The sequence below is a fragment of the Rothia sp. SCPM-O-B-18226 (M350) genome, from assembly GCF_058213595.1.
Window position 1 is genome coordinate 287616 of sequence record NZ_JBYQJS010000001.1, and the last position, 57671, is coordinate 345286.

A 57671-nucleotide genomic window follows, 5' to 3' on the forward strand; every position below is an offset into this window, starting at 1 on the left:
TACATCTCCCTCGACGATTACCGCGTGGTGCTCTCCCAGCTGGTCGGTGACGGTTCCCGCTCCACTAAGGACCGTAAGGCAGTGGCTTCGACCATTTACATGAACCCGCCGCTGTCTTCCGTGGGTCTGACCGAGCGTGAGGCAATCGAGGCTGGCCACAAGGTGAAGGTCGCTTCGAAGCCGGTTGCCGCGGTTGCCGCGATGCCGCGCGCGAAGACCCAGGAGAACCCGCGCGGCATCATGAAGTTCGTGATTGACGCGCAGACCGACCAGATTCTGGGCGCCCAGCTGCTGGTAATCGAGTCCATGGAGGTTATTAACCTGGTGGCTCTGGCGATGCGCCACGGCATTACTGCTTCGCAGCTGCGCGATGAGATTTACACTCACCCCTCGATCACTGAGGGTCTGAATGAGGTTCTTGCCGTCGCGGCGCCCGTGAACTAGTTGAACTAGAATCGCGGCTGAATTCGCGGTTTGTATAGCGTTTCTGCTTGTCCGAGTGCTTCCCTGCCCGTTCCGCCCGTTGTGCTGTCAACGGGGGTGCGGGTGGGGAAGCATTTTTGTTAAGGCTCATATATACCTTGTACCTAAGCATGCCCTAAGATGGTTATGAGATAAGCGCAAGCTCACCGGTTGGGTGGTCAGCGCGAAGGGGCTCGGAGGCGAGCCTCACTCGCTGCTACACCCACCACAGCGCACCGCCTGCGCCGCGCATACAACCGAAAACCAAAGGCACGAACCGGGAGAATCATGGCACTGCCCAAAATTAAGCCCTACACCTACGTCGACCGTGAACACAGCAACCGCGTGAGCTGGCCTGTGGACCCCTCCCGCGCTGTACTGCTCGTGCACGACATGCAGGTACACTTCGTCCAGGCTTTCGAAGGCGCCAACCTGGGTGAGGGCAACGACAACCCGGACGCCCAGATTAACATCGCCATTCGGAACCTGCGCCGCCTCATTGACGCCGCCCACGCCGCCGGAATCCCGGTCTACTACACCGCGCAGCCGCCGCGCCAGAACCCCGAAGACCGCCGTCTGCTCATCGACTTCTGGGGCGACGGCCTGCAGAACGACGAGTCCGCCCGCGTGCTCGACGAACTGGCACCCACCGACCGCGACACCGTGCTGACCAAGTGGCGCTACTCCGCGTTCATGCGCAGCCCCTTCGAGGACCTGCTCAAGGAGTCTGGCCGCGACCAGCTCATTATCGGCGGCGTGTACGCGCACATTGGCTGCCTGACCACCGCCCTAGAGGCGTTCATGCGTGATATTCAGCCGTTTATGGTTGCGGACGCGCTCGCCGACTTCTCGGAGGAGGAGCACCGCATGGCGTGCGAGTACGCTTCGGGTCGTTGTGCCCGCGTGCTGAACACCGCCGATGTGCTCGCCGACCTGCAGGCCGCAGAAGATGCTGAGAAGGCTGAGGGCGCTGAGGAGGCGCGCGCGTGAGCTGGGTAATTGTTACCGGCGCGAACGGCGGTATTGGTGAGGCAACCGTCCACCAGCTCATCAAGAACGGTTATTCGGTGTTTGCGGCTGACCTTGCAGAGCAGCCCATTGCCTCCTTCGGCACCTACGGGGACGCAATCTTCCGCTACCGCGCCGTAGACGTTACGAGCGAAGAGTCCGTCATCGCCCTCGCCAACGATGTAGCGGCACTCGACGAACCCATCACCGGCGCGGTGCTCGCCGCGGGCATCGCCCACAGCCAGCCGCTACTGGAAACCAGCTTCGCCACCTGGAAGCGCCTGCACGCGGTCAACTCCGACGGCGTGTTCCTGTGCCTGCGCGAATTCGCGCGCATCATGATTGACCAGCAGGAGTCTGACCCGGCGAACAGTCGCTCCCTGGTGACGGTCGCCTCCAACGCGGCGCGTGTGCCCCGCGCGGAGTTTGGTGCCTACGGTGCATCGAAGGCGTCGGCGGCGCGCGTGAGTTCCAGCTTCGGTCTGCAGCTTGCCGCGCACGGTATTCGCGTGAACTCGGTCTGCCCCGGTACCACCCGAACCCCCATGGTGACCGACGCCTGGGAGGGGGAGGACCGCTCCGCCCTGCCGGTTGCCGGTAACCCGGAAACGTTCCGCCTGGGCATTCCGCTGCGCCGTATTGCCGACCCGGCGGATATTGCGGCGGTCAACGCTTTCCTCATTTCTGAGGCGGCACGCCACATCACCATGCAGGAGATTGTCGCCGACGGCGGCGCTACCCTCTAACGGCACCCCGCGTGTAATATACCCGCGCCCGCACTGCACTCTAAATGCTTCCGGCGCGAACCCCCACACCACTGATAGAAGTACGATGACGAACCTTCCCGACTTTATCTTTGCCACCGGCACCCGCGTTCTGCGTGCGTCCGGTGCGATGACCCCTGTCACCTTCGATAACGCCCTGGACGAGGCGAAACGTGCCGGTAGCGCCGTCGTGGGTCTGATTCCTTTTGACCCTGATATGCCCGCCTACCTCTTCGTGCCTGAACGCCTGGAGGAGCAGCAGGTGCCGGTCCCCGAGCACACCGTGAAGCTGGCCGAACCGGTGTCGGTGACCGGCCGCCAGAATGACCGGTTCCGTGCCGCCGTGGCGACCGCCGTGGAGCGCATGAAGGCGGGCGAGCTGAGCAAAATTGTGCTTTCGCGTGTGCTCACCGCCCGCTACGCACCCGGCGCTCTCAATCTGGAGGCGCTATACAACAACCTGCGTGCCCAGCAGCGTTCCGCATTCAACTTTGCGGTGCGCCTACCCGAGGGTGAGCGCGGCATGAGCGGAAGCTACCTGATGGGTGCCTCCCCGGAGCTGGTGTTCCGCACCGAGGGCCGCGCCTTCAAGACCCACCCGCTTGCCGGTAGCGCCCCGCGCATTGCCGAGCCCGGTAGCGCCGAGGACGAGGCGATTCGTGACCGCCTGTTCGCCTCGCCGAAGGACCGCCACGAGCACGCCTACGTCATCAACGATATTGCCGAGCGCCTGGCACCCATTGCCGAGGAGCTGAACGTGCCGCATGTGCCCTCGTTGCTGCAGACCCCGCAGCTGTGGCACCTGGCGACCCCCATCGACGGTGTGCTGAAGGAGGGGCTGACCTGCTTGGACGGTGCCCGCGCGATCCACCCGACCCCCGCGATTTGCGGTGCCCCCACCGAGAAGGCGCTGGAGCTGATTCGTCAGCTGGAGTCTTTTGAGCGCCGCTACTTTGGCGGTCTGGTCGGCTACATGGATGCCGAGGGTAACGGCGAGTGGGCGCTGGTGCTGCGTTGCGCCCAGGTCAGCCCGGAGGAGGCGGTGCTGTACGCGGGCGCGGGTATCGTGGCTGAGTCCGACCCGGAGCTGGAGCACACGGAGACCGGCACGAAGCTCGGTAGCTTTGGTCGCGCCCTGGGCGTGGATACGCTGGGCGAAGATACGCCCTAAGACTCTGCCACGAACGCCTTGACGAGGCAGAATAAAACGACTGAATACGATGACTGAATAAAACAGCAGAATAAAACGACGGAACGCGCTCGCTGTCATGGCGGGCGCGTTCCGTCGTTGTTGTTATGGGGGCGTGGCTAATCGGTCAGCAGACGCTTGAGTTCCAGGGGAGTGGCAACGGGCAGAAGCTGAGCCTCAACCTGCACGGGCTCACCCTGGGCTGGTTCACTCTGGGTTGGCTCACTCTGGGTTGGCTCACTATGGGCGGGGTTCTCAACCGCCAGGGCGATGAGCATCTTCTGCGCGTGCTCGGGGTTCTCCGCGTCGGGTAGCGCCACGGGTACCCACTGCAGGCTAAAGCTTCGCTCGATAGCCTCGCCGCCTTGATTACCGCCCTGATCGCCGCCGCCCTGAGCCGCGGGCGCGCTAAAGGTCGCTTGGGCGGTCAAGCTGTCCTGAGTCAGTACGCGCAGGGCGGTCGGCTCGGGGGTGCCACCGTCCAGAAGGTCACCCGGAACCTCCTCGTTCATGGCAAGTTCGAGCGCATCCAACAGCTCCTCGGTGAGCTGCACCCGAACCAGGGAGGGCACCACGCTCAGGCCGTGGCCGGTCGCCTTGAGCACCGCCTCCTTAGCGGTCCACAGCGCCACCGAGAGCAGGTGCAGTACGGGTGCGGGGCGTTCCTGCGCCACCCGCTCGTAGAACGTGCGTTCTTCATCGGAGAGCGCCAGACGCGCAAAACCGGAGAACAGGCGCGCATCCAGGGTCTCAACATCCACGCCGAGCACCGCCGAGGAGTTACGGCTAAAAGCACCCACGACCAACGGGTTTACCTGCGACATATTGAAGTTCACGCCCGCAATACGCGGCTTGCCGTGCTTCTTGCCGCTGGTGCACAGGGTGCAGGAACGATCCACCTCAATCTCAGAAGCGGCGCTCGACGGCACATCCAGACGAGCCGCCGCCATGGCGCGCATGAGTGCCTGAGTGCTCAGGTAGCTGACCGCCGCCGTGGAGGTCGGCAACTGCGCCGCATGCTGCTGCTCAGCAAGCCCCAGGTAGCTCAACCAGCTAAAACGCAGGGAACCGTACATGGTGCGGGTGGGAAGAGCGAAAATCTGCACGCGCTCGCTCGGACGGGCGGTAGGGCGCTCCGGGCGCTGTGCGCTGGGTGTTTCGGGGGCAGAATAGCTCATAGGTTTAGTGTACCCGCCCGGCATTACGGCAATTCGCGTTGCGAGGCAACTTGAGGTTGTCCACAGCGGCGACCGTGCGCTACGCACCCTCGCCGCCGGTGCGGTAAAGTCATCACAGACATCATTACGGACTGCCGCCTGCACGCTAGAGGGGTGGCAGCTTAGAAAGAAGGTACCGTGAACAGCACGCAAGAGATCATTGCCGCCGCAGACGGCTCGGCGCTGGGCAACCCCGGACCGGCGGGCTGGGCATGGTATATCGACGACGACCACTGGGCGAGCGGCGGCTGGGCGCACGGCACCAACAACATGGGTGAGCTCAAGGCTGTCCTGGATCTGTTCGAGGCGACCGCATCCCGCCCGGAGGCGAAGCTGCGCGTGTACTGCGATAGCCAGTACGTCATTAACTCGCTGACCAAGTGGATGCCCGGCTGGAAGAAGAAGGGCTGGAAGAAGTCTGACGGCAAGCCCGTGCTCAACCGCGATCTTCTGGAGGCGCTGGATCGGGCGCTGACCGGCCGCGACTACGAGTTTATTTGGGTGAAGGGCCACGCGGGTCACGAGCTCAACGAGAAGGCGGATTCCCTGGCGAATGGTGCTGCGCGCGCCTATCAGGAGGGCCGCGAACCCGCGTACGGCCCCGGCTTCGGCTCGCTTGCCTCCGGTCGAGAGGACGCCACAGCGCGGGTTGAAGCGGCTTCTGAAGCTACCGCCACGACCACGGCTTCCGAGGGTGAGCCTGCTGCCTCCGCGGATGCCCACCTGCCCGTGGAGGAATTCACCGCCGCCGAGATTGAGAATGCCCAGCGCGGTGTGGAGAGCCTGCGCCTGTCTGGCCTGCTGCGCCCCGCCTCCGCGGTGAACGCCCCCGACCCGGAGGCGGTTCGCACCCGCAAGGAGCAGCTGGCCCTCGCCGCAGAGCGTGCCGCCGAGCGCGATGCCCAGGCCCTGGTCCGCCAGCAGGAAACCGCCAACCAGGCCTCCGCCGCGCAGGCGGAAGATGAGGACGATCTGACCGGCCTGGAAGAGTTCGCCGGCCTCGACCCGAACGATGTGGATCCCGCCGAGCTGCTGGGCGAGGGCGCAGAGATCCCGGCACCCACGGAGACCCCCGGTTCCGTGCAGACCGCCGCGCCCGCTGTCTCCACCCCCGCTGTCTCCGAGCCCGCCACCCAGCCTTCCACGCGGCATGCTCCCGCGGCACCGCGTCCCGAGGATGCCGCCGCCGCCGAACAGCTATTGGAAAGCCGCGGCGCCGTTATGGACCCGGCTCAGCTGGACGCCCTGCTCCACGAGCGTCTGGTGTGGGTGACCGCCACCGGCAAGTCGGTTTCGCGTTCCTCGGTGTTGCAGTATCGAGAGCGCGCCTTCACCCAGCAGGGTGCGCCGGCCAAGCAGGGGGTTCAGCAGATTGACGACTCGAGCGTTCTGGTCATGGCCGCCGTGGCGACAGCCCGCGGTCGTGTGAGCCGCTCGAGCATCTGGCATTACGACGCTGAGCGCGGCCTGTGGCGCCTGCGTTTCCGCCAGGAGACCCCCGCCTCGTAGCGCCCACCCGGTAGCTCCCGGTGGGTTCGCCGCCGGCAACCCCGGGAAGAACCTCTGAGAAGAACCGGGAAAGAGAACGTGAGAAACCCGCTGCCCCTCGAATAGTGAGGTGCGGCGGGTTTTCCGTTGGTACGTCACGCGCACGGGGCCCATCCAGTGGTGGCGGGGCGTACCGGGTGCGGGCTGTCTAGCCCACGTTTAGCCCACGTTTAGCCCACGAACATCGAGGCGTTGGCCTGCTCAGTGTCGGCATAGTTGACGCCTGCGCGGGAGAGGGCCTCGTTGATCTGGGTGATGGATTCTTCGACCTGGCGCTGGGTAGCGTGCCAGTGATCCAGCACGCCCTGGAAGTTGGCCGATGCCGAACCCGTCCAAGAGCTCTGCAGGTCGTGCAGGGAAGCGGTCATGCCGTTGACATCCGCGGTGATGGATGCGACGTAGGACTTGGCCTGGGCGCTCTTGGCCGCGATGACCTCAGAATCGACGTTGAACTGTGCCATGGGTTTCTCCTTTGAGAGTGGTGGGCGGCGGGTTGCCGCCGGGAGGGTTTGCCCCGGGTTCTGAACTATCCCGAGTGCATGGCACCACTATATTCTTTCAAAATGCATTAAACTACCTAAAAATACCTCAATGAGAGAATCTGTGGATAAACCCTCCCGATTGCTTCCAACGCACCGAAAATTTCGAACGGAGCCTTCAGAATTCCGCTGAATATTGCGTTGGGCCCTTTGCGTAGCGTCCATCCGGCGGTGCGTCCACACCCGGTCGTGCCTGCCGGAGCCGACCGATTGAACCCTCCGGACACGAAGAAGCCCCCGAGCGTAAGGCTCGGGGGCTTCTTTGGGGCTTCTTCTGGGTTTCGGTACGCCGCTGGCTGCCGGAGACACGTAACCCGCTAGTTCAGCAGCTGCTCATCCGAGATGGGCGGCGGGTAGTAGGGTAGCGAGATGACGAAGGTCGCGCCGCCACCGGGGGTCTCTTCAATGTGGATTCGGCCGTCGTGCTGTTCGATGATGGCGGCCACGATGGACAGGCCCAGACCGGTGCCGCCGGTCTCGCGGGAACGCGAGGTGTCGGTGCGGTAGAAACGCTCAAAGACGCGCTCGCGATCCTCGCCGTGAATACCGGGGCCGTGGTCGCGCACCTCAAGGGTGGCCAGCGGGAATCCCGCAACCTCCTCGCGCACGCCCACCGCAATCTCCAGGGGCGTGCCGTCGGGGGTGTAACGCATCGCGTTGGTCAGCAGGTTCGCCACGACCTGACGCATGCGCGATTCATCGCCAAGCACCGGCGCGGAGGTGGGGGCAACATCGTCGCTGAGGCCCACGAGCGAAACCTCGCGATCGGGGGCCGTAGCGTAGGCGTCGTTGCTGGCGTCCACCGCCAGGTTAAACAGGTCGAAGGGTGCCAGCTTGGACTCTCTACGCTCGTCGATGCGGGCCAGTGTCAGCAGGTCCTCGACGAGCTGGCCCATGCGCTTGGACTCCGACTCGATGCGGCTCATGGCGGTGCCGACCGCCTCCTCGGTGGGAAGCGCGCCCTGGCGGTAGAGCTCCGAATAACCGCGGATACTCACCAGCGGGGTGCGTAGCTCGTGGGAGGCGTCGCCCACGAAGCGCCGCATCTTCGCCTCGCTCTTCTCTCGGGCTTTAAAGAGCGCCTCAATCTGGGCGAGCATGGTGTTCAGCGAGATGGCGAGGTTACCGATCTCGTTGTTCGGGTTGTAGTCCTCGATGCGCTGGGAGAGGTCGCCGGCGGCAATCTTGGCGGCGGTCTGCTCAACGCGCGCGAGCGGCTCGAAGGTGCGCGTCACAATCACCCACGTCATGGCGATGGCGGAAGCCAGGGTGGCGAGTCCAAACGCGAAGGTGAGCACGCCGACCAGGGCGACCACCTGGTTGGTCTGCTTGAGCGGCATCGCGATGATGAGGGAACTCGCCTCGGTCAATCCCGAGGAGTCGTTCGCCTCAATCGGCACGGCAAGCAGGCGCCAATCGGCGGAACCGCTGGAGGAGCCAACGGTCACGCCCTCCTCGTTCTGCTTGCGCACCTTCTCAGCGGTCCAACCGTTCAGGGTGGGTTCGCCGGCCTGCTCGTCGTGCTCGGAGCTGAGCGAGTACAGCACCTTGCCGTCCTTATCGAGCAGGTAGACGCGGTAGGTGCTGAGCGACCCCTCCTGCTTTCCGGAAGGTCGCACGGTGGCCAGCTGCACCAGTGCCGGTGCGCTGGTCTTCATCTCTTCGTCCAGCTGGTGCACCATCTGGGCGCGCAGAGCAGAGATAGCCACGAGGCTGGTGACGGCAATCGCCAGGGCGATGAGCATGGAGGTCACCAGCACCAGCTGCGTACGCAGGGAAAGCGAGAGGGGGATGCGATCGAGGGGTTTGAGCGCCACGTTAGCCTCGGGAACCGCGAATCATGTAGCCCACACCGCGCTTGGTGTGGATGAGCGGCTCGTGGTTTTCGCGGTTGTTGTCAATCTTGCGGCGCAGGTACGAGATGTAGGACTCGACGATCGAGGAGTCACCGTTGAAGTCGTACTCCCACACGTGGTCGAGAATCTGCGCCTTGGACAGCACACGGTTGGCGTTGAGCATCAGGTAGTGCAGCAGGTTGAACTCGGTGGGGGAGAGATCGATTTCTTCCTCGCCGAGGAATACCTCGTGGGTATCCACGTTCAGGCTCAGGTCGTCGACGCGCAGAACGGCATCGTCCTCGTCCTGGACGGTGCGGCTACGGCGCAGGATGGCGCGGATGCGGGCGATCACCTCGTCCAGTGAGAAGGGCTTCGTCACGTAGTCGTCGCCGCCGGCACCCAGGCCGGTGACCTTGTCCTCGGTGGCGTCCTTCGCGGTGAGGAAGAGGACGGGGACGGTGCTTCCGAGCTCGCGCAGGCGGCGGGTCACCTCGAAGCCGTCCATGCCGGGCATCATGACGTCGAGGACAATCAGATCGGGAGATTCGGTGTTGGCCTTCTCGAGGGCGTCGCGGCCGTTACCGGCGGTGACGACCTCAAAACCGGCAAAGCGCAGGGAAGTGGCGAGTAGTTCAAGAATATTGAATTCGTCATCAACGACGAGGAGCTTGGCTTCAGCAGACATACTCTTTATCTTTCGTTCTGAAGGGCAGGAAGGTGATCTGTCGGTGAGTAGAGAAATGCAGTGTGTGCAACGGTGTGTGGTTAGGCTTTAGAGCGCCGCAGAACTGCCAGGCCGAGCGCAACCATCAGCGCGATGAATGCGACGGGCAGAAGCACGAGCGGAATCTGGCTCATGACGGCGGGCGGGGTGGCCCCGGCCCACTTCATAAGGAGCATGACGATTCCGCTGAGCAGGCAGAGGAGGGCGAGAATACCGCCTCCCGCGCCCAGCCAACGAATGGCACGGGCGTAGGGCAGAGGCGCGGACGCCCGGTCTGAACTGCTGTGCTGGGTCTCTACGGAGGTGTTACTCATAAAATTAACCGTATCAGCTTGTGCCCAGCTCTCTGCTAGCAAAGCCCCAGAATCGGGGGTTTGGGCCCCAAATTCACAGCGTTTGTGAAGCTTAGAGGGCCTCCCGAGGTGTTCGTGTACGCGAGATGCTTTAATAGGGGTATGTCTGAACAGGTGAATGAACTGCTCCCCGAAACCGTGCCCGCCCCCGATACTCCCGCAGATGGCGCTCTGCCCGCTGCCGCCCCGGAGGAGGCCGAGACCTCGGTGGATGGTGCTGTACCTGAGGAAGTAGAGACCGCGCAGAAGATTGCGGATGAGGCCGCCGAGGAGAAGACCGAAAAGGTCGTCGAGGCCACCGTGGAGGCAGCCCTCACCGAGGCCGCCGAGGAAGCCGAATATTCCCGGACCCCCACTGATACTTCTAACGACCCTTTCTCCGCGCCGGCTGAGGACCCGGGCGAACCCTCCCTGGGCGTTCCGCACAAGGCCCGTCGCACCTCCAAGGTGGATGAGATCCTAGCGGCGGCTAAGGATGTAGCGCTGCAGGGCGTCCGCGAGATTACCCCCGACCACAATATTGGTCTGGTGCACCACGTGCGCCCCGAGGAGGAGCGCCTGAGCACCCACCTCTTCGAGTGCACGATGCCCGGGTACCGCGGCTGGTTCTGGTTTGCGATCCTCTCCCGTGCCCCGCGCTCGAAGGTCGCTACGATCTGTGAGGTGGGCCTGCTGCCCGGTGACGATGCGCTCATCGCCCCGGATTGGGTGCCGTGGGCTGACCGCGTGCGTCCCGAGGACCTGGATCAGGATTCCTCGTCCGATTCTTCGGAGGCACCCGCCGAGAAGAAAGCTGAGGAGAAGGCCGAGGGCTCTGAGGCCGCCACCGCAGCCTCCGAGGAGAGCGCGGAGAGTGCAGAAGAGGGTACCGAGACTGCACCTGCCGAGGCCGTTGAGGTTTCTCTGGATTCCGACCGGGACTCCGAGGGGTCTGAGGGCAGCGTCTCCGAGTAGAGCCACCACCATAGAGATTTAAGGAGCCCCGCGGAGTGCCCGGCTGTTCGCGCTGGGCAACTCGCGGGGCTGTCTCGTGGCAAAAACTGCCCAAAGGGTACATAATAGTTTATTGAGTAAACTAACGACTTAGGCAGGGCTACCTACGCACTGTCGCGCTGATGGCTGGAGAGATAATGACTGACCTTATCGACACCACAGAGATGTACTTGCGCACTATTCTCGAACTGGAGGAAGAGGGCATCGTCCCCATGCGCGCGCGCATCGCCGAGCGTCTGGAGCACTCCGGCCCGACCGTTTCCCAGACTGTGGCCCGCATGGAGAAGCACGGACTGCTCACCGTTGAGCCTGACCGCCACCTGGAGCTGACCGACGAGGGCCGCCAGAAGGCCGTCGAGGTGATGCGCAAGCACCGCCTGGCTGAGCGTCTGCTTTCCGATATTATTGGCCTGGACCTCGAGTATGTGCACGAAGAGGCCTGCCGCTGGGAGCACGTCATGAGCGATAAGGTCGAGAAGCGCATCCTGCAGATGCTGAACGAGCCGAAGTTCTCCCCCTACGGCAACGCCATTCCCGGTCTGGAAGAGCTGGGCATTGTGAGCGAGAAGAACGACGAGCGCACCGTGCCGATGTCTCTGGCCGCTCGCGATTCGGGCCCCGAGGACCGTTTCACGATTTCCCGTTTCCCCGAGTCCATTCAGACCGACGTTGAGCTGCTGAAGCTTCTGGCGGATGCGGGCATCGTCTACGGCGCCTCGGTGTCGGTTGTGGCCGGCCAGAATGATGACGTGATCGTTCACGCCGACGGCGAGGACGATACCCTGTCCCTGGATATGGACGTGGCAAACGCAATTGTGGTCAAGCGCGGCGGCAACCTCTAAGCTCTCATTCTGAGAGTCTGCTAACCCAGTTCACGCTAAACGGTGGTATTGCCTTCCTTTGTGGAGGCGGTGCCACCGTTTTTGTGCACGTGTTAGGGCTGCTCGGTCTTGCGGGGAGGCTTCGGGAGGCTGAGGTGCCTAGTGGGTGGGGTATTTCAGAGTTTGGTCATGTGCGCGGGCGCATATACTCCTCTCTCAAGGTTTTAGCAACTGCGCTCGAGTGCATTTTTCGCGTTTTTCGCTTAAATCTGAAGTTGAAACTGAGGGAAACGCCGATGTTTGAGCAATCTCTGAGAATGGACACTTAAGAAATAAGGGTCATCTTTGAGAATTTTGAACCCTGTCCTTAATGGGTGATGGCGCATTAAAAGCGAATGTGCATCCTTGTGAAGTACCTAGTCAAGAGCCTTAAGCGGTAGTTGTTGGTTCCGTTAAGAGGGAGTCAACTGCCTGGAGTACCAAGTTTTCCCCCCAGGGTGAAAGTTCAAAATTTAAGTCCGAATGAAGTGACAACTGGGAGTTTTCTGTGTATTCTCGTTTCTGTGCTCAAATCCTCATCGTAAGAGGGCACCGTCGAAGCGGTTCCGCTGAGTTCTGCCAACGCTTCGATGAACGTCTACCCAGAATGGCAGAAGCGGGGGACCCAATCCCCAAGCTGGGATACGGCTTCTCACTCGAGAAGCCTTGGGGCTAAGTCACTTCGGTGGCCGAGCGAATCCATGCTCGAGCCCGACAGCTCACCTCGTCAGGCAATGGAGGAAACAATGGCTAAGAAGATCGTACGTACCGCAGGTGCAACCCTCGCAGCAGGCGCAGTTCTGCTCGGCTCGACCGTTCCCGCGAACGCATTCGCACAGATTCCCGCTGCTGCTGATCTGTCCTACGACTACACCAACTACGAGTTCGACTACACCAGCTACAACACCCCCGCAACCACCTACGTTGCACCCCAGGCTCAGGCACAGCAGACCTACGTTGCTCCCGCAGCAGCCCAGGCTCCCGCTGCACCCGCAGCTGAGACCACCTACGTAGCACCCCAGGCTGAGACCCAGCAGGCTTACGTTGCTCCCGTAGCAACCCAGGAGCAGGCTGCTCCCGCTGCTTCCTCCAACACCGGTAACGCTTCCCGCGACGCAATCGTCGCAACCGCAATGAGCGGCCTGGGCGGCTCCTACGTTTGGGGCGGCAAGACCTTCGGTGCATGGGACTGCTCCGGCTTCACCTCTTGGGTTTTCGCTCAGCACGGCATCAAGCTGACCGCTTTCACCTACGCAATGAAGAACGAGCTGCGCCCCACCTCTAACCCCCAGCCCGGCGACATCGTCTTCCAGAACGGCTACAGCCACGTTGGTATCTACCTGGGCGATGGCAAGATGATCTCCGCTCTGAACCCCACCAACGGTACCCTGGTGCACCCCACCTCCTGGATGTCCGTTGATGGCTACTACACCGCTCTCTAAGCCTTAGTGCATAAGAGCTGGGTCTAGCCCAACATACTTCGAAAAGGCGCCTACCCCGCACGGGGTGGGCGCTTTTTTGCGTGCCCATTCAGCGCGCAGAATACCGCCGAGAGCGCACGTGCACACTCGGCGGTATGCATTTTGGGGTGCTTCTCTACGGTGTGAGACTACGGGACGAGAGCCTGCAGGAGCGTCTGCGGGGCCTGTTCCCACTCGGCGAGTTCCCCACACAGATTGGCCCGTGCGGGCTCCTCCCAAAGTTCGCGGGCTCGCTCGGAGAGAAAGATGCGCTCGCGCTCTAGGACGGAGTGCAGGAAGCTCGTGCGGCCGGTGCGGAACGCCTCATCATCGAAGTGGGAGTACTCGCTACGCACCCCGCGCAGGTAGCGGCGGTAGCGTGCCGGCTCGGCAGCCAGAATCGCTATGTCTGCGTCAAGGAAGAACTCAATATCTGCCGGATTGTAGCCCGCCGGTAGTTCGGTGGACTCGGGCAGCTCGTGGGTTGCCGTGGCGCGAACCAGAAGACGCACCAGCTGTAGCTCCTCTTCGCTCAGCAGACCAGCGACGACCAGCGGCTCCAGGGAGGCGCCCGCCAGCTGTTCGCTGCGGCGCTCATCCTCACCCGGCGCGCCCTCGTAAACCGCGTCGTGGAACCACGCCGCCAGAACCAGCGGCAGGGGAGTGGAACCTGTATGCGAGTGGGGGGCATATAGGCGGTCCAGATCGGTGAGCATCTGCGAAAGGTGCCCGCTGTGGTGGTAGGCGCGGTGCGGCTGCTCCCACGCCTGCAGCAGGCGCTCGCCCAACTCAGCCACCTGTGCCGCAAGTCGGGCCCGCGACTCGGCGGACGCATCCGCACGCTCGAGGCGGGGCGCAAACGCCGCCTCCCAGGTGCGAAGCAGGCGCGGGCGGATCTTCTCGGGGCGTTCCTTTAGGGGGATGCGCAGGCCGCTCGCAATGAGCGTACGGGTCAGCTGTGCGCCGCTGAGCTCAATCGCGCCCGCCTGCACCAGCTCCTCGTAGCGGTGCGCCGGTACATCGTAGTGGTCGCGGTCGAAGGCACGCTCGCTAATGCCCGCCGCCGCGGCGAACTCGTGCAGTTCCGCCAGGGATGCATCGGAGATGAGGTGCGAGAAAACGGTGCCGTGCGCGGGCCAGACGGGTGGGTCAATGTAGATGCTCATTCGTACATTGTAGGAGCGGTTCTGCCGCCGGGCGCGGGTGTCTTCGGGCGGTGAACGCAGAGTGGAGGCGAATCGCGCAGGCCTCAGAGGTTTCTGAACACTGTGCCGACCCGCGACGCGCGGTGCTTTATACTGGATAGGTACGCCCTCGTAGCTCAGGGGATAGAGCACTTCTCTCCTAAAGAAGGTGTCGGACGTTCGAATCGTCTCGGGGGCACACATATGACAGAACCGCCCGTCGCTTGCACTAGCAGGCGCGGGCGGTTTCTCGTCTCCGAGTGAACGAGGGGCGGCCGGGCGACCAAGCGGGTGGGAGCGGGGGAGTAAATGCGGTAGCATGGAATATCGAACGTGTATTCTAGGTAGCGAGGTAGACGATGAGCGATAAGCCCGAACAGCAGAAGCAGCCCTTCACCGAACAGGACGGCCTCTTCGCCGCCGAACTCATCGCCCCCGCAGCACCGGCGGACCCCGCTCCAATTGACCCTGCACCGGCGGACGAGCCGCCCTTCGACCCGTACTACGACGTACCCCCTGCCGAAGACGACTACTACGCGCCTCCCATGGACGCCGCAGTGATGGACGCCCCGATGATGGAGGCGTCCGCTCAGGATGTACCCGGCGCCCTGCCCACCGGCATGCCCGCCTACAGCGCTCCCGTTACCAGCGCCCCCGAACCCGGCGCGCCCGCAGCCTTCGCCGCCGACCCGCTCGGCGACTTTATGCCGCCCGCCTACCGCGTCGGCGGTTACGGCGAGGACTTCGACCCCGCCGATCCCTACGGTGAACGCACCTACAGCCTGAGCACCGTAGACCCCGCCTCCCTCACCACCGGGCTCAACGACCGCCAGGAAGAGGCCGTACTGCACTCCGGCTCGCCCCTGCTCATTGTCGCGGGCGCCGGCTCCGGCAAGACTCGCGTGCTCACCCACCGCATCGCCTACCTGCTCGCAACCCACCGCGCGACCCCCGGCCAGATTCTCGCCATCACCTTCACCAACAAGGCCGCAGCCGAAATGCGTGAACGTATCGAGGCGCTGGTTGGCCCGCGCGCCAAGCACATGTGGATTTCTACTTTCCACAGCTTCTGCGTGCGCGTGCTGCGCCGTGAGGCCGCCGCCCTGGGTCTGAAGTCCACCTTCACGATCTACGATTCAACTGACTCGCAGCGCCTGCTGAGCCTCATCATTAAAGAGCTCAACCTGGACACCAAGAAGTTCACCGCCAAGGCTGTGGGCAACCGCATTTCAGCGCTGAAGAACGAGCTGGTCAGCGCCGAAGCGTACGCATCCCGCGTGGCGAGCGATAACCCGTACGAGAAGACCATCTCGCAGATCTACACCGTCTACACGCAGCGTCTGCGTGCCGCCAACTCCCTCGACTTTGACGATCTGATTGGCCGCACCGTCTTCCTGCTGAAGAAGTTCCCCGAAATCGCGAACTACTACCGCCGCAAGTTCCGCCACATCCTCGTGGACGAGTACCAGGACACCAACCACGCCCAGTACCAGCTGGTGCGCGAGCTGGTCGGCGCCCACACGAAGGCACCGGCTGACCGCGGCCCCTACCCGGACGCGGTGCCCCCTGCCGAGCTGACCGTCGTGGGTGACTCCGACCAGTCCATCTACGCCTTCCGCGGCGCGGACATCCGCAATATTACGGACTTCGAGAAGGACTACCCGAACGCCCACACGATCCTGCTGGAGCAGAACTACCGTTCCACACAGAACATCCTCTCCGCGGCGAACGCGGTCATCGAACGCAACCCCGACCGTCGACCCAAGAAGCTGTGGACCGCCTCCGGCGCGGGCGCGAAAATCATCGGTTACGTGGCCGAATCCGAGCACGCCGAGGCACGCTTCATCACCCGTGAAATTGACCGCTTGGCGGACGAGCACGGCGTGCAGCCCGGTGACGTTGCCATCTTCTACCGCACCAACGCGCAGTCCCGAACCCTCGAGGACATGCTCATGCGCGCCGGCCTGCCCTACCGCGTGGTCGGCGGTACCCGCTTCTACGAGCGTAAGGAAATCAAGGATGCGCTCGCCTACCTGCGCGCCCTGAGCAACCCCGATGACGACGTGAACGTGCGCCGTATTCTGAACGAACCCAAGCGCGGTATCGGTGCCAAGTCCGAGTCCGTGGTGGCCGATTACGCGACCGCTCACCGCATCTCCTTCTACGCCGCCGCACGCCAGGCAGCCGATGTTCCGGGTCTGGGCGCCGCCGCGGTCAAGAAGTACGCCGAGTTTGTGCGCCTCATGGATGACCTGGCGCAGATTGCCCGCACCGAACCTGCCGCAACCTGCCTGGAAGCGGTCCTGGAGCAGACCGGGTACCTGGCGGCTCTGCGCGCCTCCAAGGACATTCAGGACGAATCGCGCGTGGAGAACCTCTCCGAGCTACTTGACGCCATGGTCGAGTTCGAGACCGAGAACCCCGGCGCCGACCTGGAGCAGTTCCTCGAACACGTGGCTCTAGTCGCTGATGCCGACTCGATCCCGAACCGCCCCGCCAGCGCGGAGGGCGAGAACGCCTCCGCCGCACAGATTGCCGCCGAAGCCGCCGAGGCGAAGGCGCAGGGCATGGTCACCCTCATGACCCTGCACACCGCCAAGGGCCTGGAGTTCCCCGTGGTGTTCCTGACCGGCATGGAGCACGGTCTGTTCCCGCATCAGCGCGCCCTGACCGACGAGAAGGAGATGAGCGAGGAACGCCGCCTGGCGTACGTGGGTCTGACCCGCGCCATGGAGCGCCTGTACCTGACCCGCTCGGAGACCCGCACCATGTGGGGTAAGAGCCAGTTCAACCCGCCCTCGCCCTTCCTGGAGGAGATTCCGGAGGAGCTGATTGAGTGGAAGCGCACCGCGGGCTTCTCTGGCTTCGGTGCCTCGGGCATGGGGGCCTACGGCGCTCGCGGCGGCGGTTCTTACGGCAGTGGTTCCTACGGTAGCTCCTACGGTGGTGGCTACTCGGGTGGTTCCCGTTCCGGCTACGGTTCCGGCGGGTACTCGGGCGGGTACAGTTCCGGTGGCTCGCGCGGCTCATACGATCCCTACGAGTCCCGCCCCGCACACCGCTCCGAGCCGTCCACCGCGGATATTAACGGTTCGGCGAGCTACGGGCTGGCGGCGGCTACCGCCTCCTCTAAGGTGACGAACCGTTCCCGCGTGCACCAGAGTAAGGAAATCCCGACCCTGGCGGTTGGCGATACCGTGCGCCACACCAAGTTCGGCGAGGGTCGCGTGCTCGCAGTTGAGGGTAGCGGCGATAAGACCGTGGCGAAGGTGCGCTTCGGTTCGGAAGAGAAGCGCCTGCTGTTGCGTTACGCGCCGCTGGAGAAGGTCTCCTAACGCTGCCCGGTGATAAACGTGGAGGGGCGGGCATCCGATGATGTCCGCCCCTGCCTTGCGCGTGCTTTAGGTGCATGGCTCCTAAACCTTTTCCCGGCATGCGATACGCGGTGATATCCACCCCGCAATATCTGTGACCTAAGTCGCTAAAATCCCGTATTTCGGGCTCCGTGAGTGCGAGCTCACGCCGAATCCGATAGAGTAGAAACGAGAGAAATTCCCCGCGTCAATGATGCGCGTGCGCCGGGTGCGAGAGACCCCTATCGCACCGTAGCGGGCACATGGGGAATACTCCTCTAATGACCAGGCCGAGCGTACACCGCGCTCGGCACCACTTCGAAGAAGAAGGACACCTGTGGACCTTTTCGAATACCAGGCGCGCGAGCTCTTCGCCAAGCACGGCGTTCCCGTGCTCAAGGGCATTGTTGCGACCACCCCTGAAGAAGCAAAGGCAGCAGCTGAGGAAATTGGCGGCCTGACCGTCATCAAGGCTCAGGTTAAGACCGGCGGCCGCGGTAAGGCCGGCGGCGTGAAGCTCGCAAAGTCCCCCGAAGAGGCTTACGAGCACGCTAAGGCAATTCTCGGCATGGACATCAAGGGCCACACCGTTCACCGCGTGCTGGTCGCCGACGGCGCAGACATCGCTGAAGAGTACTACTTCTCCCTCCTGCTGGACCGTGCAAACCGCTCTTACCTGGCAATGTGCTCGGTTGAAGGCGGTATGGAAATTGAGCAGCTGGCAGCTGAGCGTCCCGAGGCGCTGGCCAAGGTTGAGGTTGACCCGCTGGTCGGCCTGGACCAGGCTAAGGCCGAGGAGATTGTGAAGGCAGCAGGCTTCTCCGCAGAACTGCAGGAGAAGGTTGTTCCCGTCCTCGTCAAGCTGGGCGAAGTCTACACCAAGGAAGACGCAACCCTGGTTGAGGTTAACCCCCTCGTTCTGACCCCCGAGGGCACCATCCTCGCCCTGGACGGCAAGGTCTCCCTGGACGACAACGCAGAATTCCGCCAGCCCGAGCACGAGGCTCTCGTGGACAAGTCCGCTGAGAACCCGCTGGAAGCTAAGGCAAAGCAGTTCGACCTGAACTACGTGAAGCTGGACGGCGAGGTCGGCATCGTTGGTAACGGTGCAGGTCTGGTTATGTCCACCCTGGACGTCGTTGCATACGCCGGTGAGAACCACGGCAACGTCAAGCCCGCAAACTTCCTTGATATTGGTGGCGGCGCGTCCGCTGAGGTTATGGCTGCCGGCCTGGAAATCATTCTGGGCGACGAGCAGGTCAAGAGCGTTTTCGTGAACGTCTTCGGCGGCATCACCGCATGTGACGCAGTGGCCGACGGCATTGTGAAGGCTCTGGAGATTCTGGGCGACGCAGCAACCAAGCCCCTGGTTGTGCGCCTGGACGGCAACAACGTTGCTGAGGGTCGCCGCATCCTCTCCGAGGCGAACCACCCGCTGGTTGTTCTGGCTGAGACCATGGACTCCGGCGCTGACAAGGCAGCAGAGCTCGCTCACAAGGCGTAATCGCCAGCAAAGGATTTCAAGGAAGTAATATGTCTATCTTTGTGAACAAGGACTCCAAGGTCATCGTTCAGGGCATCACCGGTGGCGAGGGTACCAAGCACACCGCACGCATGCTCGCAGCAGGCACCAACATTGTGGGCGGCGTGAACGCCCGCAAGGCTGGCACCACCGTCACCCACAAGGCGAAGGACGGCTCCGACATCGAGCTGACCGTGTTCGGTACCGTGGCTGAGGCCATGGAGAAGACCGGTGCGAACGTCTCCATCGTCTTCGTTCCCCCAGCCTTCACCAAGGCAGCAGTTCTCGAGGCTATCGAGGCTAAGATTGGCCTCGTCGTCGTCATCACCGAGGGCGTTCCGGTTCAGGACTCCGCAGAATTCTGGGCAGCTGCTAAGGCATCCGTGGACGAGAACGGTAAGCAGATCACCCGCATCATCGGCCCCAACTGCCCCGGCATCATCTCCCCCGAGGAGTGCCTGGTCGGTATTATCCCGGCGAACATCACCGGCAAGGGCAAGATCGGTCTGGTCTCCAAGTCCGGTACCCTGACCTACCAGCTGATGTACGAGCTCTCCGACATCGGTTTCACCACCGCTATTGGTATTGGTGGCGACCCCATCATCGGCACCACCCACATCGACGCTCTGGAAGCTTTCGAAGCTGACCCCGAGACCGAGGCAATCGTCATGATTGGTGAGATCGGTGGTGACGCTGAGGAGCGTGCCGCTGAGTACATCAAGGCAAACGTGACCAAGCCCGTCGTTGGTTACATTGCGGGCTTCACCGCTCCCGAGGGTAAGACCATGGGCCACGCGGGCGCTATTGTCTCCGGTTCCTCCGGTACCGCTCAGGCGAAGAAGGAAGCTCTGGAAGCAGCAGGCGTGAAGGTCGGTAAGACCCCCTCCGAGGCTGCAAACCTGATGCGCGAAATCTTCGCAGCGAAGTAAACAGCATAGTATTGCGGCAGATGCCGGTAGTCGAAAGACTGTCGGCATCTGTGCTTTAACCGGGAGCTCAACAGAGACAGCGCCGAAGAACGCTCAGAGGCGCTGGGGGAGTGCACCGGGGAAAAGAGGAGGGTTGAGCCGCTCCAGCTGTCGAGCAGTGCTGGGATTTGAGGGTGCTTTTGAGGTGTTTGAACCATAGCGGTAGAACTTGCGACAGAAAGTAAGATTGTGCACATCCGCCCTAATTAAGGTGCAGATATGACCTCAACCTTTGTATACTGGAGTGCATTGAGCCTAGTCAGAATCATTCTTAGCGGCTCCAAGAAACATCACCACTCACAGGAGATCACCACACTCATGACCCAGCCCATCTCTCGCCGCGCCGTCGCCAAGGCGGGCGTCTGGTCCGCGCCCGTCGTCGCGGCCTCCGTAGCCGTACCCGCATACGCGGCTTCCAAGGAAACCCCCGGCGTTCAGTACGGTGTGTACGTCAGCGTACAGAACAACGGCGGCTACGTCGGCTACGCGTCCTCCAACAACACCGGCACCATCAACCCGGCGACCCCCGAGGCGCACTTCACCGCCACCACCAACCCCGACTCCGACATCAACTGGGACGACGCAACCTCCAAGCCCAAGTACACCACCTACGTCAACGGCGAAGGTAAGTTCACCCCCGTCACCAACTCCCAGACCGGCGCTAACGGCGCATACATGTCCTCCAGCGGCTTCTGGTGGTCCGTACCGACCAAGGACACCGCAACCGGCACCGGCTACATCCCCGGCGGCAGCGTCACCCTCGCAGCGGGTGCGACCTTCGTGACCGAGGTTGAGTACACCGTCTCCGCCAGCGCCCAGTCGCTCACCAAGCTCGGCAAGATCAACGGCCAGTCCTGGAGCCCCTCTAGCCGCCAGCTGACCGGTAAGACCACCGAGCTGGTCGCATCAGCAGGCCAGGCGAAGTACCTGTCCGTCGCGCAGACTGCCGGCATCTGGACCGCAGAGGTTCCGACCATCACCCAGAACTCTGACGGCACCTACACCTTCAAGGGTCGTATCGTCTACACCACCAGTAAGGCGTACACCATGAAGCAGTCCGGCACCAAGTACTACAGCCAGACCAACTTCATGCCGGCTCAGCTGCGATTCCCGGCAAACGACGGCTGGATCTCGTACAAGCAGACCTCCAGCGTGCAGGTCGCTAACCTGACCTACTCGAGCAACGGTGCAACCGGCTCCGAGAGCGTTTCCGGTCAGGCAACCACCGCGCAGATCAACCCGTAATCGGGCTAACCCGTAAGAGTTTCGGGTAAAGGCGTAAAGAAACCCCCGACGGGTGAGTTCAACTCACTCGTCGGGGGTTTCTGTATGCTCAGGATGCGGCACCCACGGGGGAGTGTAGAGCATACCTGAGTGGCTATATACACTTGTCTAAAGCTTATGTAGAGGATGAGGTTAGCCGACCGTCGTACCGAACGCCAGACCCAGCAGGTAGGTCACGAACGCCGCACCGTAACCAATCAGAATCTGGCGAATACCGCGCTTGAGCGGGGACGCACCCGAGAGCAGGCCCACCACGCCGCCGGTGAAGCCCAGCGCCGCACCCACGAACAGCAGGGACAGAATCATCGCGCCCACACCCGACATGCCAAAGATATAGGGCAGGATCGGGATCAGCGCGCCCGAGGCGAAGAACGAGAAAGACGCCGCAGCGGCACCAATATCGGTGCCCAGAGCCACGTTCTCCTCGCGCTCATCATCGTCATGATGCGACAGGGACGGATCGCAATCGCAGTCCAGGTAGCCGAAACGCTCCAGGGTACGGTGATGCGCAGCCTCCGGCTCCATGCCGCGGGCGCGGTAAATGAGCTCCAGCTCGTTCGAGTCCAAATCCAAATCGTGTGCAACACGCAGGGTAACCTGGGTCGGCTGGGACGCGTCCAGCAGCTCACGCTGGGAACGCACCGAGACGAACTCGCCCGCGGCCATCGACAGCGCACCCGCCAGCAGACCCGCAATACCCGAGAGCAGGACCATTGAGCTGGATGCGCCCGAGGCAGTAATACCCATAATCAGGGCCAGGTTTGAGACCAGGCCGTCGTTAGCGCCAAAGACCGCCGCACGGAAATTACCCGAAAGCTTCTCCCTGCCACTGGTCGCCAGGGCACGGATAATTTCCTCGTGAATCGCCTCATCAGCCGCCATTTCCTCGGTGGCGTCCGGATCCTCAGCGTAGGGGGAGCGGGACTCGGCGCGCTGAGCCATCGCCAGAATAAACACGGAACCGAAGTTCTTCGCCAGGAACTGTAGGAGCAGGGACTGCATGGACGGGCGCACATGCACATCCGCGTGCTCACCGAGCATATCGCGCCAGTGCTGCTGGTGACGCTTTTCTGCCTCCGCCACCTGCAGCAGAATTTCGCGGTCGGTACCCTCGGCACGCTTCGCCAGGTAGCGATAGATGCGCGCCTCGGATTCCTCGTCGGCCAGGTAACGGCGCCAACGCTTAATCTGCGCCGGGGTCGGGTCGGTAACCGCCCGGTGGCGTGCCGGCTCGCTCTGGAGCATCTCGGTTTCAGCGCCGTGCTCGTAGGGTGCGTGCGTACTCATAAATCCCTTCCGCGGATGCGGTGCGTGCGGTGCGTCTGGCCCCGCGCGCGCTGATAATGCGTTCAAATCTGTGTTGACCAGTGAACCACTGTAAAGCACTTGGAATCGGAAATCTAGGACGGCTCCACCGGGTGTTGAAGTTCGCCCCAACGTACTTTTGGGAGCCCCCGCGTCGAGGAATCTTTCCTGGTCGAAGCGCCGGAACGATGCGGTTGGTAGGCTGCGGGAAAGAGGGGTAGATAGCGCGACGCGGGTGTGCAAACGGGCGGGCGTTCCCACGCAGTGTGTGGGAACGCCCGCCCGAAGGTAAACATCTATTCCGGCTATGGGCCGGGAGCGCTCAGCCGGCCGGTAGCGGCCGGGATGAATTTAGCGATTATCGCCAGCTTTACTCGGAGATCTCGCCTGCGCTGTTCTCGAGGAATGCGCGGATGAACCACTGGAACTTCTCCAGCTCGGCGGTCTGGCCGATCAGCAGGTCCTCGGTGATGGGGTCGGTCTCGCCTGCGAAGGCCAGAGCCTTGCGGTGAGCCTCAATCACGCGGGTGTACACGTCGTTCAGGGCGCGCAGGTGGTCGGCAACGCGTGCGCGGCCAACGGGGTAATCCTCGACGGGGCGCTGTGCAACCATCGCGCCAGCCAGGCCGTTGGGGGTTGCGCCCAGGGTTGCCATACGCTCTGCGATAGCGTCAACGAACTCGCGAACGGTGTCGACCTGGGGGTCAATCATCTCGTGAACTGCGATGAAGCCGGGGCCGGTCACGTTCCAGTGGGCGTGCTTCAGAATCAGGTGCAGGTCGTTCAGGTCGTGCAGACGAGCCTGAAGGACGTCGGAGAGTTCCTTGCCGGTCTCGAGGGTCAGGCCGGGAGCGGTGTACTTTGCGAATGCCATGATGGTCTCCTTCATGATGCTGTGATACTTGTGGTTCGGTGGGATTTGTCGCCCCGCCGAATCGTTATTATGAGTAAATCATTTTAAGGAACCGCTGTCAAGGTTATTTTGAGTAATTCGTAATAAATCGTCACATGATGGGGTGTAGTGGAATCCTACTGGTTCACTAGCGCGCGAACCGCCTCCAGATTCAGCTCCTCGTGGCTCATGCGTGCGGTGCCCAGCTCCGCCGGAACCTCCAGCTCGCCCGGCACCACGATTACGCGCATACCCGCCGCGGTTGCACTGCGCACACCCGAGGGGGAATCCTCGATTGCCACGCACTGAGTCGGGTCAACGCCCAGGCGCTCGGCCGCCAAAAGATAGGGTTGCGGGTCCGGCTTGGGGTGGGTGGTCTCGTCGTTGCCAATAACGACCGAGAATGTGCCCTCGGGTGCGGCATCGGCGGTGCGGCGCGCAATGGAGGTGGTGGCGTTCGTGACGATAGCTGCGGGGATGTGTGCGTCGCGCACCTCGCGCAGGAAGGGTTCGATGCCCGGCAGGAATTCAACCTCTCGGTGGGAAAGGGCCTCGCGCACCTTTGCCACCAGCAGATCGTTAATCTCCTCGTCCGGCAGGTTCACGCCGCGCTCGCGCAGGCGATCCAGGGTGAACTGCATGGACAGGCCCAGGCAGTCGAGGGTGTCCTGCTCGGTCCAGGTGCCGCCAAATTCTGCGGTGAGAGCAACCTTGGCGGCGGCCCAGACGGGTTCGGTGTCGACGAGGGTTCCGTCGTGGTCGAAGAGAATCGCGGAGGGGAGGGTGTTCGTAGTCGTCATCTCTTAAGCCTACCGGTTTATTTCTGGGGCGACCGCAGGATAGCGTCCCCAATTGTTGCCAAAAAATCTGTGCCCGCGTTCTGAGGGTTCTTGGCAATAGTGAGCAGGGCATCGGCGACGTCCTCACGTGCAATGGTCGGGATACCCGGAGTGCGCTCGACGCTCGCCATATCAAATACCTTGACCCCGCCCCTGCCGGGCTTATCGGTCAGCCTGCCCGGATGCGCACGCGAAATATACGGCTGATATTCGGCGACCAGGGCGTCCGCCTTAACCTTGTCGGTAAAAATGCCGCGCATGATGACCTTGCAAACCAGGCGCATGGGCAGGGACGCGGTCCGTACCGTATCGCCCACGCCGTAGGCGCTCAGCAGAACGCAGTGCTTCACGCCTGCGCCCGTGACCGCCTCCATGATGAGAGGCAGTCGCTCCTGCAGGAACGTGCTGTGCAGAAACTCTCGCACCGTGGCCTTCTGGCCCAGGAGGCTGACCATGACGTCCTGCCCTGCGGAGGCTGCGGCGAGCCGCTCGGTATCGTTGAGGTCGCCGGGGGTGATGGTGAGGTTCGGGTGCGCCCCCAGTAGTGCTCGTGCCTTGCCGGGGTTGCGTACGTAGGCGGTGACCTAGTGCCCCTCCTCGAGGGCTTTGCGGGTGAAGAGGCGGCCGGTGCGGCCGGTTGCGCCTAGAACCAGTATTTTCATGTGGGTCCCCATTCTGAGTTGTGGTTGTGGGAGCCCGCAAGCGCCCAGTGCGGTCACTATAACAATAGGGGTTTTGGGTGGAGTTCATGGGCTGGAGTGTATGTTTTTGCCGCTTTATTCGTGCGAAGAGCCCATGGTTGTCGCCGAAATTTTAATCTCAAAAACCCTGGTTAACCCCTTGCGCAGAATAATTGAGTGTAGTAGACTCAAGTTATGTAATGCAGGGGCGCATAGGATAAGCCCTCGAAACACGAAAGGAACATTATGGACAACAAGTTCACCACCAAGAGTCAAGAAGTCATCTCGGCGGCAAATACTAACGCTCAAACCGCCGGTAACCCCACTATTGAAACCTCCCACATCCTCAAGGCCCTGATGGACCAGCGCGAAGGCATCGCAGTCTCCGTGCTGAAGGCTGCAGGCCTGGATGTCGACGCCATCTCCGAGGCTGCTTCCGCAGAAATCAAGAAGCTGCCCAAGGCATCCGGCACCTCCGTGCAGAACGCCTCCCTCAGCCGTTCCGCACTTTCTGCTCTGCAGGCAGCACAGACTCGCGCGGAGGGTTTCGGTGACAGCTACGTCTCCACCGAAATGATTCTGCTCGGCATCGCCAGCGGAACCGATAGCACCGCAACCGCAATGCACAAGCTCGGTGCTACCGCAGAGCTCATTGCACAGACCATCCCCAACGTCCGAGGAGACCGCACCGTGGACACCCCCGACCCCGAAGGCACCTTCCAGGCACTCGAAAAGTACGGCACCGACCTGACCGCCATTGCCCGCGCAGGCAAGCTTGACCCGGTTATCGGCCGTGACTCTGAGATTCGCCGCGTCGTGCAGGTGCTCTCCCGCCGTACCAAGAACAACCCCGTTCTGATTGGTGAGCCCGGCGTCGGTAAGACCGCCGTCGTGGAAGGCCTGGCACAGCGCATGGTTTCCGGCGACGTGCCCGAATCCCTGCGCGGCAAGACCCTCATCAGCCTGGATTTGGGCTCCATGGTCGCAGGCGCAAAGTACCGCGGTGAATTCGAGGAGCGCCTGAAGGCAGTCCTCGAAGAAATCAAGAAGTCCGAAGGCCAGATTGTTACCTTCATCGACGAGATTCACACCGTTGTTGGTGCCGGCGCATCCGAAGGTTCCATGGATGCGGGCAACATGCTCAAGCCCATGCTTGCCCGAGGCGAACTGCGCCTGATTGGTGCCACCACCCTGGACGAGTACCGCGAGAACATCGAGAAGGACCCCGCCCTGGAGCGCCGCTTCCAGCAGGTGTACGTGGGCGAGCCCAGCGTCGAGGACACCATCGGTATTCTGCGTGGCCTGAAAGAGCGCTACGAGGCACACCACAAGGTGCAGATTGCTGACTCCGCGCTGGTTGCCGCAGCAACCCTGTCTAACCGTTACATTCCTTCCCGTCAGCTGCCGGACAAGGCAATTGACCTGATTGACGAGGCAGCATCCCGCCTGCGCATGGAAATTGACTCCGCACCGGAGGAAATTGACCAGCTGCGCCGCGCCGTGGACCGTCTCACCATGGAGGAGCTGGCTCTTGCTGACGAGACCGATCCCGCATCGGTTGAGCGTCTGGAGGCCCTGCGCAAGGATATGGCTGACAAGAAGGAAGAGCTCGACGCCCTCAACGCTCGTTGGGAGGCTGAGAAGGCTAGCCTGAACCGCGTGGGCGACATCAAGACTCAGATCGACGAGCTGCGTTCCCGTGCAGAGGTTGCACAGCGCGAGGGTAACCTCGCCGAGGCATCCCGCCTGCTGTACGGCGAGATTCCCGCAAAGCAGGCTGAGCTGGAAGAAGCACAGCGCGCCGAGGACCGCGCCAAGAGCGAGTCCATGGTCTCTGAAGAGGTCACCGCAGATGATATCGCCGAGGTGATTTCCTCCTGGACCGGTATCCCCGCAGGCCGCATGATGCAGGGTGAGTCCGAGAAGCTGCTCGAAATGGAGAAGCGCATCGGTGCCCGCCTCATTGGCCAGGAAGCCGCAGTGGTGGCAGTCTCTGACGCCGTGCGCCGCGCCCGTGCCGGTATTTCCGACCCGAACCGCCCGATTGGTTCCTTCCTGTTCCTGGGCCCGACCGGTGTCGGTAAGACCGAGCTGGCTAAGGCACTGGCCGAGTTCCAGTTTGATGACGAGCGTGCCCTGGTGCGTATCGACATGAGCGAGTACTCCGAGAAGCACACCGTTTCTCGCCTGGTCGGTGCCCCTCCCGGATACGTCGGCCACGAAGAGGGCGGTCAGCTGACCGAGGCCGTGCGCCGTCGCCCCTACTCGGTGGTCCTGCTCGACGAGGTCGAGAAGGCACACCCCGAGGTCTTCGACATCCTGCTGCAGGTGCTCGATGACGGCCGCCTGACCGACGGTCAGGGCCGCACCGTGGACTTCCGTAACGTCATCCTGATTCTGACCTCGAACCTTGGTTCGCAGTACCTGGTCAACCAGGACCTGCCCTTCGACGAGCGCTCCGAGAAGGCCATGGAGGTTGTGCACCAGGCATTCCGCCCCGAGTTCCTCAACCGACTGGACGACATCATCATGTTCCAGCCCCTGTCGGCTGAGAACCTGGGTCAGATTGTGGGTCTGCAGGTCAAGAGCATGGCTAAGCGCCTGGAGGACCGCCGCCTCACCCTGAATGTCACCGAGGCAGCCCTCGAGTGGCTGGGCAAGACCGGCTACGACCCGGCATTCGGTGCCCGCCCGCTGCGCCGCCTGGTTCAGCGCGAGATTGGCGACCGCCTGGCTCGCGGCATCCTCTCCGGTGCCATCCACGACGGCGACACCGTGACCGTGGACGTGAACCCGGACGTTGCCAGTGACGGCCTGGTCGTGACCTCCGAGCGCGAGCAGAAGGCTGAGGACTAAACTCAACCGGTTGGCTGGGCGGACTTAGCCTGTGGCTGACTCCGCGAGTTCGAAACCGCAAGAAATAGGCTGTGGGGTACCCTCGAAAGGAGGTGCCCCACAGCCGTTTAACGCGTTAGAACCGCGCTGACTGCATTAGTACACAGAGCATTGAGGAGAAGAATGGACCGCTGGACCGACCACCAGAACTTCGCCGCCGCCGGTGAACAGCGCGAAGAAATCGCCTCCGTGCACAGGGCCGCGATTCGCTCTATCCAGCGGGTCGTGGCGGACACCGCCGAACCCCACGACGAGAGGTATGCCGCCGAGGGCATCGCTCGCCTACTCAAGGAGGGTAAGGTTCTCGTGCTGACCGGCGCCGGCGTGAGCACCGAGTCCGGCATCCCCGACTACCGCGGCCCGGGTGGGTCCCTGCACGACCATCGTCCCATGACCTACCAGGAATTCCGTTACGATGATGCCGCCCGTCAGCGCTACTGGGCGCGCTCCTACGTGGGTTGGCGCCGCATGCGCCGCGCCCAGCCGAACCGCGCTCACTACGCGCTCGCCGAGCTCGAGCAGCTGGGCGCTATCAATGGCGTCATCACGCAGAACGTGGACGGCCTGCACGCCCACGCCGGAAGCCGCAATCTGTTGGCCCTGCATGGCGATCTGTCCCGTATCGTCTGCCTGGACTGTGGTCAGGATGAGGGCCGCGAGAGCCTGGATGCGCGCCTGGACGCCGCGAACCCCGGCTACCTGGACCGCTTGGAAGGCCGTGACCTGCGCGTAAACCCCGATGGTGACGTGGAGCTGGACCAGCAGTACATCCAAGATTTTCGGATGGTGCCCTGCCTGGGGTGTGGCTCGACCCGCCTCAAGCCGGATGTGGTGTACTTTGGCGAGTCCGTGCCCGCCGAGCGCAAGGCGCGCAAGGACGCCATGCTCGCCGAGTGCTCGGCGCTGCTGGTGGTGGGTTCCTCAGTGGCGGTGATGAGCAGCTACAAGATTGTGCTGGAGGCCCTGCGTGCCGGCAAACCGGTGGCGATCATCAACGGCGGCCCGGGCCGTGCGGATGCGAAGGCCACCTTCCTGTGGCGCACCGGGGTGGGGGAGGCCCTGGAGCTCATGCTTGATGTGATTGACAGCTAGGCTCTCGATGGTCCGGCCGCTGCGACCACCCGCCCGCGGTTGTGTTGCAATTCATTGCAAATACACCCTTGACTGGTGAAAATACCTTGGAACCCGGGGCTAGAATGAGGGAATGGACATTCGAAACACTATCACTCGCTTCGGTGCCACGGCCCTCATCGGTTGCGGTTTGGTTGTGACCGCCATCCCCGCCACCTTCGCTCAGAATGACGGCGAGACCGTCACTCACGAATACCAGGACCGTGCCGCCTCCCACATCTCCGAGGTCTGGTACAAGGGCGAAACCCTCGAGATTTCCGGCGAGGGCTTCCTGACCCAGGACCGCGCCTCCGGCTCGACCATCGCCATTAAGCTCAACAAGGGCGCCATTAAGATCGACGGTAAGGACTACCTCGAGGTAACCGCCAACGATAAGGGCGAATTTACCGTCTCGATCCCCTGGCAGAGCGACCTGGAAGATCGCGTCTCCGTTGACGTCTACCTGCTCTCCGGCTCCCTGAAGGATAATGACACCGCTCGCGGCGGCAAGGCAGCCACCGTGAAGATTGAGGCTCGTTCCGTGGCCCCCGAGAGCCCCAGCGCCTCGGCAAGCGTTTCGGCAAGCGCTGAGCCCTCCGCATCCCCCAGTGCTACCGCCGAGCCCTCTGCATCTGCCAGCGCTACCGCCGAGCCGAAGAAGGAATCCAAGGCTGATTCTTCTGCCAGCCCCTCGGCATCGGCTACAGCGGCTGACGAGACCGTTGCCTCGGTGGATGCCGAGGTGAAGAACCGTGCCGATGAGAAGGCCTCCGCTTCCGCCTCGGTGAGCCCGAGCGCCACCGCATCGGCTTCCGCGTCTACCGTTGTTTCTCCCTCTGCCTCCGCTGAGGTAAAGAACGAGAAGAAGGCCGACCAGAAGGTATCGACCGCTAAGAACGACCAGAAGGCCGAGCAGAAGGACGGTTCCCAGCAGGCTCCCGCCGCGCAGGATCAGCTGGGTGGCTCCTCGAACGTCCAGGCCCCCGCAACCGAGCAGCCTTCGCCCGAGAGTACCCGCTTCGCTAACTGCTCCGAGGTCGCCGCCGCGGGCCTGGCCCCCATTCCTTCGAGCCACCCGGACTTCCGTAAGCAGTTCGACGCCGATAATAACGGCCTCGGCTGCGAGGTTGTCGACAGCGGCTCCTCCTCGAACGGTGGTTCCTCCTCGAACGGCAGCTCCTCCTCGCAGGACAATCTCGGCTCCAGCGGATCGGGCGCCCAGGATCGTCTCGGCTCTTCCTCGTCGAGCGCCTCTCTCTCGAGTCGCGCGCAGCGTTCCTCGCTGGCTAATACCGGCACCTCGAACGTGTTCACCGTGGCCGGCCTGGGAATGGTGGCCGTTGGCCTGGGTATTGCGGGCGTGACCTCTGTGCTCCGTCGCAAGAACTCCTAAGTTTAGAGTTTAGGAATCCGGTGCTCCGGGCATCGGATGCGTTATTCCAGGATTCCCCTCGCTCGCCTCGCGGGCGTGGGGGATTCTGCGTTTAACGGGGTCCCGAGCGGTAGGGCGTTGAGTGGGTTTACGGACGGAAAACCGTCTAAACTAACGCCCGGATTCCAAGGCGCCGGTAGCGTTCGAATTCTTTGAATATGCGATTGATTCTTCAACTCGCCCCTCAAGAATTCTTCAAGAAGGGCCCATTAAGTGAGTCAGCTCATGTTAAATCGGCATCATGCACCCCGATATTGTCAGGTTCGGTCGTTAGAATGGGGGGCATGAGCATTCGAAACAACATCGCACGCATCGGTGCCACCGCCCTGATTAGCTGTGGCCTGGTCGCTACTACCGTCCCCGCTACCTTCGCTGACGAAGCTGCACAGGAGATTTCCTTTACTTACGCGGATTCCGCACGCCTCATCACCCCCGACACCTGGGTTGAGGGTCAGGGCCTGACCATCGCGGGTGAGGGCTTCAAGACCGCTGACGGCGCCTCCGGCTCCGTGCTGGCCCTGAAGCTGAACAAGGGCGCAGTGAAGATTAACGGCCAGGACTACCTGGAGATCCACGCTGACGAAGCCGGCAACTTCACCGTCACCGTTCCCTGGCAGAGCGAGCTGCAGGGCAATGTCTCGGTTGACCTCTACCTGCTGTCCGGCTCCCTGAAGGATGGTGACGTGCCCCGCGGCGGCAAGGCTGCGACCGTGACCATTAAGGCCGCTAACGAGTCGCTGCCTACCCCGGCCCCGAGCGAGTCCACCGAGCCCACCCCGGCTCCCTCCGAGGACCCGACCCCCGCTCCCTCCGAGGATTCGACCCCGGCTCCGACCACTGAGGCTCCCAAGCCTGCTGAAGAGACCTCCGCACCCGCAGTTGAGGACGCTAAGGAAACCAAGCCCGCTGAGGACCAGAAGCCTGCCGAAGAGCAGAAGTCTGAAGACCAGAAGTCTGACCAGGCTTCCGACTCCTCCGCAAAGGACGAGAAGGCTTACAAGTACCAGAACTGCGCTGACGTATGGGCAGACCGCGGTGGCCCCATTTACAAGGGTGACCCGGACTTCCGCGAGAAGTTTGACGCTGACGGTGACGGAAAGGGCTGTGATGAACAGCCCAATTACAAGAACTCCACGTCTGACAACGACAACCTGGGCTCCAGCTCCTCCAACGACAACTTGGATTCCGGCTCCGGTTCCTCGAACGCATCCTCCAAGAGCTCTTCTTCCCTGGCTAAGACCGGTGCATCCGGTGCGATGACCGCTGCAGGCCTGGGTCTGATTGCTCTGGGTGCCGGTGGTGCAACCATCGTGGCAACCCGCATGCGCAAGAAGGCATAAGTACATACTGAATTCTAGGGGTACTCCCTAGAAACCCGAGTGGGGCTCCCTCTGATGTAGAGGGGGCCCCATTTGTTGTATCCGGGCGCGGCTGACCGCCTCACCGCGCCTCGGTAATTGAAAAAACCTTAAAGATAAAACGCCCTGACCTGCCCTTTAATCGGTGTTTGCGAAGACATAAGTGAGAATTACAGAGCGCACAGGCGTGACACAGCTTCGGACGGGATTCTAGAAACCAAGCAGAACACGTAGGTACTCAAGCCGGAGCCGAGAACAGACGGCTCGGAAGGCTAGAAACCTACCTCACGACCTGGAGCACCCCATGACAATCCTGACCATGGCGATTGCAGACGCCCTCGCGATCGCAATCCTGTGCACCCTTTACCTGGTGCGTCACCGCAACCGCGAAATGATGATTTCCTACGCGGTCATCAACGCCGGTATCTTCACCGTCTCGGTGGCCCTGGTCTCGGCGGGTTCAAACGCCTCGGCCATGGGCATGGGCCTCTTCGGTGTCCTGTCGATTATTCGACTGCGCTCCACCGCCCTGAGCCAGCGAGAAGTCGGCTACTACTTCGTAGCACTCTCGGTCGGCATGATCGCCGGTATCAACATCAGCCCAGCGTACATCGCCTTCATCCTGATGACGGCCCTGGTGGCTCTCATCGCAATCCTGGATGCGCGTAGCGCCCCCGCGGTCAAGGGACAGACCCAGACCGTCACCGCCGATCGCGCGATTAGCGATGAGGAAGAGCTCAAGGCTTACCTGGGCGCCCGCCTGGGCTACGCCATCACCTCGGTCAAGGTGACCGAGCTGGACCTGGTGAACGACCTGACCCGAGCTACCATCACCTACCAGCCCAAGGAGACCACCGAGGGCGGCACCCCCGCAGCGGTGGAGGCAGCAGCACCGCAGGTAACCGCAACCCGCCAGCCCGCGGCAACTCAGCCGGTAGCGCCCACCGCCGAGGCGTACGCCACGCTGGATACCCGGATGATGCCGCTCCAGCGGACTCCCGTCGCTAAGTAAGCCCGGTAGGCGCCACCCCAAAATCTAAAATCCACGACAGACTCACTACTCCCGCCGCCTTCGACGAATCGAGGCGGAACCCCAGAAGGATAGGACCATGACGAACGCAGCCGCAAACATCATTCCCGCAGAGTGGAAGAGCATCAGTCTCGAAGCCATAAACGAGAAGGCAGCCATGCAGACCCGTGTGGACCGCAAGTACATCGTCGATGCGGAAACCGCCGCGAAGGTACTCTCCACGCTTGACGCAGACGCCTCCGTCATGGACATCAAGGGCCAGCGCGACTTCGCCTACGACTCGGTCTACTTCGACACCCCGCAGATGCAGAGCTACCACTCGGCAGCCTACAGCCGCGACGATACCTTCAAAATCCGTACCCGTAGCTACCTGGACTCGAAGCTGACCTTCCTGGAGGTCAAGACCGACGGCGAGCAGGACATGACCGTCAAGAAGCGCATCCCGTACACCTTCGAGAAGCGCGATACGCTCACCGCGGAAGGCCACGAGTACATCACTGCGGCACTTGGTGACATCCTCGCGGGCCCCGTGCACAAGCTGGAGGCGGTCCTGACCACCGGCTACCGCCGTACCACGGTCTTCCTGCCGCAGAGCGAGAAGAACCCGGTCGCCTCCCGCATGACGGTGGACACCAACCTGACCTGGACCCCGCTGTCCGAGAACATCCTCATGGCGGGCGTGAACTACCGTAACTTCCACGGCAACCTGGTCGGCACCACCTACGGCCTGCCGAACACGGTCATCATCGAAACCAAGTCCGGTGTGGAGCCCTCCGTGGCAGATCAGCACCTCTGGGATGCGGGCATCACCCCCTCAAAGATTTCCAAGTTTGCAACCGGCGTGGCGGCGCTGAACCCGCAGCTGGCAAGCAACAAGTGGAAAGAGACCCTGGAGAACTGGATGCACCTGGAACCGGTCGATGGCACCCGCCTGAACGTGGATGACATGACCGAAGAGGATTACCAGAAGCTGCTGACCGAGCGTTTCGCAGCCGCCTAAAACGGCAATCTGGCTAAAACGGCGATCTGGGATGCGCGGGTAGGGTAGTGCACCTACCTTACCCGCACCCCCAGCCCCTCATCTATATCCCCCGAACCAAGCACAACATCGGCTTTATTCACCCCACATAGGCAATAACCGCTCTCACACATGTTCACATTTCACATACGTCTTACCCCTGTGGCGCTGGCTCTACGCGAGTGGTCACCCAAACACAAAGGAAAACCCGTGAAAAAGAGCAATATGATTAAGAGCGCAACCTCCATTACCCTCCTGGCGGCCCTGGCCCTGACCGGCTGCTCGGCAACCTCGGCATCGAACACCAGCGCGACGAGCGCCATCAGCACCTCCACCTCGAGCGATTCCGACACCAAGTCGAAGACCGCCGATTCCTTCTCCACCGACGTGAAGAGCGGCGCGAAGCTCGCCGAGGACACCCACTACTCCGCGAAGGATCTGACCTGGGATTCCTCCAGCGAGGTCACCATCGATCTTTCTAACCCGACCGCGACCGACGGCGTGACCGTCAGCGATGGCGTCATCACCATCACCAAGGCGGGTAACTACCGCCTGAGCGGCACCTATAGCGGCCAGGTCAAGGTTGAGGCAGCCGACAGTGACATGGTCCGCCTGATCCTGGATAACGCGACTATCACCAACTCCACCGGCGCGGCTATCAACGTGGTTGAGGCAGACGAGGTCGTTATCTACACCGCCTCGGGTAGCACGAACACCGTCTCTGACGGCTCCTCCTACTCCGATACCGCCAGCGGCAGCCCCGACGCAGCCATCTACTCCAAGAGCGACCTGACCCTGGCGGGCGAAGGCACCCTGAAGGTTGAGGGCAAGTACGAAGAGGGTATCCACACCACGGACGGCCTGGTCAGTGCCTCCGGCACCCTGGAGGTGACCGCCGCGAACACCGGCATCAAGGGTAAGGATTACGTCGATATCCTGGACGGTACCGTAACCGTGACCGCAACCAAGGACGGCATCAAGGCAACTAACGACACCGACGGCAACCGCGGCTGGGTACGCCTGGGCGGCGGTACCGTGAACATCTCTGCAGGTGACGACGGCTTCAAGGCCGAGCGCGTGCTGGAGATTTCGGGCGGTACCCTGAACATCACCGAGTCGAACGAGGGTATCGAGGCGCAGTACATCAACATCCTGGACGGTACCGTGAACGTGACCAGTTCCGATGACGGCATCAACGCCTCGTACAGCACCTCCAGCTCATCCAGCACCGAGTCGACGTCGAGCTCCACTACGCAGAGCAACCAGACTGCCCAGAGCAACCAGACCGCGCAGAGCAACCAGACCGCGCAGAATACCCAGAGCGGCCAGTCGGCACAGGGTAATGCAGCGCAGGGCGGTCAGGGCGGTCAGCCCCCGGCAGGTGGCCAGGCGCCCTCCGGTAACATGGGTCAGCCCCCGGCCGGTGGCGGCGGTGGCATGGGCGGTGGCGGCGGCACCTTCGAGGTTGTCGACGCGACCATCAACATTGCCGGTGGTACTGTCACCGTGAACGCGAACGGCGACGGCATCGACTCTAACGGTACGGCAACCCTCTCGGGTGGCACCCTGGTCGTGAACGGCCCGTTCACGGGCGGTAACACCTCGCTGGATACCAACGGCGACCTGCTGCTCAACGGTACGACCGTGGTTGCGGGTAACTCCGGCGACATGTTCGAGGCGCCCGCATCCTCCTCCACCAGCGGCTACGTGAAGCTGACGAATCTGTCGAATGTCAGCAGCGGCACGACCATTCAGGTGGCCGATTCCTCGGGTAAGGTGGTGGCCAACTACAAGGTGACCAACTCCAACACCGCACTGATCCTGGTTTCCAGTGCCAATATCACCAAGGGCCAGAGCTACACGGTGTACACCACGACCGATAGCGTGGATGCCTCCAGCACTTCCGTGGCCTCGAACGCCACCTCGCTGGGTAGTTTCACCGCAAGCTAGGGCCCGGAACTTGGGAATCCCATAGACCCCGCGCCGGAGGTCATGACCGGTGCGGCTGATTCTCTCGATGCCGGTCTTGTGAGTGAGCCGCTCGAGAGACACGAACCCCGCTTCGAAGCTGAGTATGCCTTCGACGCGGGGTTCCGTGCGTGGAGAGCCGAGAGCGAGAAAAATAAAACGGATGTTCTGGTGCATAGGGGTGCTCCGCTCCGTAAAATACGTGTTGCAGAGCGCGACATTGAACGTCAAAACAGGGTACTCTATAGTGTAGTAAAGACTGTAGAACGATCCGAGGGAGGGCGTGCCCCGCACGCCCGTAGCTTCGGACAGGATGAAAGAGGGGGTCACGCCATGGGGCGCGGCCGTCAGAAGGCTAAAGCAACAAGGCAGGCTCGGGAGATGAAGTACTTCAGCCCCGAGACCGACTACAGCGCTCTCGAGCGTGAGCTCAGCAGCGCGAAGAATACCAAGTCCTCCGATTCGTCCCGCCGCCGCTATGACGACGAGGACGACTACTCGGCATACGCTGAAAAGTACGCTTCCTACGAGGATGAGGCATAGGGATACGCGGAATGATTCGGTAGGTATCGACCGAGCGTATTCTACAGATGATGAACCGGCTTGAGGCCCCGCACGGGGTGCTCAGCCGGTTTTTTCGTGCCCTCAATACCCCAAGCCGAGAGGGCGAGCCCCGGGAGGAGCGCGGATAAGGGGACGCGTAACCGAGAAAAACACGAAGGAGACCGCTCAGCCGGAGGCCTCGAAAGACGGAACACCCCTGCATAAAATAATTTCGGCTGAATAAGCATACATAGCTGAGGCACAGCTTAGTCATGCCTGGCGCTGAGAGTACACGGGCAATCTAGAGTCATGAATAACGAACAGAACATGACTCAGAACAGCAACCAGACCACCCAGGCCGCGGCAGAACAAACCGCCGCAGAGCAAGCCGCAGTAGAACAGAAGTTCGCCAAGAAGAAGCTCACCCGCCGTATCTTTATCGGAGGCGGCCTCGGCGCGCTCGCCGTTGTTGGCGGCGGCGCGGGCTGGGCCTACAACCGCTACCTGGCAGAGCACACCGAGATCGAAGACACCACCGCCTACGAGGCGGCCGCGGCCCAGGCGAACGCCTCGGCATCCGGCTCCGCCACCGCAAGCCCTAGCGAACTGACCGGGGTGAAAATCGATGGCCAGAGCCTCACCGCTAACGAAGGCTCGATTACCATCACCTCCACCACCACCGGTAGCGGCTCCGACGCGGTTGTTTCCTTCGTCGCGGACATCAAGCTCGATAACGCGACCCTGCTGCGTAGCGCCTTTGCGAACAACAAGTTCGGTCAGAACATCATTGATACCCCCTCGAATATCGCCTCGGAGCACAACGGTATCTGGGCCATTAACGGCGACTACTACGGCTTCCGTACCACCGGCATCGTGATCCGAAACGGTGTTGTCTACCGTGACTCCGGTGCACGTGAAGGCCTCGCCTTCTACCGCGACGGCTCCGTCAAGCTCTACGACGAAACCGCAACCAACGCCCAGACCCTCGTCAACGAGGGTGTGTGGAACACCCTCTCCTTCGGCCCGGCCCTGGTGAAGGATTCCGCCATCGTGGATGGCATCGACAGCGTTGAGGTGGACACCAACTTCGGTAACCACTCGATTCAGGGTAACCAGCCTCGAACCGGTGTGGGTGTGCTCGGCGCCAACCACCTGGTCTTCATCGTGGTCGATGGCCGTTCCACCAACTATTCGCGCGGCGTGACCATGACCGAGTTCGCGCAGATGTTCAAGGACCTGGGGTGCGTGAGCGCCTACAACCTGGACGGTGGTGGCTCCTCCGCCATGGTCTTCAACAACCAGCTGGTCAACCGCCCCCAGGGTGGCACGAAGGAGCGTGGAACCAGCGACATTCTCTACATTGCCGGGAGCGCATCATGATTATTCTAATTCCCGCATATAAGCCTGACCAGTCTCTTGTCCGTCTTGCGCACGCTCTAAAGGCGCAAGACGCGAGCGCAGAGATCCTCGTTATCGACGATGGATCCGGTAGCACCTATGCGCCAATTTTTGCCGAGCTGCACCTGGATGGGGCCATCGTTCAGACCCACCCCGTCAACCGAGGCAAGGGTGCGGCCCTGCGCACCGGCATCGAGTGGGCGCGGACCAATCGCCCCGGCGAAATTCTCGTGACCGCGGATGCGGACGGCCAGCACCTACCCCAAGATATCTTCCGAGTGGGTGTGCGCACCGAAACCGCCGCGGTGGCAGGGCAACGGAGCATCATCCTCGGCGTGCGTACCAAGCCCGACCCGAACGCCGGCGAAGAAGGCACGAAGGTGCCGCTACGCTCCAAAATTGGCAACAGCGCAACCGTAGGCTTCTTCGCCCTGGCGACCGGCGCCCGCGTGGCAGACACCCAGACCGGTCTGCGCGGCTTCACCCCGCAGATCCTGGACTGGCTGCTGCAGATTCCCGGAGATAAGTACGAGTACGAGTTCTCCATGCTGCTGCGCGCAACCCGCGCAGACGTGGAGTTGGTGCAGGTACCCATCGTGAAGGTCTACGAGCCGGGCAACCCGACCAGCCACTTTAGGCCTCTGCAGGACTCGGCGCTGATTTACGCACCGCTGCTTGCCTTCCTGGCGTCCTCGTTTGTGACCGGCTTCCTGGTGGATGCTATCGCCCTCTTCGTCCTGGTGGGCTTGGGCGTTCCGCTGCTGGCAGCCGTGATTGGTGCCCGCGTCATCTCGGCGCTGACGAACTTCACCGTCAACCGAATGCTCATGCACGACGGAGGCGCACGCCCCTCGGCATCCTCCTCGCTGGTACGTTACACCGTGCTGGCGGTGGGTATCCTCGCAGCCAACGCGGCTCTGATGGAAACCCTGACCGGCCTGGGTGTATCCCTGCTGGTCGCCAAAATCCTGACCGAGCTGATCCTTATTCCGGTCAGCTTCGCGGTCCAGCGCCGCTGGGTTTTTCTACCCACCCAGCGTCAGGAAAACCCGCGAGAAAAGACAACGGCAACCAACGCACCCTCGGGTCTGCGTGCGGTCAGCTACGAGTCCGCTCGCGTGGAGGCAACCGGTATCCGTACCGGTGTGCGCGCCTCCCAGGTACGCCCCTAGCTCGTCTACCCTAGCGTCCAGCTCGCTAGGGGCGTACCCCAAGATTTCTCCCACCTGTCAGTCGTGAGGGTGGGTGGGAGAAGCAAGCTGCAGCACCGATTGCGGCAGCGTTCTGTTCACGCAAAGCCCCCACCGGGACGTACCCGGCGGGGGCTTTGCGATTGTCATTCTTTGAGGTTTCCCACGGCTAACGCCGCCGGAAGACTGAGGGGTGAGAGCTCACCGAATTACTGACCGGGAATCAGGCCGTGCGGGGTGATCAGGAACGGCGGGTTGTGATTCGTGGTCGGGTTGGTCACGTAACCGGTGCGAGCCGCACGGGTCGGGTACTTCGGTGCACGCTTGGGCTTGGGGTGCGCCGGGGTGACGTTCTTGCCCTGCAGGACCTCCAGAGCGCTCGCGGCGTTCGCGATGCCCGCACCGCATGCGTTCACATCGCAGGTCAGCGGCTTTGCGCTCTGCTTGAGAACCTGCTTTGCACGATCAGCGGTCAGCGAGGGGTCCACGGACTTCATCAGGGCGATGATGCCGGCCACCTGGGGAGCCGCCATGGAGGTGCCGTCGTACTCGGTGTAGCCGGCACCGGTGGATACGGTGGTGCCGAGGTCCACGGTAGACATGATGCCGTCGCCGGGGGCGCTCACATCAACGATCTTGCCGTAGTTGGAGAAATCGCTGCGCTGACCCTTCTGATTCGTGGAGCCAACCACGATCGAACCGCCGCAGTTTGCGGGGGCAATCTTGGAGGTGTCCTGATCGTCGTTACCGGCGGCAACCACCAGAATGGCACCACGCTTATTCACCTCGGCAATGGCCTTGGAGTATGTCGCGGGGCAGGTACCCTCGCCACCGAGGGAGAGGTTGATGATCTGGGCGGGGTGGGTGTTGGCGGGCACGCCTTCAACGGTGCCGCCCGCGGCCCACACCATGGCATCCGCGATATCGGAGTCGTAGCCGCCGCACATGCCCAGGGCGCGCAGGGGCAGAATCTTGGCGTTGGGAGCCACGCCCGCGATGCCGCGCTTGTTGTTCATGATTGCGGCGATGGAACCGGCCACATGGGTGCCGTGCCAGTTGGACTCGGAGGCCTCAGAGCCAGCGGCGCAGACGCCGGCTTCTTCCCAGTTACCCTGGTCGGTGGGGTCGGCGTCGCGGCCGTTGCCGTCACGGGCGATGGAGGGCTCGGTGATGAAGTCGTAGCCGGGCAGAACGTTCGCGTCGAGGTCCGGGTGCTTGACGATGCCGGAGTCAATCACAGCAACGGTCACGCCGGAGCCCTGGGTGGTGGCCCAGGCCTCGGGAGCGGAGATGCCCTTAGCGTCGTGTAGGTTCCACTGCTGGGGGTACAGGGTGTCATTCGGGGTGACGGCCGCCTGGTTCTTCGAAGCGCTTGCGGCCTTGGCCAGGGTGCTGGTGGCCTGGCGGCGCGCGCTGGAGCGGCGCATCAGGTCGGGCTCGACGGAGGCGACGGAGGTGTTGGAGCTCAGCGCCGCCATGTACTTCTCCGCCTGCTCTGCGGTGAGCTTGGAAGAAGTGGTCACCACGGTTGCCTTCTGGGAGGTGGTGCGCACGTAGTTGGTTTTGACATTGAGCAGGTCGTCGATCTTCTGCACATCGGCGGTGATGCCGGAGTAGAGAGAATCGCTCCAGGTGGCAACATGGGTGCCCGCGGGGCTTGCCCAGTTGATGCCTCCGGCGTTCAACGCGTCATCGGTGTAGGTGATGACGAAGCGGTTGAAACCTGCCTTCTGCTGATCGGAGCTGAGGGAGGAGATGGTCGTGTGTGCTGCGGCGCGAGCTGCGTTGCTGGTCTGGGCGGGAGCCGCGAAGGTTGCGGGTGCGCCCAGGGAGGCCACGAGTGCTGCGGCGGTTCCCATGCTCAGTGCGACGCGTGCGATGCGGTGCGAGGAGGGATGAGTGGTAAAAGACATCGGGGTCCTTTGCATATGTGAGTGCCGGAAGCGGCAGTTGGTGAGGATGACCCACTCACATAAATGCACTTTTCGGAAAACATTTATATTTCTTTGTGTGCCGCGTTGGCAGTGCGGTAACGGAAAGAAAAATGCACATTACTGCATTAATGTGCAATGTTTTCTAAGTCCCTGGAGGAGTTTGTTTCGGAAGCGGTTTATGCGGTGAGATATTGCTATCCTAGCACCTTTCCCTCATGGCAAAGCTCCAAAAACCGGGAATGTGGCACAGCTAATGTATTTTTTTGATTTTGGGATAAAAATAAAGAATTGCCTAGTCAAGACAATATTGAGAGATTAAAGTAAAGATTTAGATATTCCTCAGCCCGGCATAAATAGTTGCATAGCAGAATTGATATTTTAGGAATAAAGTATCGCATTATCGCAAACACCATCCCGCCGGGTAGTGCATGAACACCACCTGATGGGTCGTGGCATGAGGGGACCGAGAGCACCGAGAGCGCGGGGTGTTAGGTCGCAAAAGGCGGGGCTCGGTGAAGGATTCTTCACCGAGCCCCGCCTGATGCCCAACCGGGCTTGCGGGATGAAGCGCTTAAAGTGCTCGTCCAGAAGGTAGAGCCCGCCCGATGTGGGCGGGGCTTAGCTCACCAGGGTGAGCTCGCCGGTCTCACGGGGCTTCTGCACGGGGGAAGTCATCGTGTAGTCCCCATCCTGCTGGGAGTCCCCGTCGTCGCTCAGGTCGTTCGCCTCCTGCGACTGGGTGCCGGATTCCTCGGAGGAATCCGCGTCGGCCGAGACGGCATCGGGGTTGATGGCCTCTGCGTTATCGTTGGTCATCGTAGCCGGCTCTTCGGCGCTATCCGGGGCCTGCCCACCCTGAACCTCAACGGAGGTATCCTGCGCATCAATATCGGACAGGGCCGTGCGGTGGGCGGAGGTAATTACCCTGGAGGTGTAAATGGTGCGCGGGCGGCTAAAGGACATCTTGCCCTGCGCGTCCAGGTTGCCTACGTACTGAGCAATCTTACGGCTACTGATGATACCGCGTCCGCAGTAGCCCTTGTCGCACTTAATCGGGTTGGCCGCGGCGTTGAAAGCGGAGCTGTAGACCTTCTGGCGGCTGACGTTTGCGCCGTTCACAAACTGCTGAGCCAGGATACCGGACACGTGCGGTGCCGCCATGGAGGTGCCGCTCCTGTAGACGTAGTTGTACTTGCCGTTGGGGCGGTTGATGCTGTCAATACCCAGAGAGAGGATATCGGTACCCGGGGCAGAGACGGTAACGGTCTTGCCGTAGTTCGAGTCCGATGCGCGGGTGCCGTTCTTGGTGCTGTTACCCACCGCGATGACGCCCTTGCAATTGGCCGGAGCAAACTGCGAGGCATCAATCCCGGCGTTGCCGGCGGCTGCGACCACGATAGCGCCCTTAGAGAGCGCGAAATTAATGGCCTTCTGGTAGGCGTTGGGGCATGCTCGAACGCCGCCCAGGGACAGGTTGATAATCTGTGCGGGATGCTTATTATCGGGAACGCCGTTGATGTGACCGCCCGCCGCCCACATGATGGCGTCGGCGATGTCCGAGGTCTGACCACCGCATCGACCGAGCACGCGAATCGGCTGGATGGCGGCCAAGTCAGAGACACCCGCAATACCCTGGCGGTTCTGGCCGCGTGCGGCGATGATGCCGGCAACGTGCGTGCCGTGCCAGGTTGAAATCTGCGCGTTCTGCATGTCGCCGCAGAGGTTGAAGGGAGCCTGATCGCCCTCGTCGGTGGGGTCGGCGTCGCGGCCATTGCCGTCGCGGCCGCTCACCGGATTGCTAATGAAGTCGTAACCCGGCACTAGAGAGTGGATGAGCTCGGGGTGGCGGGTGTAACCGGTATCAATCACCGCAACGGTCGTCTTCAGGCCGCGATACAGGCGCGCGTTGCCGGTGTTGCCGATGCCGACGGTGGGGTTGGTGAGGTTCCACTGCTTGGAATACAGGGGGTCGTTGAAGACGAAGGTGCTTTCGACCGCCGGGTAGTTGACGTAGTCGGGCTCCACGGAGGCCACGTTGGGGTTGGAAGCCAAGCGGTCCATGAACTCCTGGGCCTGTTGCTTGTCCAGCTTCTTGGAGGTCTGGACAATTGCGTCGTTGGAGGTGGTGGTGCGGACAACCCCGCCGCTGGTTTCGAGGGAAGCCGCGGAGGAGTCGATGGTCTGCTGGATGCCGCTGTCCAGGTCACCGGGGGTTACTCCTCCGGCCACCTCGGCATCTCCGCTACGCTCCTCGGCTCGCTGCTTTGCATCGTCGGTGTAGGTGACGATGAACTGGTCAAACTTCTGCTGGGGAAGGGAACCGGGAGCGGCACTTCGCGGAGCACCCTGGGGCGATCCCGCGTTGGTGGGAACGCTAAAGGGGGAGGCAGGAGCGGCAGCCTCGGCCTGGTCGGCCTGAGCGGCATCCTCGTGGGGCGCCTGCGCAAGGGCTGCAGGAAGGTTGCCGCCGAAGATGAGGGAGCCTGTGGCCAGCAGGGCGAAGCCTGCGCGGAAGGGTTTCATGACGGTGGGATGGTTGGCTCTGTGTGACGCTGTGGAGTGGCCAGCTGAGGGCACGGGCCAGTGGAGCTTCATGAGAAATCTCCTGATGAGTTGAGAGTACGCGGATAGTGTGGTGTGTACCGGAGCCGTCCTGCGTTTTTCGTCTACGGCTAGGTATTGCTAAGCGACGTAAACCGAGGAACGCAGGAAAAGATTTTCCGTCGATGCGCTAAGAAGCATGGAATCGCGCATATCTTTTGGATGGCGTATAAAGGTACCTCATTAAGCTATCACCTAAAGAAGAGATTGAGGTATATCTCTACTATATTTTTTATATCAAGATGTGAATTTTTCCTTGTGGAATGGAATAGCCTGCCCGCGGCTGAAGGAATTCTGAGCTTAAGGTTGAAAGTTAAGCGCTCAATAGGTGGGTGGTGCAGAGTCCCGATTCGAACCCGGGCGCTTATTAGCACTATAGTGTAAGCACTTTAATGCAGAGAAAATGTTCTTGTCATTAAAATAAAGAGAATTAAAAGAACGTGAAGTAAAACTAAGAGTGCCTCGAAAATAGGGGGGATTCCCAGGGGAAGCCAAAATGGTGGAATGCCCAAAGTACAGGAGACCCAAAGTACAGGAGGGGCCGGTACACAGAGGGCCGGTACACAGAGGGCCGGGGTGGTCCCACACGAGTGGAGCCACCCCGGCCCTTTGGTACGGTCTCATGACCGCTCAAGTACGTTAGGAGGCGTAAGAGCCTAGCAGGCGAACCGCGCCGCCGTCCACGCCCTTAGCGCCCTGAACGTAATCGGGGTTGTTAGCCTCGGGCTCGCCGGCAGCAACAACATCACCCATAATCCAGGAGGGGATACCGCGGTCGTTCAGGCGCTTGGTAGCAGCCTCAGCCACGGAGGGGTCAACGATAGCGATCATGCCCACGCCCAGGTTCAGGGTGCGCTCCAGGTCGGCAAGGGGCACGTTGCCCAGCGAACCAATCAGGGAGAAAATCGCAGGGATCTGCCAGGTGGAGCGGTCCACGCGACCCTCCAGACCCTGGGGCAGAACGCGAGCCAGGTTAGCAGCCAGACCGCCGCCGGTCACGTGGGAGAAGCCGCGCACACCGCTACCGGTGGTGCCGTCCTCACCGTTGACGGGGAATGCTGCCGCCAGGTCCAGGCAGTCTGCCGCGTACACGCGGGTGGGTTCGAGCAGCTCTTCACCGATGGTGCGGCCCAGCTCGTCCACCTGACGCTCCAGGCCCCAGCCGGCCACGTTCAGGACCTTGCGGACCAGGGAGTAGCCGTTGGAGTGAATACCAGAGGAGGCCATGGCAATCAGCACGTCACCCTCGCGCACACGGTCCGGGCCGAGCAGCTCGTCCGCTTCAACCAGACCGGTTGCGGCACCGGCGACATCGTACTCGTCCTCGGCCAGCAGGCCGGGGTGCTCGGCGGTCTCGCCGCCGACCAGGGCGGTACCGGCCTGTGCACATGCGCCAGCGATACCGCGCACGATATCGGCGATGCGCTCGGGAACGACCTTGCCGGTGGCAATGTAGTCGGTCATGAACAGGGGCTTGGCGCCACAAACCACGATATCGTCTACAACCATGCCAACCAGGTCGTAACCGATGGTGTCGTGAATATCCAGGGCCTGAGCAATGGCAACCTTGGTGCCCACGCCGTCGGTGGAGGTGGCCAGGTAGGGCTTGCGGTACTTGACGAGTTCGGAGACGTCGTACAGGCCCGCGAAGCCGCCCACGCCACCAACAACGGAGGAGTTGTGGGTCGCCTTGATAGCGCCCTTCATCAGCTCAACGGCGCGATCGCCAGCCTCAACGTCAACACCTGCGCTCGCGTAGGTTACGGTGGTGGTGTTCTCGCTCATTAGGATTCCTTCGGGGTAGCGGTAGCGGAGGAGCTTGCGGGGATGCGGTCCGCCTCGGTCAGCAGGCCCTCGAGATCGGCGTCGGGGCCGGGGCTGCACATGCCCATACCGGCGTCGTCTGCGGCAACCTGTACTGCGGAGGGATCGAACTTCGTTTCGAGAGTTTCGGTGCCTTCGCGGGTGTCAATCGAAACGGCCTCAGCATGCTCAGGCTTGGAGGGGACGGGGCGCTCCACGGTCACCTCAGCTGCCTTACCGGCGAGGGGTCCGCCCTTGCCCTTCTCCGAGGAGTCGAAGAGGGACTTGCCGCGTCGTTCCTCGCTCGGCAACTCAATCGGGTATTTGCCGGTGAAGCATGCGGTGCACATGTTTTCGGCGGGCTGCTCGGTGGCTGCCATCATGCCGTCCTGAGAGATGAAGCCGAGCGAATCGGCACCCAGGGAGGACGCGATTTCGTCCACGGACAGACCGTTCGCAATCAGCTCCGCACGGGAGGCGAAGTCAATACCGTAGAAGCAAGGCCACTTCACGGGCGGGGAGGAGATGCGCACGTGCACTTCCTTCGCGCCGGCCTCACGGAGCATACGCACGAGGGCACGCTGAGTGTTACCGCGAACAATGGAGTCGTCAATAACGACGAGGCGCTTACCTGCAACCACAGACTTGAGTGGGTTCAGCTTGAGTCGAATACCGAGCTGGCGGATAGTCTGCGAGGGCTGAATGAAGGTTCGGCCCACGTAGGCGTTCTTGACCAGGCCGTTACCGTAGGGAATGCCGGACTCTTCGGCGTAACCAATAGCAGCCGGAACACCGGATTCGGGAGTGGGCATGACCAGGTCAGCTTCAACAGCGTGTTCGCGGGCAAGCTGACGGCCCATTTCTACGCGGGATTCGTAGACGCTGCGGCCGGCGATGGAGGTGTCAGGGCGGGCCAGGTAAACGTACTCGAAGACGCAGCCGGCGGGCTTAGCTTTTGCGAAACGCTGGGAACGCAGACCGTTCTCATCAATGGTGATGAGCTCGCCGGGCTCCACTTCACGCACGAAGGACGCACCGACAATATCAAGTGCCGCGGTTTCGGATGCGACAACCCAGCCACGCTCCAGACGACCGAGCACGAGGGGGCGTACACCCTGCGGGTCGCGTGCAGCGTAGAGGGTGTGCTCATCCATGAAGGTGAGGCAGAAAGCACCGCGAAGGGTCGGCAATAGGTCGAGTGCTGCTTCTTCGAGGGAGTCGAAGTCGTGCTCCGCCAGCAGGGCGGTGACGAGTGCGGTGTCGGTGGTGTTGCCCTGGGCGAGTTCGCCGTGCTTGGGGGGCTTGCCGCCGTTCTTTTCAATCAGACGCTCGTAGAGGTCTGCCGAGTTGGTGAGGTTACCGTTGTGCGCCAGGCAGAGCGTGCCGTGCGGGGTGGTACCGAGAGTCGGCTGCGCGTTAGCCCAGTGGGATGCGCCGGTGGTGGAGTATCGGGCGTGGCCGATAGCGTGGTCGCCGGGCATGGAACTGAGGGTGGCTTCGTCAAAGACCTGGGAGACCAGTCCCATATCTTTGTACACGTGGATGCGTTTGCCGTTACTGGTTGCGATACCTGCTGATTCCTGGCCGCGGTGCTGGAGTGCGTACAGGCCGTAGTAGGTTAGCTTTGCCACGTCCTCGCCGGGTGCCCAGACACCGAAGACGCCGCAGGCGTCCTTGGGGCCGTGGTCAATTGGATCGAGGTCGTGAGTGAGTTTTCCGTCGGGGCGAATCAATTCACTTCTTTTCGACGATGGGACTGCGGATGCGTCTGTGCAAGCGCAAGATTAGGGCGTGTTGCCGCACTCACACCTGCCTGTGTGTGCCGTAGCATACACCAGACCTTTAAAAGTGTACCGGGTTTCGGAGCCGATGCGGTGAAAGATGCGCTAAATACCTCAGGATGGACCACTAGAACAGGCACCAAACACGCCAAATCACGAAAACTGCGTGGACCTGTGAGCTCGTAGCGAATTCTAGAAGAGCGGCAACAAACCCGAAAGGTCACTACGCTCACCCGACGCATCCAGCGCACCGGCACTCACCGCCTGCGCCCACGAACAGGCACCCAGAACCAGCGCCGCCCACACGAGTGGACGCGCCTCCACCACGGACGGCGGGGTACCGCGCGTATGGCGGGGGCCAGCAATACACTGAGTCACACCCAGCGGGGGCACGCGCACCTCCACGCTATTGCCGGGGGCGAGGGTTGCCAGCTCTTCCAGAGTGAAGCGCACGAAGGTCGCACGCACCGAACGGGGGAGCGCGGCAAACGCCTGTTCTATTTCGACGGGTACGAGTGCGGTCTCGGAAGGCTCAGAATCAAAGGAAGCGAAGAGCGCGCGCACCTCGCGGACCGCCGCCACGCCCGCCTCCTCGCTCGTCTTGCGTCGAATGGCCACGGCTACTTTCCCTCCGGGGCTTCAGTAAAAAGCTCCTCGTGCACGCGAATCTCGCCCACCACAACCGGCTTGCCGTCCACGTAGCCACCGGTCACCGGGCGAACCACCAGCGCGAGTAGGCGCTCGCATTCCTCGGTGCTCAGGTAGCCGCCAGCAACGAGAGCACGCAGAGCCACGGCGTACATGGCGCGGTGCGAACCGTCGCTCATCTTCACCACCACGGAAGCGCCCGAACGCAGACCAATGCAGAGCACGCCCTCCGCGCCGCCCTTGACGATTGCGTCCAGTTCTTCGCTGAGCACGGTGTCGGGGGAGCCGGGTGCCTGAATCAGTTCGGGGTAGTCCACCATGGCGGTGGCGACCGTGGAGGCGCGCGCATCCGCCCCGAGGTTGCGGATTGCCGAGCCCAGGGTCGAGTAGGCGCGTGCGGCACCGGTCAGGGAGACGGCGTGCACGGGTGCGCCGCAGCCGTCAACGCCGATGGCGGCTACCGGCTCGCCGGTGAAGGCCTCAATTTCTTCGGTGATGACCTGCTGTAGCGGGTGGGCGGGGTTGAGGTAGTTGTGCAGAGTCCAGTTCTGCGAGCCCTCTTCGAGATCGCCGCGCTCAAGCTTGGCGGTGCATGCCCACAGGAATGCGGCGTGCTTGCCGGAGCAGGGATGCGCCAGGGCAGTAGCGGCAAGGTTCGCCTGAACCATTGCCTGGCGTGCCTGCTTGTCGGAGGGGAGCGTGGGTTTGAGCGCCAGGTTTGCCGGGGTGAGCGGGTTGGTTTCGGTGCTGCCCTGGGTGAGTACGTCCTGCACGGCGCGCATCTGCTCGAAGGTGCCGCGGTGCGAGCCGCAGGCGATGGCGACCTGGGAGCCGCGCAGGGGTGCGCCCGCCTTCATGGATCCGATGGCCTGCAGCGGTTTGGCTGCGGAGCGCAGGTAGAAGGGCTCGTGAATGTCGCCGAGGGCAAGCTGCACATCGCCGTCGGGGCCCAGCAGGATGAGGCGGCCGCGGTGGCGTGCCTCAATGAAGTTGTTGCGGGTGAGCTGCGCGAGTTCTACGTCGAAGGCGCTGCTGTGGTCGGTGGTGTGAGTGGTTGCCTGTGGGGTGGTGCTGTTGGTCATTCTTCTAGTTTAAACGGGGTGTGCGGCTTGACCCTATTTGTGTCTGGTGGCGCGGAGCTAGGATGGGCTGGTGCGGTCGAGGGAGAGCCGTGTGAAGAGATTCACGTTTACTGCGAGTTGAAGTTATGAGTAACTCATTTTTATAATTGAAGTGTGCTCAAGCGCAACGGGTAAGACTAAGGTAAGTGAGCGAGGCACAGCCCGCACGAACCGAAAAACCCAGCACCGCATAGGACCGACCACGATCGACGCCCGACGAACCATTCCGGCGCCTCGACGTACCGCCTCATGAATACGGCGATGACCAAGGCAGCGGCAGATGAGTAAAACCCCACCCCGTCAATCGATGAGCTATGAGTGTACCTACTCAAAATCTCATTATCTCCGCCGCGCCCCACTATGCGATCTGAGAACGGGCGTAAAGTATCCAGTAGGAAATTGATGCAGTCCTTAGGGGTCGACCCCGGACCTAGGAATAAATCGCTAGGTGCGACCCGGTACGAGTATGCATCCTTACCGCCCCTCACCCCTCTGAACTCACTCTCGAGCGGTGAGCGGCAACCATGTAAAGGAGTACATCCATGGCAGAGCAGAACAACACCTTCGCGCAGAACACCTCCCACAAGGGTGGCGTGGGCGTGGATTCTGAATTCCACGCAAAGTTCTTCCCCATCCTGGCCCGTGTTGCTTCTGTGACCGCAGTGCTCATGTACGTGTTCTACTTCCCGCAGATTATCGGTAACCTGAGCGGTCACAAGGGTGACTGGATTCAGCCTCTGGTTGCGGCTATCAACTGCACCCTGTGGGTTCTGTACGGTCTGTGGCGCCCCAAGAAGGACGTCCCGATCATCATTGCGAACGCTCCCGGTATTGTCTTCGGTGGCCTGGCTGCTATTACCGCCCTCATCTAATTTCATCGCGTAGCGACTTCTACGGCCCTTTTCATGTGCCCTTCGGGGCGTCGGGGCATGAGAAGGGCCGTTTTTTAGTGCCCTCGGCTCCCCTTTTTGAGAGGGTACCGGGTACCCTAAATACTATGAAGGTTTTGGTACTGGGCCCCGGTGGCCGTGAACACGCTATTATCCGTGCGCTTCTGCGCGATCCTGAGGTGACTGAGGTGCACAGCGCCCCCGGCAACGCCGGTATTGCTCAGGATGTTCCCGTCCACGCAATTGATGCGAATGACCCCGCCCAGGCAACCGCCCTGGCACGCGAACTGAACGCCGACCTGGTCGTTATTGGCCCGGAGGCGCCGCTGGTCGCAGGTGTTTCTGACGCACTGCGTGAGGCGGGTTTTGACGTTTTCGGCCCCTCCGCGGCTGCCGCTCAGCTGGAGGGTTCCAAGGCCTTCGCGAAGAAGGTCATGGAAGAGGCTTCCGTGCCGACCGCGCGTGCCCACGAGGCACGCACCCTCCCCGAGGCTGAGGCCGCCCTGGACGAGTTCGGCTCCCCCTACGTGGTCAAGGATGACGGCCTGGCTGCCGGTAAGGGCGTTGTGGTGACCGAGGACCGCGCCGTAGCGGTTGAGCACGCGCGCGCCTGCTTCGAGGCCGGCGGCTCCGTAGTCATCGAGGAATACCTGGATGGCCCCGAGGTGTCCCTCTTCGTCATCTCCGACGGTAAGAACGTTCTGCCGCTGTCCCCGGCCCAGGACTTCAAGCGCATTTTCGACAACGACGAGGGCCCGAACACCGGTGGTATGGGCGCCTACACCCCGCTTCCCTGGCTGCCCGAGGGCTTCGTGCAGGAGGTCGTGGAGAAGGTTGCCCGCCCGACCGTTGCACGTATGGCTGAGCGCGGTACTCCGTTCGTGGGCGTGCTCTTCTGCGGCCTGGCGGTGACCAACCGCGGCGTGCGCGTCATCGAGTTTAACGCCCGCTTTGGCGACCCCGAAACCCAGGCGGTTCTGGCGCGCCTGCGCACCCCGCTGGGTCAGCTGTTGCGCGCGGCTGCCCGCGGTGAAATTTCTGAGGGTACCGAGCTGGACTGGGATCCCCGCACCGCGGTGGACGTGGTTATGGCCGCCGAGAACTACCCGGGCACTCCCCGCAAGGGTGACGCCATCTCCGGCCTGGATAAGGCGAATGCCCTGGAGGGCGTGCACGTGATTCACGCGGGCACCGTGGTTTCCGGCGAGGAAATCCACACCGCCGGCGGCCGCGTGCTGGCCGTTGTGGCGCTCGGTGAGAACCTGGGCGCCGCCCGCGACGCCGCCTACGAGGGCGTTCGCGCCATCTCTTGGGCTGGCGCGCAGTACCGCACCGACATCGCGCTGAAGGCCGTGGAGAACCGCATCCACATTCCCGCCCCGCGCGACTAAAACCTAAGGTGACCGGCTTCCCCGCTTGAGGGTGGGGGAGCCGGTCGCTTCTTTGCCACTCGCTTCTTTATTCCTCGTCGCCTCAGCTTTTCCCGGGTTCATTTCCTCGGCTCGGGGGTGCTGGCGGCGACGACCGGGGCAGGTGGGGTTCTCAAGATTGTGCCGTATTGATGCTCAATTGGCACTATCGGGAGCCGTGCCTGTCGCGGTATTGTAATTACACAGACTTTTTGCATCCACATCACACCACCTCATCAGGAGAAATTCTCATGACTTCTCGTTCTAACCCCCTGGAAATTCCGGGCTGGACTCACATCTATTCCGGCAAGGTCCGCGACCTGTACGTTCCGAATGAGGAGCGCTTCGACGCCACCGGCTTGACCGTCAATGATGACGCTGAGCTGCGTGCCGGTTCGGTCATGGTTGTTGCCTCGGACCGTATTAGCGCTTTTGACCGTATTCTGCCCACCGAGATCCCGGATAAGGGCAAGATTCTGACTCAGATGTCCCTGTGGTGGTTTGAGCAGCTTAAGCAGGTTCCGAACCACGTGCTGTCCACTGACGTTCCGGATGTTGTGGCTGGTCGAGCAATGATTTGCCGCTCCCTGAACATGTTCCCGGTGGAGTGCATTGTGCGCGGTTACCTGACCGGTTCGGGTCTGGCTGTGTACAACGAGACCGGTGAGATTGCCGGCGTGAAGTTGCCTGCGGGCCTGGTGGATGGTTCCCGCCTGGAGACCCCGATTTTCACTCCGACCGGTAAGGCTGAGGTGGGTGAGCATGATGAGCTGGTGACCCGTGAGGAGCTGTACGCTGAGGTGGGTCAGCCGGTGGGCGAGCGCCTGGAGGAGCTGAGCCTGAGCCTGTACTCGACCGCGGAGAAGATCGCGCGCGAGCAGGGCATTATTCTGGCCGACACCAAGCTGGAGTTCGGTACCGACTCGTACCGCGGCGAGATTACCCTGGGTGATGAGGTTCTGACCCCGGACTCCTCGCGTTTCTGGGATGCACAGCAGTACGAGCCCGGTCATGCTCAGCCGAGCTTCGACAAGCAGTACGTGCGTGACTGGCTGCGTTCGCCGGAGTCGGGTTGGGATGGTTCGGATAACGTGCCGCACCTGCCTGAGGAGGTTGTGGAGAAGACTCGTGCCCGTTACGTTGAGGCGTATGAGCGTCTGACCGGCACGAAGTTCTAAACTCAATATTTCGGGCTGAAATAAGTCTTTGAGATTGCTAAAGGGCGGTGCCCCGGAAGGTCATTCTTCCGGGGCACCGCCCTTTAGCTATGTGGGTTTATGAGGTTGAGGGGCGAAGCCTAGCCGTCATGAGCGTCTTCATCGTGTACGTTCTCGTGGCACAAATCCTCGTGCAGAATATCCCGCGCTGGATGCTGCCGCGCCCGCTCCTCCGCAGCCCGGTCAGACAGCGAATAGAACCACGTAATATGCTCGCACACCCGATCATAGGCGGCCTGCTCATCGTGCGAAGTGATTGCCTCAATAATGCCGTAATGCTGCTCCTGCAGCGTGCGCTTGACCGCCTCCCAATCCTTCAGGAAAGGAACCGCCTCCTGCACATAACTCATCGTCGCCATGTGCAGAGAGTCAATGACCGTATCAAGCACAATATTGCCGCCAAGCTTCGACAGTTCATAGTGAAAACGCGTATCGCAGAAATGGAAACGCTCATCACTGATCTGCTCATCCATCTCCACCAGATGCACGCGTGCCCGCTCCAGCGCCGCTTCACGCTCCGGGGAATCCGGCGCTGCTGCCGCAGCACGGGCGGCGGGGCCCTCCAACAGCAGTCGGGTTGAGACAACGTCCTTCACCGGCAGGCTACGGGTCGCAATGTGCATGCGCAGAGCCCAGCTGAGTGCATCCGACGGCTCCGAAATAATAATCGCGCCCGACTTCGGGCCCGAGCCCGTGCTGGAACGAATCAGGCCCAGCGCGTTCAGAACGCGCAGGCCCTCACGCACCGAGGGACGGGAAATACCGTACCGCGCCGCCAGCTCACGCTCGGAGGGGAGCTTATCGCCCACACGCAGCTCACCCAGGCGCAGGCGCCGCTCAAAGTTCTCCAGGATGATGCTGTAGCTGCGGTCCGCCAGAATCGGCTGGCGGTCAACCGCAGGGGGCGCCTCAGCAGGCTGGGTATCGTCATAAGAACGAGGCATAATCTCTCCTGATAACGAGGCGGATAACGAAAAGAAATACTCTGCGCCTGAGATATCTCAGAGCTAATTCAGAGATATTTCGGGCTATTCGTTGAGTGGTCAGGACATAAAAAGCGGGGCGGCGGAACCGAGAAGGTTCGCCGCCCCGCCGTGGCCTCCGGAAAATACCGGGGCGAATGTCCTATGGTCCTTGAGGTTTTCACCTCAAGAACTTTCTAAGGGGTGAGCCTCAGATTAGGGAATCATGAAGGACAGAACGTTGGTCTGCAGGAAGACCAGGATGCAGACGACCACGAGCATAGCGAAGGACCAGGGGAGGACAGCCTTGAGGATGTCGGATTCCTTGCCTTCCATGTCCACGGAGGTAGCAGCAATAGCCAGCGACTGCGGGGAGATCATCTTACCGACCACACCACCGGTGGTGTTAGCAGCCAGCATGAGCTCGGGGGTTGCTCCGTGGATACCTGCGTGCTGCAGGTTCTCAGCGGCAGACACCTGCAGCTTGGAGAACAGTGCGTTGGCGCTGGTGTCCGAACCGGTCACAGCGGTACCGATCCAGCCCAGAGCCGGTGCGAGGAACGCGTAGACGGTGCCCAGGCCTGCCAGGAAGGTACCCATGGCAATGGTCTGACCGGAGAAGTTCATGACGTATGCCAGTGCCAGAACCGAAGCAATGGTCAGGATGGACCAACGCATGCGGTAGACAACGGAACCGAACTCGGTGAAGATTGCCGGGAACTTGAAGGCGTAGCGGCCCTTCTCGTTGAAGAAGAAGTAGACGACAGCAACAACCAGACCGGAGATGATCAGCAGGGTGCCGGGGTTGGACATCCACGCGAAGTTGTAGACAGCGTCCTTGACGGGCTTGCCGTCAGCGGTGACGAGGCGGGAGCTCAGAGCCTGGATATCAATCTTGATGACGAAGCTCTTCAGCCATGCCTTCAGGCCAGCGTGCAGGTTAGCAACACCGAAGATTGCAACGACGATGACGTAGGGCAGCAGTGCCATCCAGACGCGAACGGCGGGCAGAGCTTCCTTCTCTTCAGCCTGTGCGGGCAGACCGTAGCGTTCACGAACGCCTGCGACGCCGCGCGGCTTCCAGAACTGCAGGAAGACAACAGCAACACCCATGGAGACGATGCAAGCAACAACGTCGGTCAGGTTGTATGCGGGGGTAGCAGCGGTGACCCACTGTGCGATTGCGAAGGAAACGCCGATGACCAGTGCGGGCAGCCAAGCGTCCTTCAGGCCCTGCATGCCGTCGAGGATGACGAGCAGGATGAGGGGAACGAGCATTGCCAGGAACGGAGCCTGGTGACCAACGATGGTTGCGATAACGTGTGGGTCCTTGCCGCCAACGTCACCTGCGGTGGTGATCGGGACAGCAACTGCGCCGAATGCCACGGGTGCGGTGTTAGCGATCAGAACGGTGACAGCAGCCTTAAGGGGCTTAACGCCCAGGGAGAGAATCATGGTTGCGGTAATTGCAACGGGAGCGCCGAAGCCAGCCAGTGCCTCGAGCAGACCGCCGAAGCAGAATGCGATGAGGATAGCCTGGATGCGCAGGTCGCCGCCGCCGAGGCGGTCGAAGACGCGGCGCAGATCTTCAAAGCGGCCGGAAAGGACGGTGATCTGGTAGAACCAGATTGCACCGAGGATAACCCAGCAGATGACCAGGCCGTAGATGCCACCGCGGACGGCGCTCAGACCGGCGAGGTCAGCGGGCATGTGGAAGCCCAGCGCTGCTACGAGGATGGATGCTGCCAGTGCCACGAGTGCGGACCAGTGAGCGCGTGCCTTAACGCCCAGTAGCATCACAAAGAAGGTGAGGAGGGGAATGGTTGCCACGAGCGCGCTGAGGCCGAGGCTACCTCCCACTGCATTGGTTACAGCGGTATAAGTTTCCACTGGAACTCCTTTGGTTCAGGGTGTGTTTTGTGTGTGGTCAGACCATAGATAATTCTGTGGGGAACGAGTCATTGTTCCCTGCATGGGGATGTGGTCAGACCATTGATCGCATGTTTAGAAGAGTACCGGATAATGTGGTGTTTCACCAAAAGTGACCTGACTCATTTTTGTGGAAGGCGACCGGAACCTGGGCTCGCTTCCAGTGAAACTGCCGAAATATTGCGGTTCTGATAGTTAATTCCAGGTTCTGAAACTCGAATATTTTCAGATACATCACGAGTTGGGTGTATGGGTCATTGGTTTACCCAGGGGAGAGTCTTCATTTGGACGCATATACCCGAAAAGAATGTTGTTTTAAAAAGGAAAAGCCCCATAAAACAACCATAAAATCTTCAGAACGGCGGATTTCTAGGGGGTTTATGGTCCACTTCTGTGTGTTTGATAAATGTTCAATCTGCGAAAAGAATATAGGGGTCTTACGGGGGGGTGCATGGGAGATGAGGTCACATGTACCGGAAGGTAGGGAAATATACCTTAAGGTCAGGTCGACCTAACCGGTTATTTAACAAGGAAAGTATGTGCTATTCCAACTAGAGAAAAGCCGCCCAACGGTGTTAAATGGCTAGAAAGATAAAAGACATCACCACGGTTTCTGATCCCACCGCATCCCACCTCCACTTGGGGCGCGCACATTAGCCGGAACCATCCGGCCCAGCTTCCCCGACTCAATACATCTGAGTCGCTTCTTTGGAAGACCGAACTTGTTCGGACTGTGCCCCGCCTGCCCCAGACGCAGGCGGTGAGACCGAGAAACTCTGAACACAGAGGAAAGGACGGACAAGTCATGCGCATTGCACTCTTCTCCACGTGCATCGTTGACGGCATGTACCCCCGCGTAGCACGCGCCACCGTCGAAATTCTTGAGCGCCTGGGCCACGAGGTTGTCTTCCCCCCGAACCAGACCTGCTGCTCTCAGATGCACGTCAACTCCGGCTACTTCGATGACGGTTACGAAGTCATCAAGAACCACGTTGAAGCTTTCGACTCCTGGGACTGGGACGTAGCTGTTGCACCCTCCGGCTCCTGCGTTGCCTCCCTGCGCGACCAGCAGGCTATGGTAGCCCGCAGCCGCGGCGATGAGGCCCTGGCCCTGAAGGCCGAGCAGATTGCCTCTCGCACCTTCGAGCTCTCCCAGCTGCTGATTGACGTCCTCGGCATCACTAACGCAGCCGAGCAGCTCGGCTCCTACTTCCCCGAGCACGTCACCTACCACAGCTCCTGCCACGGTATGCGTCTGCTCCGCCTGGGCACCCGCCAGCAGGACCTGGTCCGCACCGTTGAGGGTATCAAGTACACCCAGATTGAGGGCATGGACCAGTGCTGCGGCTTCGGCGGTACCTTCTCCTTCAAGAACCCCGATGTTTCCGGCGCCATGGTCAACGACAAGGCCGACAACGTCGAGGCAACCGGCGCATCCATCTGCACCGGTGGTGACTGCTCCTGCCTCATGAACATCGGTGGTGCGCTCTCGCGCCGCGGCTCCGACGTGAAGACCATTCACTTCGCTGAGATCCTCGCCTCCACCAAGGAAAACCCGCTCAAGATTGACTCGAAGAACATCGAGCTCTCAATCGCCTAAGGAAAGACAAGACCTCATGACCGCTATTCAGCTTGGTATGCCCAAGGTCGTTCATTACGGCGAGGGCAACATTTTCGAAGAAATCCCCTTCCCCAAGTACGCCAAGGAAGAGCTCAAGAACGAGCAGCTGCGCTCCAACCTGCGCTTCGTGACCCACGCGATTCGTAACAAGCGCGCCCGCGTCACCGCAGAGCTGCCCGACTGGCAGGAGCTGCGCAACACCGGTGAGAGCGTCAAGAACTACGTTCTGGCAAACCTCCCCGAGCTGCTCGAGCAGTTCGAGCGCAACTTCACCGCTGCCGGTGGCCACGTGCACTGGGCCCGCAACGCCTCCGAGGCAAACCAGATCGCCCTGGACCTGATCCGCGAGCAGGGCGTGGACGAAATCATCAAGATCAAGTCCATGGCAACCGCAGAGACCGGTCTGAACGAGTTCCTCGAGGAAAACGGCATTAACGCCATCGAGACCGACCTCGCCGAGGAAATCGTGCAGCTGGGCCACGACCGCCCCTCCCACATTCTGGTGCCCGCAATTCACCGCAACCGCCGCGAGATTCGCGACATCTTCCTGCGCGAGATTGAGGGTATCAACCCGGACATCACCGATGAGCCGGCAGAACTGGCAGAGGCATCCCGTAACCGCCTGCGCAACAAGTTCCTGAACACCACCGTGGCAGTCTCCGGCACTAACTTCGGCATCGCCGAGACCGGTACCCTGACCATCGTGGAGTCCGAGGGTAACGGCCGTATGTGCCTCACCCTGCCCGACACCCTGATTACCTTCATGGGTATCGAGAAGATTCTGCCCACCTTCCAGGACTACGAGGCCTTCCTGCAGCTGCTGCCCCGTTC

Annotated in this window: 44 protein-coding genes, 1 tRNA gene, 1 pseudogene and 1 riboswitch (2 of these 47 cut by a window edge); of the genes and pseudogenes, 28 read left to right on the forward strand and 18 right to left on the reverse strand. The window is 61.8% G+C overall.

Annotated elements, in window-relative coordinates:
* From AC3E6W_RS01285 to AC3E6W_RS01300, 4 genes are all read left to right on the forward strand, one after another.
* A protein-coding gene (locus AC3E6W_RS01285; RefSeq protein ID WP_070679874.1) for an FAD-dependent oxidoreductase crosses the window boundary here: on the forward strand, positions 1–444 show its 3' end. It extends 966 nt beyond the left edge of the window; the window shows 444 of its 1410 coding nt (coding positions 967–1410); the start codon falls outside the window, past its left edge; the stop codon is at positions 442–444.
* A gap of 306 nt (positions 445–750) precedes the next feature.
* On the forward strand, positions 751–1452 hold the full coding sequence (locus AC3E6W_RS01290; protein WP_070679877.1) for an isochorismatase family protein: 702 nt from the start codon (positions 751–753) through the stop codon (positions 1450–1452).
* On the forward strand, positions 1449–2216 hold the full coding sequence (locus AC3E6W_RS01295) for an SDR family oxidoreductase (RefSeq protein ID WP_294640545.1): 768 nt from the start codon (positions 1449–1451) through the stop codon (positions 2214–2216). The genes AC3E6W_RS01290 and AC3E6W_RS01295 overlap by 4 nt, the downstream gene beginning before the upstream one ends.
* Before the next feature lie 85 nt (positions 2217–2301).
* Positions 2302–3405: an isochorismate synthase gene (locus tag AC3E6W_RS01300; protein ID WP_490652144.1), complete on the forward strand. Its 1104-nt coding sequence runs from the start codon at positions 2302–2304 to the stop codon at positions 3403–3405.
* A gap of 137 nt (positions 3406–3542) precedes the next feature.
* On the opposite strand, the gene AC3E6W_RS01305 is transcribed toward AC3E6W_RS01300, so the two are convergent.
* Positions 3543–4601: a 4'-phosphopantetheinyl transferase family protein gene (locus AC3E6W_RS01305; RefSeq protein ID WP_490652145.1), complete on the reverse strand. Its 1059-nt coding sequence runs from the start codon at positions 4599–4601 to the stop codon at positions 3543–3545.
* Between the two features lie 177 nt (positions 4602–4778).
* Here AC3E6W_RS01305 and AC3E6W_RS01310 point away from each other — a divergent pair, with 177 nt between their 5' ends.
* Positions 4779–6149 (forward strand): RNase H family protein, encoded by a 1371-nt coding sequence (locus AC3E6W_RS01310; protein WP_490652146.1) that lies wholly within the window; start codon positions 4779–4781, stop codon positions 6147–6149.
* A gap of 209 nt (positions 6150–6358) precedes the next feature.
* Here the strand turns inward: AC3E6W_RS01310 and AC3E6W_RS01315 are convergent, their stop codons facing one another.
* The 4 genes from AC3E6W_RS01315 to AC3E6W_RS01330 form a co-directional block, all read right to left on the reverse strand.
* On the reverse strand, positions 6359–6649 hold the full coding sequence (locus AC3E6W_RS01315; protein WP_049331538.1) for a WXG100 family type VII secretion target: 291 nt from the start codon (positions 6647–6649) through the stop codon (positions 6359–6361).
* Between the two features lie 395 nt (positions 6650–7044).
* On the reverse strand, positions 7045–8544 hold the full coding sequence (locus AC3E6W_RS01320; protein ID WP_070679889.1) for a sensor histidine kinase: 1500 nt from the start codon (positions 8542–8544) through the stop codon (positions 7045–7047).
* Between the two features lies 1 nt (position 8545).
* Positions 8546–9250, reverse strand: a complete 705-nt coding sequence (locus AC3E6W_RS01325; RefSeq protein WP_049343156.1) for a response regulator transcription factor — start codon at positions 9248–9250, stop codon at positions 8546–8548.
* A gap of 80 nt (positions 9251–9330) precedes the next feature.
* Positions 9331–9603: a hypothetical protein gene (locus tag AC3E6W_RS01330; RefSeq protein WP_049331544.1), complete on the reverse strand. Its 273-nt coding sequence runs from the start codon at positions 9601–9603 to the stop codon at positions 9331–9333.
* Positions 9604–9744: 141 nt separating this feature from the next.
* Here AC3E6W_RS01330 and AC3E6W_RS01335 point away from each other — a divergent pair, with 141 nt between their 5' ends.
* From AC3E6W_RS01335 to AC3E6W_RS01345, 3 genes are all read left to right on the forward strand, one after another.
* Positions 9745–10596 (forward strand): DUF3027 domain-containing protein, encoded by an 852-nt coding sequence (locus AC3E6W_RS01335; protein WP_490652147.1) that lies wholly within the window; start codon positions 9745–9747, stop codon positions 10594–10596.
* A gap of 176 nt (positions 10597–10772) precedes the next feature.
* Positions 10773–11477, forward strand: a complete 705-nt coding sequence (locus AC3E6W_RS01340) for an iron-dependent transcriptional repressor DtxR (RefSeq protein ID WP_049343159.1) — start codon at positions 10773–10775, stop codon at positions 11475–11477.
* A gap of 604 nt (positions 11478–12081) precedes the next feature.
* Positions 12082–12242, forward strand: a riboswitch (cyclic di-AMP (ydaO/yuaA leader).
* Positions 12242–12937: a C40 family peptidase gene (locus AC3E6W_RS01345; protein WP_490652148.1), complete on the forward strand. Its 696-nt coding sequence runs from the start codon at positions 12242–12244 to the stop codon at positions 12935–12937. (Overlaps the previous riboswitch by 1 nt.)
* A 167-nt stretch (positions 12938–13104) precedes the next feature.
* On the opposite strand, the gene AC3E6W_RS01350 is transcribed toward AC3E6W_RS01345, so the two are convergent.
* The gene (locus AC3E6W_RS01350; RefSeq protein WP_485064208.1) at positions 13105–14121 is read right to left on the reverse strand and encodes a DUF4031 domain-containing protein; all 1017 of its coding nucleotides are present in this window, start codon (positions 14119–14121) and stop codon (positions 13105–13107) included.
* Positions 14122–14265: 144 nt separating this feature from the next.
* Here AC3E6W_RS01350 and AC3E6W_RS01355 point away from each other — a divergent pair.
* The 5 genes from AC3E6W_RS01355 (at position 14266) to AC3E6W_RS01375 (ending at position 21227) form a co-directional block, all read left to right on the forward strand.
* Positions 14266–14338, forward strand: a tRNA-Arg gene (locus AC3E6W_RS01355).
* A 160-nt stretch (positions 14339–14498) separates the two neighbouring features.
* Positions 14499–17474, forward strand: a complete 2976-nt coding sequence (locus AC3E6W_RS01360; RefSeq protein ID WP_490652149.1) for a UvrD-helicase domain-containing protein — start codon at positions 14499–14501, stop codon at positions 17472–17474.
* A 355-nt stretch (positions 17475–17829) separates the two neighbouring features.
* On the forward strand, positions 17830–18996 hold the full coding sequence (sucC, locus tag AC3E6W_RS01365) for an ADP-forming succinate--CoA ligase subunit beta (protein WP_490652150.1): 1167 nt from the start codon (positions 17830–17832) through the stop codon (positions 18994–18996).
* 29 nt (positions 18997–19025) lie between these two features.
* Complete coding sequence (gene sucD, locus AC3E6W_RS01370; RefSeq protein ID WP_049331561.1) at positions 19026–19943, forward strand: succinate--CoA ligase subunit alpha; 918 nt, start codon at positions 19026–19028, stop codon at positions 19941–19943.
* Positions 19944–20300: 357 nt separating this feature from the next.
* Positions 20301–21227: an amino acid oxidase gene (locus tag AC3E6W_RS01375; RefSeq protein ID WP_485062542.1), complete on the forward strand. Its 927-nt coding sequence runs from the start codon at positions 20301–20303 to the stop codon at positions 21225–21227.
* 171 nt (positions 21228–21398) lie between these two features.
* On the opposite strand, the gene AC3E6W_RS01380 is transcribed toward AC3E6W_RS01375, so the two are convergent.
* The 4 genes and pseudogenes from AC3E6W_RS01380 to AC3E6W_RS01395 all read right to left on the reverse strand — a co-directional run.
* Entirely contained in the window at positions 21399–22553 is a 1155-nt protein-coding gene (locus AC3E6W_RS01380; protein ID WP_490652151.1) for a VIT1/CCC1 transporter family protein, read from the reverse strand.
* Between the two features lie 388 nt (positions 22554–22941).
* Entirely contained in the window at positions 22942–23445 is a 504-nt protein-coding gene (gene dps, locus AC3E6W_RS01385) for a DNA starvation/stationary phase protection protein Dps (protein ID WP_294647654.1), read from the reverse strand.
* Positions 23446–23600: 155 nt separating this feature from the next.
* The gene (locus AC3E6W_RS01390; RefSeq protein WP_490646007.1) at positions 23601–24263 is read right to left on the reverse strand and encodes an HAD family hydrolase; all 663 of its coding nucleotides are present in this window, start codon (positions 24261–24263) and stop codon (positions 23601–23603) included.
* Between the two features lie 17 nt (positions 24264–24280).
* Positions 24281–24874: pseudogene (locus AC3E6W_RS01395) on the reverse strand (SDR family oxidoreductase); the annotation flags it as partial.
* Between the two features lie 354 nt (positions 24875–25228).
* Between AC3E6W_RS01395 and clpB the strand changes: the two are divergent.
* From clpB to AC3E6W_RS01445, 10 genes are all read left to right on the forward strand, one after another.
* Entirely contained in the window at positions 25229–27838 is a 2610-nt protein-coding gene (gene clpB / locus AC3E6W_RS01400; protein ID WP_490652152.1) for an ATP-dependent chaperone ClpB, read from the forward strand.
* Between the two features lie 162 nt (positions 27839–28000).
* Complete coding sequence (locus AC3E6W_RS01405) at positions 28001–28969, forward strand: Sir2 family NAD-dependent protein deacetylase (RefSeq protein ID WP_490652153.1); 969 nt, start codon at positions 28001–28003, stop codon at positions 28967–28969.
* Between the two features lie 112 nt (positions 28970–29081).
* Positions 29082–30380 (forward strand): excalibur calcium-binding domain-containing protein, encoded by a 1299-nt coding sequence (locus tag AC3E6W_RS01410; RefSeq protein WP_490652154.1) that lies wholly within the window; start codon positions 29082–29084, stop codon positions 30378–30380.
* A gap of 323 nt (positions 30381–30703) precedes the next feature.
* Positions 30704–31759 (forward strand): excalibur calcium-binding domain-containing protein, encoded by a 1056-nt coding sequence (locus AC3E6W_RS01415; protein WP_294617216.1) that lies wholly within the window; start codon positions 30704–30706, stop codon positions 31757–31759.
* Positions 31760–32081: 322 nt separating this feature from the next.
* A complete protein-coding gene (locus AC3E6W_RS01420) occupies positions 32082–32789 on the forward strand; it encodes a DUF4956 domain-containing protein (RefSeq protein WP_490652155.1) in 708 nt (235 codons plus the stop codon).
* 97 nt (positions 32790–32886) lie between these two features.
* Positions 32887–33807, forward strand: a complete 921-nt coding sequence (locus AC3E6W_RS01425; protein ID WP_490652156.1) for a polyphosphate polymerase domain-containing protein — start codon at positions 32887–32889, stop codon at positions 33805–33807.
* 228 nt (positions 33808–34035) lie between these two features.
* Positions 34036–35775 (forward strand): carbohydrate-binding domain-containing protein, encoded by a 1740-nt coding sequence (locus AC3E6W_RS01430; protein ID WP_490652157.1) that lies wholly within the window; start codon positions 34036–34038, stop codon positions 35773–35775.
* Between the two features lie 351 nt (positions 35776–36126).
* Positions 36127–36336: a DUF3073 domain-containing protein gene (locus tag AC3E6W_RS01435; protein WP_049331591.1), complete on the forward strand. Its 210-nt coding sequence runs from the start codon at positions 36127–36129 to the stop codon at positions 36334–36336.
* Between the two features lie 309 nt (positions 36337–36645).
* A complete protein-coding gene (locus tag AC3E6W_RS01440) occupies positions 36646–37716 on the forward strand; it encodes a phosphodiester glycosidase family protein (protein ID WP_490652158.1) in 1071 nt (356 codons plus the stop codon).
* Positions 37713–38906, forward strand: a complete 1194-nt coding sequence (locus AC3E6W_RS01445) for a glycosyltransferase (RefSeq protein WP_490652159.1) — start codon at positions 37713–37715, stop codon at positions 38904–38906. Before AC3E6W_RS01440 ends, AC3E6W_RS01445 begins: the two co-directional genes overlap by 4 nt.
* A 227-nt stretch (positions 38907–39133) precedes the next feature.
* Here AC3E6W_RS01445 and AC3E6W_RS01450 read toward each other — a convergent pair whose 3' ends face one another.
* From AC3E6W_RS01450 to AC3E6W_RS01475, 6 genes are all read right to left on the reverse strand, one after another.
* Positions 39134–40837, reverse strand: coding sequence for a S8 family peptidase (locus tag AC3E6W_RS01450; RefSeq protein ID WP_490652160.1), 1704 nt, complete (start codon positions 40835–40837; stop codon positions 39134–39136).
* A 639-nt stretch (positions 40838–41476) separates the two neighbouring features.
* Complete coding sequence (locus AC3E6W_RS01455) at positions 41477–43453, reverse strand: S8 family serine peptidase (RefSeq protein WP_490652161.1); 1977 nt, start codon at positions 43451–43453, stop codon at positions 41477–41479.
* A 645-nt stretch (positions 43454–44098) separates the two neighbouring features.
* Entirely contained in the window at positions 44099–45244 is a 1146-nt protein-coding gene (gene purM / locus AC3E6W_RS01460; protein ID WP_060824316.1) for a phosphoribosylformylglycinamidine cyclo-ligase, read from the reverse strand.
* Entirely contained in the window at positions 45244–46995 is a 1752-nt protein-coding gene (gene purF, locus AC3E6W_RS01465; RefSeq protein ID WP_049331605.1) for an amidophosphoribosyltransferase, read from the reverse strand. The genes purM and purF overlap by 1 nt, the downstream gene beginning before the upstream one ends.
* Before the next feature lie 240 nt (positions 46996–47235).
* Positions 47236–47661: a sterol carrier family protein gene (locus tag AC3E6W_RS01470; RefSeq protein WP_490652162.1), complete on the reverse strand. Its 426-nt coding sequence runs from the start codon at positions 47659–47661 to the stop codon at positions 47236–47238.
* Positions 47662–47663: 2 nt separating this feature from the next.
* Positions 47664–48773 carry an asparaginase gene (locus AC3E6W_RS01475; RefSeq protein ID WP_049343176.1) on the reverse strand — a complete coding sequence of 370 codons (1110 nt, stop codon included), beginning with the start codon at positions 48771–48773 and terminating at the stop codon, positions 47664–47666.
* 581 nt (positions 48774–49354) lie between these two features.
* On the opposite strand from AC3E6W_RS01475, the gene AC3E6W_RS01480 reads away from it, so the two are divergent.
* The 3 genes from AC3E6W_RS01480 to AC3E6W_RS01490 all read left to right on the forward strand — a co-directional run bounded on the left by AC3E6W_RS01480 (position 49355) and on the right by AC3E6W_RS01490 (position 52289).
* Positions 49355–49684, forward strand: a complete 330-nt coding sequence (locus AC3E6W_RS01480) for a SemiSWEET family transporter (RefSeq protein ID WP_049343177.1) — start codon at positions 49355–49357, stop codon at positions 49682–49684.
* 125 nt (positions 49685–49809) lie between these two features.
* Positions 49810–51093, forward strand: a complete 1284-nt coding sequence (gene purD, locus AC3E6W_RS01485) for a phosphoribosylamine--glycine ligase (RefSeq protein ID WP_070679952.1) — start codon at positions 49810–49812, stop codon at positions 51091–51093.
* A 269-nt stretch (positions 51094–51362) separates the two neighbouring features.
* Entirely contained in the window at positions 51363–52289 is a 927-nt protein-coding gene (locus tag AC3E6W_RS01490; protein WP_490652163.1) for a phosphoribosylaminoimidazolesuccinocarboxamide synthase, read from the forward strand.
* A gap of 119 nt (positions 52290–52408) precedes the next feature.
* Here the strand turns inward: AC3E6W_RS01490 and AC3E6W_RS01495 are convergent, their stop codons facing one another.
* Together AC3E6W_RS01495 and AC3E6W_RS01500 are read right to left on the reverse strand one after the other, a co-directional pair.
* Entirely contained in the window at positions 52409–53272 is an 864-nt protein-coding gene (locus AC3E6W_RS01495) for a FadR/GntR family transcriptional regulator (protein ID WP_490652164.1), read from the reverse strand.
* A gap of 234 nt (positions 53273–53506) precedes the next feature.
* A complete protein-coding gene (locus AC3E6W_RS01500) occupies positions 53507–55180 on the reverse strand; it encodes an L-lactate permease (protein WP_490652165.1) in 1674 nt (557 codons plus the stop codon).
* 844 nt (positions 55181–56024) lie between these two features.
* On the opposite strand from AC3E6W_RS01500, the gene AC3E6W_RS01505 reads away from it, so the two are divergent.
* Together AC3E6W_RS01505 and AC3E6W_RS01510 are read left to right on the forward strand one after the other, a co-directional pair.
* The gene (locus tag AC3E6W_RS01505; protein WP_490652166.1) at positions 56025–56819 is read left to right on the forward strand and encodes a (Fe-S)-binding protein; all 795 of its coding nucleotides are present in this window, start codon (positions 56025–56027) and stop codon (positions 56817–56819) included.
* A gap of 16 nt (positions 56820–56835) precedes the next feature.
* On the forward strand, positions 56836–57671 hold the 5' portion of the coding sequence (locus AC3E6W_RS01510; protein ID WP_049343183.1) for a LutB/LldF family L-lactate oxidation iron-sulfur protein. The gene runs 793 nt beyond the window's last position; the window shows 836 of its 1629 coding nt (coding positions 1–836); the start codon lies at positions 56836–56838; its stop codon lies beyond the right edge, outside the window.

Coding starts and splice junctions, on each gene's coding strand:
- AC3E6W_RS01290 (WP_070679877.1), top strand. CDS start 751: ATGGCACTGCCCAAAATTAAGCCCTACACCTACGTCGACCGTGAACAC.
- AC3E6W_RS01300 (WP_490652144.1), top strand. CDS start 2,302: ATGACGAACCTTCCCGACTTTATCTTTGCCACCGGCACCCGCGTTCTG.
- AC3E6W_RS01305 (WP_490652145.1), bottom strand. CDS start 4,601: ATGAGCTATTCTGCCCCCGAAACACCCAGCGCACAGCGCCCGGAGCGC.
- AC3E6W_RS01315 (WP_049331538.1), bottom strand. CDS start 6,649: ATGGCACAGTTCAACGTCGATTCTGAGGTCATCGCGGCCAAGAGCGCC.
- AC3E6W_RS01325 (WP_049343156.1), bottom strand. CDS start 9,250: ATGTCTGCTGAAGCCAAGCTCCTCGTCGTTGATGACGAATTCAATATT.
- AC3E6W_RS01330 (WP_049331544.1), bottom strand. CDS start 9,603: ATGAGTAACACCTCCGTAGAGACCCAGCACAGCAGTTCAGACCGGGCG.
- AC3E6W_RS01335 (WP_490652147.1), top strand. CDS start 9,745: ATGTCTGAACAGGTGAATGAACTGCTCCCCGAAACCGTGCCCGCCCCC.
- AC3E6W_RS01340 (WP_049343159.1), top strand. CDS start 10,773: ATGACTGACCTTATCGACACCACAGAGATGTACTTGCGCACTATTCTC.
- AC3E6W_RS01345 (WP_490652148.1), top strand. CDS start 12,242: ATGGCTAAGAAGATCGTACGTACCGCAGGTGCAACCCTCGCAGCAGGC.
- AC3E6W_RS01350 (WP_485064208.1), bottom strand. CDS start 14,121: ATGAGCATCTACATTGACCCACCCGTCTGGCCCGCGCACGGCACCGTT.
- AC3E6W_RS01360 (WP_490652149.1), top strand. CDS start 14,499: ATGAGCGATAAGCCCGAACAGCAGAAGCAGCCCTTCACCGAACAGGAC.
- sucD (WP_049331561.1), top strand. CDS start 19,026: ATGTCTATCTTTGTGAACAAGGACTCCAAGGTCATCGTTCAGGGCATC.
- AC3E6W_RS01375 (WP_485062542.1), top strand. CDS start 20,301: ATGACCCAGCCCATCTCTCGCCGCGCCGTCGCCAAGGCGGGCGTCTGG.
- AC3E6W_RS01380 (WP_490652151.1), bottom strand. CDS start 22,553: ATGAGTACGCACGCACCCTACGAGCACGGCGCTGAAACCGAGATGCTC.
- dps (WP_294647654.1), bottom strand. CDS start 23,445: ATGGCATTCGCAAAGTACACCGCTCCCGGCCTGACCCTCGAGACCGGC.
- AC3E6W_RS01390 (WP_490646007.1), bottom strand. CDS start 24,263: ATGACGACTACGAACACCCTCCCCTCCGCGATTCTCTTCGACCACGAC.
- clpB (WP_490652152.1), top strand. CDS start 25,229: ATGGACAACAAGTTCACCACCAAGAGTCAAGAAGTCATCTCGGCGGCA.
- AC3E6W_RS01405 (WP_490652153.1), top strand. CDS start 28,001: ATGGACCGCTGGACCGACCACCAGAACTTCGCCGCCGCCGGTGAACAG.
- AC3E6W_RS01410 (WP_490652154.1), top strand. CDS start 29,082: ATGGACATTCGAAACACTATCACTCGCTTCGGTGCCACGGCCCTCATC.
- AC3E6W_RS01415 (WP_294617216.1), top strand. CDS start 30,704: ATGAGCATTCGAAACAACATCGCACGCATCGGTGCCACCGCCCTGATT.
- AC3E6W_RS01420 (WP_490652155.1), top strand. CDS start 32,082: ATGACAATCCTGACCATGGCGATTGCAGACGCCCTCGCGATCGCAATC.
- AC3E6W_RS01425 (WP_490652156.1), top strand. CDS start 32,887: ATGACGAACGCAGCCGCAAACATCATTCCCGCAGAGTGGAAGAGCATC.
- AC3E6W_RS01435 (WP_049331591.1), top strand. CDS start 36,127: ATGGGGCGCGGCCGTCAGAAGGCTAAAGCAACAAGGCAGGCTCGGGAG.
- AC3E6W_RS01440 (WP_490652158.1), top strand. CDS start 36,646: ATGAATAACGAACAGAACATGACTCAGAACAGCAACCAGACCACCCAG.
- AC3E6W_RS01445 (WP_490652159.1), top strand. CDS start 37,713: ATGATTATTCTAATTCCCGCATATAAGCCTGACCAGTCTCTTGTCCGT.
- AC3E6W_RS01450 (WP_490652160.1), bottom strand. CDS start 40,837: ATGTCTTTTACCACTCATCCCTCCTCGCACCGCATCGCACGCGTCGCA.
- AC3E6W_RS01455 (WP_490652161.1), bottom strand. CDS start 43,453: ATGAAGCTCCACTGGCCCGTGCCCTCAGCTGGCCACTCCACAGCGTCA.
- purM (WP_060824316.1), bottom strand. CDS start 45,244: ATGAGCGAGAACACCACCACCGTAACCTACGCGAGCGCAGGTGTTGAC.
- AC3E6W_RS01475 (WP_049343176.1), bottom strand. CDS start 48,773: ATGACCAACAGCACCACCCCACAGGCAACCACTCACACCACCGACCAC.
- AC3E6W_RS01480 (WP_049343177.1), top strand. CDS start 49,355: ATGGCAGAGCAGAACAACACCTTCGCGCAGAACACCTCCCACAAGGGT.
- purD (WP_070679952.1), top strand. CDS start 49,810: ATGAAGGTTTTGGTACTGGGCCCCGGTGGCCGTGAACACGCTATTATC.
- AC3E6W_RS01490 (WP_490652163.1), top strand. CDS start 51,363: ATGACTTCTCGTTCTAACCCCCTGGAAATTCCGGGCTGGACTCACATC.
- AC3E6W_RS01495 (WP_490652164.1), bottom strand. CDS start 53,272: ATGCCTCGTTCTTATGACGATACCCAGCCTGCTGAGGCGCCCCCTGCG.
- AC3E6W_RS01505 (WP_490652166.1), top strand. CDS start 56,025: ATGCGCATTGCACTCTTCTCCACGTGCATCGTTGACGGCATGTACCCC.